We start from the raw sequence: 43,491 nt of genomic DNA on the forward strand, positions 1-43,491 counted from the left end.
GGGAGAGCAGGACGCCGCCGACCAGCGACGGGCGCGGGACAGCGCGAACCCTCGAGGGGCCCTCCGGGGCCCCTCTTGCTTCAGGCGCCGGTTCGCAGCCCCCTACATTCATCTTTTGTGGGCCGTCCTTGGGACGGCCCTTTCTTTTTGTCCCTATGTTTTTAGCTGGTAAGAGCTATTACCATATGCTCAGATAACTGTCCGTATATCTAAAATAAGGCACTACCGTTCGCGGACCCCATTGGGCGCTCGTCCGATTGTCCTCATGATTAGGCCCTAATCTGTGCAGAATCTAGTTGTTGCGGGCGCCCGTCGCCCTTAGGTGNCTTTTCCCTCGAGAACAAAAGGTGGTTGCCGNGCCCAAGGCCCTGGTATTCGGAAGCATGAACATGGATCTCTCCATCTGCTGCGCGCGTATCCCTGCCGCGGGAGAGACCATCGATGGCGACTCCTTCATCACCAACCCCGGCGGCAAGGGCGCCAACCAGGCGGTCGCCGCGTCGCGTATGGGCGCCCCGGTGACTATGGTTGCGGCCGTGGGGGACGACACGTTCGGCTCCGTGCTCCTCGGGTGCCTCGATGGCGCCGGCATCGACGTGTCGGCCGTGAGGACGGTCACCGAGGTCCCCACNGGTACCGCCNCGATCATCCGCGTCGACGGCGACAACCGCATCATCCTCGACCACGGCGCCAACTACTGTCTCTCCTCCGCCGACGTGTGCGATGCCGTCGACCGCTTCGGCGAGCCGGGGGACGTCTTCCTCACGCAGTTCGAGTGCGAGCCCGACGCCACGGCCGCCNCACTGGCCCATGCCCACGACCGGGGCCTCTTCACCATGGTGAACCCCGCCCCGGCCCGGCCCATCCCCGACAACTTCTGGCGGTCCGTCGACTACCTCTGCATGAACGAGACCGAGTGCGAGTCCATCACCGGCGACTTCCCGTTCGGCCCGGAGGACGCCTCCATGGCGGCTCGGAAGATCGCTGGGAAGGGCGTCTNNCAGGTGGTCGTNACCCTGGGTTCCAAGGGGTCNTACGGCTACGACCGCGGCGAGGAGTGTTTCGTCCCCNCGCGGTGCGTGGATGCGGTGGACACCACCGCCGCCGGCGACACCTTCATCGGCGCCATGGTCTCCGGGCACCTCATGGNCATGGGGTTCAGGGAGTCCATGGAGCTCGCGACCTGCGCGNGCGCCCTCACGGTGCAGCGCGTGGGCGCCCAGCAGTCCATCCCCTCCCTTGCCGAGGTCAACGCCTCGTTCTAGGTGGTTCACAGGACGTTCCCGGCGCCCCCTCGGCAGGGGCTCCGGGCCGTATGAGGAGGTTCGCATGAAGNAGCTCGTCCNCGACCTCGATGTGGGAATCGACGACACCCTCGCCGTGGCCTACGCCCTCGCGAGCCCGGAGGTGGAGCTCGTGGGCATCACCACCACCTATGGCAACGTGACCACGGAGCAGAGCACCGCCAACGCCCTCGCGGTGTGCGCGCTTCTCGGCGCCCCCGACGTCCCGGTGTACCCCGGGCTCCCCTGCGCCAGCTTCGCCGAAGACTTCACGGTGCAGCCCGTCTCCGCCTTCATCCACGGCAAGAACGGCGTCGGCGAGGTGGATGTCCCTGCCAGCGACCGGNCGCCCCAGGGGCAGGGGGCCGTGGACTTCATCGTCGAGGCCGTGCACCGGTGGGGCAAGGACCTGATCTACGTCCCCACCGGCCCCCTGACCAACCTCGACGCGGCCATCGCCCAGGACCCGTCCATCGTGGACGAGGTTGGGGCCGTGGTCCNCATGNGCGGCGCCCTCACCGTGCCGGGCAACGTGACCCCGTGGTCCGAGGCCAACATCAGCCAGGACCCCGACGCCGCGGACCGCGTCTTCCGCTCGGGCATCCCCGCGACCATGATCGGCCTCGACGTGACCCTCCAGACGCTCCTCACCTACCGCGAGACGGCCCTCTGGCGCGAGACGGGCACCGAGGCCGGCAAGCGCCTGGCCGACATCACCGACTACTACATCAAGGCCTACGAGACCACCGCGCCGCACCTGCACGGGTGCGGCCTCCACGACCCCCTGGCCTGTGCCGTCGCCGTGGACCCAAGCCTCGTGGAGTGCCTCCCCATCAACATGATNGTCGACGTCNANGNTCNCACCCNCGGGCGCNCCATCGGNAACCCCGAGCTGCTCAACGACCCGAACAAGACCATGGAGGTGNCCGTGCGCGTGGACGTGGCCNGCTTCCTCGACGAGTTCATGGGCCGCATCACCCGCCTCGTCTCCTCCTGCCAGTAACCGCCGCCCGTCCCGTAAGGAGCACACCGCCCATGGAACCCACCAAATCGGAGCTCGCCTCCTACCTCGACCACACCCTCCTCAAGCAGGACGCCACGGCAGAGGCCGTCGACCGAGTCGTCGGGGAGGCCCGCGAGATCGGCGCGGCCTCGGTCTGCGTCAACCCCTACTGGGTCTCCCGCGTGAGCGAGGGGCTTGCCGGCTCCGGCGTGAGGACCTGCACGGTCGTCGNGNTCCCCCTNGGCGCCACCACCACCGCGTCCAAGGTCGCCGAGACCGCCGAGGCCCTGGCCAACGGGGCCGACGAGGTCGANATGGTGATCAACGTCGGCGAGCTCAAGGCGGGCAACGACGCGGNCGTCCAGGCCGACATAGAGGCCGTGGCCGGGACCGTCCACGAGGCGGGCAAGCTGCTCAAGGTGATCCTCGAGACCTGCCTGCTCACGGACGACGAGCNNCGCCGCGCGAGCGGGCTCGCNGCCGCGGCCGGGACCGACTTNGTGAAGACCTCCACGGGCTTCTCCATCGGCGGGGCCAAGGCTCACGACGNGGCGATCATGCGCGAGGCCGTGGGTCCGGACCTCGGAGTCAAGGCGTCCGGCGGCATCCACAGCTACGAGGAGGCCGTGGAGATGCTCGAGGCCGGTGCCGACCGCCTGGGCGTCTCGGCCTCGCTCGCGATCCTCGCCGGNGCCCCGGACNACGTGGCCTAGGNGTCGCCCGACCCANCACCGCACAACCGAGAGGGGNCCTCCGGGACCGTTCGAGCCCCCCTCCTTGTGCAGGGGGGTCGGGGCCCCTCTGTCCCAATGCANCGAACGGAGGAAGACATGGACCCTCGTTACCGGCGCATCTTCGTCATCGTGCTCGACGCCATGGGGGTGGGGGAGGCCCCCGACTCGGCGGCCTTCGACGATGTGGGGGCCGATACCCTCGGGTCGATAGCCCGCACCTACGGCGGCTCCCTCGCGGTGCCCAACCTGGGGTCGCTGGGCCTCGGCAACATCCGCACCGACGACCCCCTCCCCGGGGTGCCCCCCGCCGAGCACCCGCGGGGCTGCTACGGCAGGATGACCGTCACGTCCAACGGCAACGACTCCATCGACGGCCACTGGGAGATGATGGGCCTGCCCGTGCGCTTCGACATGGGGCACTGCCCCGACGGGTTCCCCCGGTGGCTCGTGGACGACCTCGAGGGGTTCTCGGGCAGGAGGATGCTCGTCAACCGTGCCTACTCCGGCACGGAGGTCATCCGCGACCACGGCGAGCAGGCCGTCGAGGAGGGCGCCGTCATCCTCTACACTTCCGGGGACTCCGTGCTCCAGCTGGCCGCCCACACGGGCGTCGTGCCGCTCGACGAGCTCTACCGCCTGTGCGAGCACGCCCGCGGGCTCGTGAACGGCCCCGAGGTGGTCATGGGGCGCGTCATCGCCCGCCCGTTCGTGGGCGATGNCGCCGGCTCCTTCTCGCGCACGTCGGAGCGTCGCGACTACGGGCTGGCCCCCACCGGCCCCACCGACATGGACCGGCTCGTGGGGGCGGGCTACGACGTCCTNGCCATCGGCAAGATCGGCGACCTCTTCTCCGGCCGGGGCATCACCCGCAGCTGGCACAACGAGTCGAACATGGACGGCATGGACCACGTCGACGAGGCCGTCGCCACGGACTTTTGCGGCCTGTGCTTCGTGAACCTCGTGGACTTCGACACCGTCTACGGGCACCGCCGCGACCCCGTGGGGGAGGGGCGGGCCCTCATGGACTTCGACGCCCGCCTCGGCCGCGTCATGGCCGCCATGGGCCCGGACGACCTGCTCATGATCTGCGCCGACCACGGCAACGACCCCTGCTACAAGGGCACCGACCACACGCGCGAGCTCGTGCCGCTCCTGGCCTTCTCGCCCTCCATGGCCCACCCCGGCCAGGACCTGGGCACGCGGNCCACGGCCGCCNACCTCGGGGCCACGGTGCTCGACAACTTCGGCGTCGAGGGGACGGGCGAGGGCACGAGCTTCCTCGCCCTCGTCTCCTGACCGGCGCCGGACCCACAAGCCGCAACGTCGAAAGGAACCACGATGGCAACCCCGCACAACACGGCCGAGCGCGGCGACTACGCCCCCGTCTGCCTGCTCCCCGGCGACCCCCTCCGGGCCCGCTACATCGCCGAGAACTACCTCGACGGCGCCCGCCAGGTCAACGCGGTCCGCAACTGCCTCGGCTACACGGGCACCTACAAGGGCGTCCCCGTCTCGGTCCAGGCCTCCGGCATGGGTATCCCCAGCCTCTCCATCTACGTGAACGAGCTCGTCCGCTTCTACGGCGTCAAGCGCATCATCCGGCCCGGGTCCGCGGGCGGCGTGGGCCGCGACGTCCACATCCGCGACATCGTCCTCGCCCAGGGCTCCTCCACCGACAGCAACGTCGCCGCCGGCGCCCTCGGGCCCCAGATCCACTACGCGCCCCTCGCCGACTTCGGCCTGCTCGACCGCGCCTACCACATCGCCTGCGACCGGGGGCTCCCGGTCAAGGTGGGCGACGTCTTCGCCGCCGACCGCTTCTACAACGACGACATCGACAACGGCCTGCTCGCCGACTACGGCGTCCTGGCCGTGGAGATGGAGTCGGCCGGCCTCTACCTCCTCGGGGCCAGGCTCGGCTTCGAGGCCCTGTCCATCCTCTCGGTCTCCGACATGATCGTCGGCGAGGGCGAGGCGCTCACCGCCGAGGAGCGCGCCTCCTCCCTCGACGACATGATCGCCCTGTCGCTCGAGACCGCGATCGCGGAGTAGGGGAGGCAACCATGAGGATGGTCGACGTCATCGACGTCAAGCGCAACGGCGGCGAGCTCACCGAGGAGCAGATCCGCTTCTTCGTGGACGGCTACACCGCCGGGGACATCCNCGACTACCAGGCCAGCGCCCTGCTCATGGCCATCTGGTTCAACGGCATGGCGNCCGNAGAGACCCNCCTNCTCACCCAGGNCATGCTCGAGTCGGGCGACCNCCTGGACCTCTCCGACATCCCGGGCGTCAAGGTCGACAAGCACTCCACCGGCGGCGTGGGCGACAAGGTCTCGATCCCCCTCGCGCCGCTCGTGGCCTCGCTCGGCATCCCCGTGCCCATGATCTCGGGTCGCGGCCTCGGCCACACCGGGGGCACCCTCGACAAGCTCGAGGCCATCCCCGGCTACACCGTGGAGCTCGACGAGGGGCGCTTCAAGGAGCAGCTCCGCGAGGTGGGGTGCGTCATCGCCGGTGCCACGGGCGACATCGCCCCGGCCGACAGGCGCATCTACGCCCTGCGCGACGTCACGGACACCGTGGACTCCATCCCGCTGATCGCCGGCTCCATCATGTCCAAGAAGATCGCCTCGGGCACCGACGCCCTCGTCATGGACGTCAAGACCGGCGCCGGCGCCTTCANGCGCGAGGAGGAGGACGCCGTCGCGCTGGCCCGGGCCCTCGTGGACATCGCCCACGGGTCGGGCATGGAGGCAGTGGCGGTCATCTCCGACATGAACCAGCCCCTCGGCCGGAAGATCGGCAACGCCCTCGAGATCGAGGAGTCCGTCGAGCTGCTCCGGGGCGAGGGCCCGGCAGACCTGCTGGAGCTGGTGCTCGCCATCGGCTCCCAGATGGTGGTCATGGCCGGCGTGGCCGACACCCCCGAGGAGGCCCGCCCACTCCTGGAGGCAAAGATCGCCGACGGCTCGGCCCTCGAGCAGTTCCGCGCCATGGTGGAGGCCCAGGGCGGCGACGGCTCGGTGGTCGACGACTTCACGGTCATGCCGCAGGCGGCATATCAGTTCGACGTCCCCGNCCCNAGGTCNGGCGTCGTGGCCTCCATGGCCGCCGACGAGCTCGGCATCGCCTCCATGATGCTCGGCGGCGGCCGCGCCACCAAGGACGACGAGCTCGACTACGCCGTGGGCCTCGTGCTCGACAAGAAGGTGGGCGACCCCGTCGAGGAGGGCGAGAGCCTGCTCACCATCCACAGCAACCGCGAGGACGTAGCCAACGTCGTCGACCTCGTGCTCGACAACATCCGCATCGCCGACGCGGCCGAGCCCGTCGAGCTCGTGCACCGGATGGTCCTGTANTCCTCCCGGCGCCCCGCGGCTGGGGCGCCGGGGCCCGGAAAGGGAGAGGAAACGCGCTATGGAACTGATCGTCAACATCCTGGGGGTCCTGGCCTTCATAGCCTTGGGCTGGGCCTTCTCGGCAGACCGCAAGAACATCGACTGGGTGTCGGTGGGGCTGATGTGCGCCATCAACCTCTTCCTCGCCTGGTTCCTGACGAGCTTCGAGGTGGGCCGCGCCATCGTCTCCGGCGCCGCCGCGGGCTTCGCCGAGCTCGTCACGCTGTCCTATCAGGGCATCAACTTCGCCTTCGCCAACTGGGTCGGCCCCGACGGCCTCGACCCCGCGCCCGTCAACTTCGTCACGAGTGCCCTCCTGCCCATCCTGATGATCGTGCCGCTGTTCGACACCCTCACCTACATCGGATTCCTGCCCTGGGTCATCAAGTGGGTGGGCCGCGGCCTGTCCTTCATCACCCGCCGGCCCAAGTTCGAGACCTTCTACGCCGTCGAGATGATGTTCCTCGGCAACACCGAGGCCCTGGCCGTCTCCAAGGTCCAGCTGCAGCATATGAGGGCCGGCCGCAACGTCACGCTGGCCATGATGTCGATGTCGTGCGTCACCGCCGCCATCATCGGCTCGTACATCCAGATGGTGCCGGCGCAGTTCGTCATCACCGCCATCCCTCTCAACTGCATCAACGCCCTGATCTTCTCCCACATGCTCTACCCGGTGAAGGTCACTCCCGAGGAGGACCGGATCTACGGCCTCGCCGACACCCCCGACGAGACCCCGGTCGAGGACTCCACCGACGCCGAGAAGATCGAGCTCGCCAAGGCCGTCGAGGCCTACGAGGCCCTGCCCCCCGTCAAACGGTTCTTCACCCACGACCCGGCCAAGCCCGAGAAGGAGCCCTACTTCTCGTTCCTCGGCGACTCCATCCTCACCGGCGGCCAGCTCATCCTCATCATCACCGCCAACGTCGTCGCCTTCGTGGCCCTTGCCGCCGTCATCAACGCGCTGCTCGGCCTCATCAACCCCAACCTGTCCCTCGAGTCCATCCTCGGCGTGTTCATGTTCATCCCCGCCTGGCTCATGGGCCTCGACCCCGGCACCGCCTGGGACTTCGCCCAGCTCATGGGCCTCAAGCTCGTGACCAACGAGTTCGTGGTCATGGGCGAGGTCTCCGGTAGCGTGACCTCCTTCGCACCTCACTACCAGGCCGTCCTGACCACCTTCATCACCTCGTNCGCCAACTTNTCCANCCTCGGCATGGTCATCGGATGCTTCAAGGGCATGGTGAGCAAGGAGAAGAACGACGCCATCTCCCACCAGGTGGGCNGCCTCCTGCTCTCCGGCATCCTCGTGTCGCTGCTCTCCGCGGCGCTCGTGGGCCTGTTCGTCTGGTAGGCGCCGCGTCACGCGCCCTCTCCCGGGGCCCGGCCGCACGGGTTGCGGCCGGGCCTTTCCCGTGCCTCGACACCGCCGTGGCGCGGGTGGGTCCTACGTACGGGAANGGGCCCTGAGGGAATCGGTCTCCCGCAGGGCCCGTGGGGTCCTCCCGTGCGTCGTCCCGCTCCGGTCAGGGTCGCGGCGCCTCGGAGCACACGCGCTCGATGTCGGCCATGAGCTGCTGCGAGAAGCGCGCCCCGTCCACCGTGAGGGCCACCTTGACCGGGCGGTCCGGGTTGCGGATCTGCGACTGGTCGCCGATGGTGCGCCCGCGGAGCTCCCCCTCGAGGTCCACCTTCATGACGCTCGGGAGGTAACCGCAGAGCCCGGGGTCGGCCGCCACGGCCACCGAGAGGGGGTCGTGCAGGGCGCAGCCGCCCAGTGTGGGGGCGAGCCAGTCGTTGTGGGCGTCCACGTAGAACCCCACGATGTCGGCCATCGTCTCGCCGGCGGGCCCCGCCTCCCGCCAGCGGTCCACCATCTCCCTGGTGAGCACCTCCTTCATCGNCACGTCGAGNCCCACCAGCGTGACGGGGATGCCGGAGGTGAGGACGGCGGAGGCTGCCTCGGGGTCGTTGAAGACGTTGGCCTCGGCGCACGGGGAGACGTTGCCCTCGGTGGCCACGGCCCCGCCCATGACGGTGACGGACCCGGCGAGCCCGAGCGCCCCCGGGTCGCGCTCGAGGGCGAGGGCGAGGTTGGTGAGCGGCCCCGTGGCCACGATGTCCAGGTCGCCGCCGCACTCGCGACAGAGCCGCAGGATGGCGTCGACGGCCCCTTCCTCCTCCGCGGCGCGCGGGGAGTCCGGGAGCTCCACGTTGCCCACGCCGTTCTCCCCGTGGATGTCCATGATGTTGCGTGGCGGGAGGAAGTCCCCGTCGCCGTCCCACAGGAGCGGGTGGCGCGCACCGGCCCATACAGGGACGTCGTCGCGGCCGAGGAGGTGCAGCACGGCGAGGGCGTTTCGCACCCCCTGGTCCACCGAGACGTTGCCGAACACCCCCGTGATGCCCACGAGGTCGAAGGCGGGGTTGGCGAGTGCCTCGCAGATGGCCATGGAGTCGTCGATGCCGGTGTCGAGGTCGAGCAGAACCTTGCGTGCCATGGGGTGCCTCCTTGGGGCTGGGACAGGCCCGGTACAGGGCCCTCAAGCATATTTTGGTACGAAAGTTATTTCAGAATAACTTTATATATGCCTGCGGTCGCCTGGGGGGAGCGAGCGGTTCCCGCAGGCGGACCCGACGGAGTTCGCCCATAATGGTCAGCGATCGTTCAGAGACGCTANGGCAGAGAAGAGAGGGGAACCGGCATGGGACAGTTCGACAACAAGACCGTCATCATCACCGGCGGCGGCTTCGCCGCGCTCAAGGACGGCTCGGCGGGCTCNATCGGTTACGGCATCGCCACCGCCTTCGCCAAGGAGGGTGCCAACATCGTGGTCACCGGCCGCAACACGGCCAAGCTCGAGGAGGCNAAGGCGCGCCTGNAGGCCGATTACGGCGTCAGGTGCCTGTGGGTNCAGGCCGACGTCGCCGCGGGGCAGGACAACAAGGCCACGGTCCAGAAGGTGGTCGACGCGGCGGTGGCCGAGTTCGGCTCCATCGATGTGCTCGTGAACAACGCCCAGGCCTCCGCCTCCGGCGTCACCGTCGCGGACCACACCACCGACCAGTTCGACCTTGCCGTCTACTCCGGCCTCTACGCCACCTTCTACTACATGCAGGCGTGCTACCCCTATCTCAAGGAGTCCAAGGGCTCCGTGGTCAACTTCGCCTCCGGCGCCGGGCTCTTCGGCAACTACGGCCAGGTGGCCTACGCCGCCGCCAAGGAGGGCATCCGCGGCATGAGCCGCGTGGCGGCCACCGAGTGGGGCCCCGACGGCATCAACGTCAACGTTGTGTGCCCGCTGGCCTGGACCAAGGCCCTCGAGGACTTCCAGACCGCCTACCCGGACGCCTTCGAGGCCAACGTCCACATGCCCCCCATGGGCCACTACGGCGACGTGGAGACCGAGATCGGCCGCGTGGTGGTGCAGATCGCCGGCCCCGACTTCAAGTTCATGACCGGCGANACCCTCGTGCTCGAGGGCGGCATGGGCCAGCGCCCGTAAGCCGGCGCCCGCATCGCGCGGCGGCCTCAGGGGCCCGTCCCGGCATCGGGGCGGGCCCCTTTGCCGTGCCGGTGACGCCCGGGACGTGACCGTGCGGGTCCTCCGGGCACCTTCCCGTGCACGGTCCCGGCGCCCCTCGCCGCAGCCTCCGTGGGGCCCGGAGGCTGCGCCTCCCGTAGGACGCCCGGTGTCTGAGGGTCGTGCCCTTCGCACAGGGTCATGATACGCTGAAACTGTGTTCAAACTGAGTGAATCGATATGTTCGAATAGCTGTAGTGGGAATAATTATTACCCTCTAACACGAAAATTTACTTAAGCTAAATGGAACCACAGATTTTCTCTAGTTTGAATGGTGCTATAAAACTCAAGGTAGTTATTCTAAAAGGCAGTAGATTATACCGACATCCATAAATATGAGAGAATTTAAGTGTATAGGATATTGACTTGTCCGGGGGGGGGGGCATAATCATTGGTGCTATAGAAATCATCTTCCCGGTCCCATGGAGTCTGGTGGGAGGGGTCGATGTGCCGTCACACGCAAAGAGAGGGAAGCTCCTATGGCCCACTGCAGTCACCTTGCTGCCACGGTCGGCTATCGGGGCTATTTTTTTAGACCTTCGACCCCTGAGGGCACGGGGCCCCGCTGGGGAACCTGCTGCCCTTTCCGTTCCCTCCCTCAAGATCATGCAGTCTGCGCCTCCCTTTCCGGCTGCCCGGTGGGGAGGTCGCTGTGAGCGCCCCGGAGAGGCGGCTGCCCGCGTCCCCGCCGTTCGCCACGTCCGNCGGGTCCGGGCGCGTGCCGCCGCGGTCGAGGGACGTCGACGCGGCGTTGGACAGCATCTCNCGGCGCATCGGCTCCCTGAGGTTCCGCCGGTCCCCCTGGGGCGCCGACGAGAGCGACGTCATGGCCAAGATCCACGGCCTCGACGCCATGTACCGGAGCCTGCTCCGCGAGCAGGGCGACAGGTACCAGGCCCTCCTGGAGGACCGCGACCGGCAGTTGCGCCTGCTCCAGCGNAGACTCGATAGAAACTAGCGGCTTGTCCGGGCGTGCGGCGCCCGCCGGCAGAGGAGGTTCGCATGTATACAGAGCGCGATTGGGAGCGGCTGTTCGAGCAGCTTCTCGACTCGGGTATGCCGGTCTCCTCGTTCTGCGAGCTTCCCGGCACCCCGTCGNGGAAGACCATGTGGCGCGCCCNGGCCGNCCATCCGGACGTTCTCGAGGCNTACCGCGAGCTCTTCCCCGGCGCCATGCGTCGTCGGGCGTCCCGTCTCGGCGGCCCCGACGAGACGGGTCCTGTGAAGGTGCACGACATCCCCGGGGCAGCCGCACGACGGGTCGGGGAGCGCCGGGCCGTCGAGCTCGAGGAGGCCCTGGCCCGCGCCGAGGCCGCCGAGGCCCGGAGCCGGGAGCTCGCAGAGGAGCTCGAGCGCGTGCGCTCGGGGGTCGTCGACGATGAGTCCGACCCCATCGTCGTCAAGGTCGTCTGGGTGAGCGACCCGGCAGGCAGGTCGGGGCCGCGGCGTCGGGCCTCGTCCCAGGAGTCGCCGTTTCAGGCGTGACATCCCGCAGGCANGCCCTCGTCACGGGGCGCCCCCCTCGGGGGCGCGCTTTTCCATGGGCCGATGCCGTTCGGCGACACGGGGGNGGCGTCCCTGTGACCCGTCCCCTGGCTCGGCCNTCTTCCCAGGGCGATGCCGAAAGGTTCAGAAACGCAAGGGTCCCCAGACACCGACAGGCGCACCGCCCCATGCGGCTCTCGCGCAAACCGACCGCTCCACGATCGCGATGTTTCAGTCAAGTTTTGAATAACGGTCATTCTCCTGATGTTTTCCTGTTCCAAACCGGANTATCAGTTACATGGTTTACATAAAGNANCAAAAAAGACCTTCTTCTGTAAGATAGTTTTTTGCTTTAGAAAGAGNAATATCAAGGGACTGTGTGCTCCACGCTTGTCAATGTTTGACCGCGACGGGTTTTGGTGCATACTCCTCCAGTCCCGTCTGCGGCCGGAGGCCCGGCGGGAGGTACAGAAGGCCGCCCGCGGCTCGCGCCGCCGGCGGACCCCCTGGGAAAGGATGCTTCAATGAGTTCCGTTGCTGTCGTCTACTGGAATGCCAAGTCCAACACCGAGAAGATGGCCCGCCTGATCGCCCGCGGCGCCGCGAACGCCGGCGCCTCCGTGAGCGTCTTCTCCTCCGAGGAGTTCAAGCCCTCCATGGCCGCCAAGTACGGCGCCATCGCCCTCGGCTGCCCGGCCCTCGACGTCGACACGCTCAAGGAGTCCGACTTCGAGGTCCTCACCAAGGGCATAGACGGCGAGGTCGACGGCCGCGCCGTGGCCGTCTTCGGCTCCTACGACTGGGGTGTGGGCGAGTGGCTCGACCAGTGGGAGGCCCACCTCGGCCGCTGCGGCGCCAAGGTCGTGGGCAACCTCAAGGTCGCCGGTGCCCCCGAGGGCGTTCAGGACGAGCGCTGCCAGGCCCTCGGCGCCCAGCTCGCCCATCTCGCTGCCGCCGAGGACCCCGAGCTCTCCCGCGCCGTCTGACGGCCGCGCCATCCGAGGAACCGTCCCAGGGAGGGGGCGCGGGCGCCGCACGGGCCCGCGCCCCCTCCCTGCAAGGTGCCCATTCGATGGCGCGGCGGACCTGTTGCAATGCGCCTGCCCTTTCGGGTACTAGGCCCTNTGGATACGTCGGCCAGGCCCTGGCGAGGGGCGCCGGCCGGACTTAGCAAGGACCAAAGGAGCATTGCATGCGCATCAAGAACGCCAAGGTATACCAGGCCGACGGTACCTTCGCCGANACCGATATCGTCACCGAGGGCGAGTTCATCAAGTCCGACGCCTCCGCCGACGGCGAGATAGTGGACGCCTACGATCTGATCGCCCTGCCGGGCCTCGTGGACATCCGCGTGCGCCAGGCCGCTGACACCGTCTACGACGACGCCGGCAACTACGCCGTCGACAAGGTCGCCCGTTTCGAGGCCGGCAACGGCGTCACCTCCTTCGTGGGTACCGTCGAGCTCCCCGCGGCCCACGCCAAGAAGGTCGCCAAGACCGTCGTCGACTGGAACGCCGACGAGGCCGACCGCCACGACGACTGCGCCGCTGTGCTCGGCCTCTCCCTCGAGCGCCCGCTCGGGCACATCGAGGACGCCAAGCCCTCGCCCGAGTCCTGNAAGGACCTCGCCTACGACGACGTCGACACCTTCGACGACCTCCAGTCCGTGGGCGACGGCGTCTTCAAGGTGGTGGACGTCGACGCCACGCAGGAGGGCATGCACACCTACGTGGGGCTCGTCTCCAAGAAGGCTACGGTGGGCGTGGTGGACAACGACGCCACCTTCGCCCAGACCGAGAAGGCCATCAAGGCCGGCGCCACCCTCGTGAGCCGCCGTTGGGACGAGCGCATCGTCCTCGACGAGAAGAAGCCCGGCATGATGGACGCCGCCTTCAAGAACGACCAGGTGCTCGTGGAGCTCGTCGCCCATGAGGNCAACGGCTCCAAGGAGGACATCGTCGCCAACNTCGCCCTGCTCCAGGGCCGCACCGTCCTCGTGGCCGAGGACGGCAACCTCTTCGACGCCATGAGGCGCGCCANCGAGANGGGCGTGCCGGCCAACGTTGCCATCGACGCCGCCACCTCCGGCCCCGCCCGCGCCCTCAAGATGGGTGACAAGGTCGGCTCCCTCGAGGACGGCCGCTACGCGGACATCGTGCTCGTGGACTCCTCCTACCACATCAAGCACGTCATCAATCGCGGCAAGACGATTCTCTAGCCGACGGCCCCCGACCACGCCCGTGAAGGCCGGCACCCCCCGGGTGTCGGCCTTTTCCGTGGGTTAGCTGCAGGCTGAAAGCAGGGTGGTCGCGGATGCGTGNAAAACCCGGNCTGGCNGGCTCCCGGCGTTNCGGCCGTTCGTTTGGCGGGATGAGTCCCTAAAGCGACGGAAGAGGACGGTGACGATGCGCTGGGCAGGGAACGAGGGCGGCGGACGCGCGGCCGACGGGGCCGGAGAGCCCGGCTACGAGCTCTTCGCCGCGCACTCGCCCGGCGCGTTCCCCCGCTCGTGCCAGACGTTCCTCGACACCGGGCGCGCCGTGTCGCTGGCGGCCCTCGCGGGCATCGTCGCGGGCTCCGTCGTGGCGGCCCTCGAGCTCAACCCCGGCTACAACTACAACACCTGGCTCTACATGAGCTTCGCCACCGGCTCCCTGGGCGNGTGGGCCATCGTCTCGGTGGTGCTCGCCGACCGCAGCGTGTCGCCGCGCCAGGCGGCCCTGCGCACNCTGTCGTNCATGGTCGCGGTGGTACTCACGTATTTCGCCGTGCGCTACGTGAACTACCTCGGCGGTCAGGAGCGCCTGCTGCGGTCCATGAGCGAGGTCATGGACGGGCGCTTCACGGCCATGCGGCACACGCCGTTCTGGGGCCCCGAGAAGCTCGTCTCCCTGGGCCTGGGCCTCGCCCTCGCGGGTTCGGCCGCCCTTGTGGCCTGGGGCATGCGGCGGTTCGCCTCGTCGCCGCTCTACTGGGTGTTCGCGTGGGTGCCCCTGTTCATCCTCGTATTCGAGGGGTGGAGCTACTTCGTGCCCATGGCGGTGTACGTGCAGGTGGGGTTCGTCCCCGCCGTGGTGGACGTCGTGGGCGCGGCGGCCGTGGCCTGGATNGTNGTGTGCGACCGCAACCGTGCCNTGGCGGAGCGCATCGCCTGACGGCCCCGGCCTCAGCGGTAGACGNTGCGGAAGCTGCGGTNNTCGNGGTCGGGTTNCACGGAGTCCATGGCCTCCACGGTGTAGCGCCACGGGAACCGCTCGTAGGCGTGCTCGAGCAGCTTCATGAACCGCACCACCTGCGACGGGGTACCCTGGAGCTCCATGGAGACGGTGCCGTCGTCCTCGTTGCGCACCCAGCCGGAGAGGCCCACGCGCCCGGCAATGTCCGCACTCGTGTAGCGGAACCCCACGCCCTGGCACCGGCCGCCGAACGACATCCGGTAGCGTTCCAGCCTGTTCCCGCCGTCGCCCGTCCCGTCCACGGCCGCCCCTTTCTCCCATCGCCTATCATAGGTAAGCATAGCGGCTGTCGTCGGGGCCGCCGGTGTCGCGTCGGACGGGGGTGGCCGTGGCTTTCGTGCATTTCGAGGACGTCCGCAAGGTCTACCACATGGGAGACGTCGACGTCTGCGCCTTGGACGGCATGACCTTCGACATCGAGCGGGGCGAGCTCTGCGTCATCGTGGGCCCGTCCGGCGCCGGCAAGACCACCCTGCTCAACATGCTCGGCGGCATGGACCGCCCCACCTCCGGCGTCATCGAGCTCGGGGGGCGGCAGGTGTCGGACCTCGACGACCGCGGCCTCACCCTCTACCGCCGCAACGACATCGGCTTCGTCTTCCAGTTCTACAACCTCGTACAGAACCTCACGGCCCNGGAGAACGTNGAGCTNNCCNCCCAGATCTGCCCCNACCCGCTGCCCTCNGCCGAGGCGCTCGCGGCCGTCGGCCTCGAGGGGCGCCTCGACAACTTCCCGGCGCAGCTCTCCGGCGGCGANCAGCAGCGCGTGGCCATCGCCCGCGCCATCGCCAAGAACCCCAAGCTCCTGCTCNGCGACGAGCCAACGGGCGCGCTGGACTACCGTACCGGCAAGCAGATCCTCGCCCTGCTCCAGGACACGTGCCGCGCCACCGGCCGCACCGTCGCCATCGTCACCCACAACAGCGCCTTCACCCAGGTGGCCGACCGCGTCATCCACGTGCGCGAGGGCCGTGCCACCTCCGTCTCCACCAACCCGTCGCCCGCCCCCGCGAGCTCCGTGGAGTGGTGAGCGTGCCCCCCGTCTTCTGGAGACACCTGCTGCGCACGGTCAGGCAGCCCGCCGNCNGCTATGTGGCCATCGTCNTNATCGGNGCCTTGGGTTGCGGCTTCTTCGCCGGCCTGCGCATGACCGGCGTCGGCANGCNGCGCTCNGCCGACGCCTTCTTCGACCGGACGAACCTCTACGACCTCGAGCTGGTCTCCACGCTCGGGTTCTCGTCGTCCCAGGTGGGCGACGTCTCCTCGGTGGGGGGTGTGGCCGCCTGCGAGCCGGGCCGCTCCGTGGACGTCATGGCCCGCATGGGCGACGTAAACCATGCCTGCCGGGTCGTGTCGCTGGACTCCTGGGCCTCGGCCNGCTTCTCGGGAGGTCCCATGAACGGTCTTCAGCTCAGGAGCGGCAGGTGGCCGGAGTCCGCCGACGAGTGCGTGATCGTGGACAAGGCCGCCGACAAGGGTGCCGTGCCCGGGGACGTGGAGGTGCTCTACGGCGCCCAGGACCTCGACGGACTCCTCGCCACGCGGGACTTCAGGGTCGTGGGCACCGTGGCGTCGTCGGCCCACGTGCAGGAGGCGGTCCTCTCCACCACGTCCCTCGGCAGCGGCACCGTCAACCAGGTGCTCTTCACGCTGCCGTCGGCCTTCGTTCCCGACGCCCCCTACACCGAGCTCTACGTGCGTGTGGCCGGCGCGGCCGACGAGCCGTGGGGCTCGGCCTCCTACGACGGCGCGGTAGACGCCGTGGCCGGGCGCATCGAAGCCCTCATCCCCGGGCTCGCCCAGGNGCGGGCGGACGAGCTGCGCGCCGAGGCCCAGGAGAGGGTGGACGAGGGCCGCGCCGAGCTGGCTGACCGCCGGGCCGAGGCGGAGGCGTCCCTCGCGGACGGCGCCGCGGCGCTTGAGGAGGCCGGGGCCCGGCTGGACTCCGGCGCCGCCGAGGTGGAAGACGGCAGGCGGGGGCTCGCCGACGGCCGCGCCCAGGTGGCCGACGGGGAGCGTCTCCTCGCCGACGGCGAGGCCGAGATAGAGCGGAACGCGGCGGGGCTCGAGGAGGGCCGCCGACAGCTCGGGGCCGCCGCCGCGNAGGTGGACGCCGGCAGACAGGAGCTCGCCCGGGCCGAGGCGGGGNTCGAGGCCCAGGCTCCCGCCGTGGAGCAGGCCCGTGCCGCCGTGGCCGCCTACGACGAGGAGTGCCAGCGGCTCGTGGCCCAGGTCGCGGCCGCGGGTCTTTCCGGCGACGACGCCCAGGCCGTGGCCGACGCCGCCCGGGCGGCCCTGGACCGGNTCAAGGAGGACCAGGCCGCCGGTGCCGATGGACTGGAGGGCCAGGTCGCCGCCCTGGAGGACCTCCTGGAGGCCGCCCAGGCCCTCGTGTCCCAGGCGCCCCAGGTGGAGGCCGCCCGCGGGGCGGTCCGGACCTTCGAGGAGGGTTGCGCGCGCCTGGACGAGGAGGCCCGCCGCCTCGACGAGGCCGAGGCCGAGCTCGCCGACAACCGCGCCGCCCTCGACTCCGGCGCGGCCCGCCTCCAGGAGGGGAGGGACGCCCTCGACGCCTCCGGCGCGCAGCTGGACGAGGCCCGCGCGAAGGTGGAGTCCGGCCAGGCGTCCCTCGCAGACGCCGAGGCGCGCCTGGCCGACGGCCGCGCCGAGTACGAGGAGGGCCTCGCCACCTACGAGCGGGGGAGGGAGGAGGCCCTGGCCGGGATCGCCGACNCCGAGGCCCNGCTGNNCGACGCGCNGCGCGAGGTNGNCGCCATCGGGCCCGGCGACGTCTACCTGCTCGACCGCGAACAGAACTACGGGGCGGCCTCCTACCTGGCCGACTCCGAGCGCATCGACGCNATCGCCACGGCGTTCGCGTTCTTCTTCTTCCTCGTGGCCGCCCTCGTCTCGCTCACCACCATGACCCGCATGGTGGACGACGACCGCGGGCTCATGGGCACGCTCAAGGCCCTCGGCTACGGCCGCGCGGCCATCTGCTCCAAGTACGTGGCCTACGCCGGGTCCGCCTCGCTCCTCGGCGCGCTCGTGGGCGTGCTCTCCATGTCGCAGCTGCTCCCGTGTGTGATCTTCACCGCCTACGGCATCATCTACGGCGTCCCGGCGCGGCCCATGCCGCTCCCTGTGGAGGCGGCGCCCGCCGTCGCGGCCACCGTCATCGGTGTGGCCGTCACCGTGGGGGCGGCCCTCGCGGCCTGTCTGTCGTCGCTCCGAGAGAGTCCGGCCGGCCTCATGCAGCCCAAGGCCCCCAAGGCCGGGCGCCGCATCCTCCTGGAGCGCGTGGGGCCCGTCTGGCGCCGCCTCTCCTTCTCGTGGAAGGTCACGTTCCGCAACATCTTCCGCTACCGCCGTCGCTTCCTCATGACCGTGGTGGGCGTCGCTGGCTGCTGCGCTCTGCTGCTCACGGGCTTCGGCGTGCGTGACGCCGTGAACGACATCATCGACAAGCAGTTCGGCGAGATCGTGCACTACAACGCCACGGTGGGTCTCTCGGTCGACGCCACGGGGCGGCAGCGGGCCGACGTCCTGGACGCCCTCGGCTCCATGGGCCGCGGCGATCCCGTGGCGGCGTTCGAGGAGAACGTCGTGGCGAGGCCCGAGGACGGCTCCAAGGACCTCGCCGTCGTGCTCGTGGTCCNGGAGGACGCCGGCTCCCTGGGGCGCGCCGTCACCCTGCGCGAGCGCCGGGGCGGCGCCCCGGTGGACCTCGGCTCCGACTCCGTGGTGCTCACCGAGAAGCTGGCCACCACGCTCGGTGTCGGCCCCGGCGACGAGGTGCGCCTCTGGGCCCAGGACGCCACCGGCAACGCCACGGGTCAGGAGCGCCGCCTCGTGGTCACCGCCGTGTGCGAGAACTACCTCGGTTCCTACGTCTACATCGGCGCGGATGCCTATGTCCGGGCCTTCGGCGAGCCGGGCGAGGCGAACACCGCCTTCGCGTTCCTGCCCACGGACGCCGTGGAGCGCGCCGTCGACGCCGACCGGCTCCAGGCCATGGACGGCGTGGAGACGCTCATGCTCGACGACGAGACCATCGAGACCTACCGCGAGATGCTCTCGTCGGTGGACCTCGTCATGGTGGTGCTCATCGCCGCCGCGGCCCTCCTCGCCTTCGTGGTGCTCTACAACCTGGCCAACATCAACATTGCCGAGCGCTCCCGCGAGATCGCGAGCCTCAAGGTGCTCGGGTTCCTGCCCAAGGAGGTCTGCTCCTACGTCTTCCGAGAGATCGCGATCATCGTGGTGGTGGGTGCCCTCGTCGGCCTCGAGCTCGGCACGTGGTTCGAGGGCTACGTGGTGGTGNCGGCCGAGGTGGACGCCGCCATGTTCGGCCGTGAGATCCACGCCGTGAGCTACCTCTGCTCGTTCGGGCTCACGGTGCTGTTCTGTGTGCTCGTGCTGGCGGCCATGGTGCCCAGGCTCGCGTCCATCGACATGGTGGAGAGCCTGAAATCCGCCGAGTAGCCGCGCCCGGCCCCGGGCCTTCGGGCCGCCTGTGGGTTATCCGTGGGCTCTCGGGTCGTGCCCTATCATGGACGCGTTNGTGCCCCGTCTCACACTGGAGGTCCCATGGCCGCCGTCTGCAACCTCATCGTCGACTCCCCGTGCGAGCTCAGCCGCGAGTTCTGCGAGGAGAACGGCCTCACCGTCCTGCACTTCACCTACACCGAGCCCGACCGCGACGACGGGCGCGAGCCCCTCTGCGGCGTCGACGACATGTTCGCCACCATGAGCTCCCACGAGTTCTATGAGCGGATGCGCCACGGCGCCGAGCCCAAGACGAGCCAGCCCTCCCAGATGGAGTTCGAGGAGGCCTTCCGCGCGGCCATCGCCTCGGGCGTCCCCACCGTCTATCTCGCCTTCGACTCCGGCATCTCCGGCTGTTACGAGGGCGCCTGCATGGCCCTCGAGCGCATGAAGGAGGAGTTCGGTCCCGACATCGAGCTCTACGTGGTGGACACCAAGCTGCCCTCGACCCCGCTCACGCTCCTCGTGTGGGAGGCCGTGCGCCAGCGCGACAAGGGGCTCAGGGCCCGCGAGCTTGCCGACTGGGCGGCCGAGGCCCACAACCACATCCACACCCTGTTCATGGTGGACGACCTCACGGCTCTTGCCCGCGGCGGCCGCATCCCCTCGGGCATCGCCTTCGTGGGCTCCAAGCTCGACATCAAGCCGCTGCTGACCGTGGCCCTCGACGGCANCCTCGAGCTCGCCGGTATCGCCCGTGGCCGCAAGAAGGCCATCCGCCGCCTGGCCGACAACTACCTCCAGAACCACTCCGACACCACCTTCGTGTGCGCCACCGNNAACGCCGACTGCCCCGCCGCCATGCGGCGGTTGGAGGAGATCATCGGGCGCGGCGCCGACGGGGACGTGCTGTTCATCGAGGCCGAGGCCGGCCCCACCATCGGCTGCCACGTGGGCCCGGGCTTCCTGTCCTGCTGTTTCTGGGGCGCCGACCGCAGNGACGGCATGAGCGTTCCCGACCAGATCGCCAGCGAGGTCCGCTCCGAGGGGTAGGGTGTCCGCGGCGACGTGGGAGGGGGCGCCCCGGACGGTCCGGGGTGCCCCCTCTTTTTTTGTCGGCTCTGCCCGTCCGCCGCGGTGCCTAGCGCACCCGGTCCTCCCAGGAGCGCACGGTCTCGTGGCGCAGGAGCCGCTTGAAGGGCTCGAGGTCGCCGGTGTCGTCGAAGGCCTCCAGGGCGGCGTAGTAGGCGTCCACCTCGTCCTCGAAGACGCTCACCGGCGGGTGCCCGCCGAAGAGGAGCACGTAGTTGGCCAGCTCGCGGGCCACGCGCCCCGTTCCCTCGCTGAACGGGTGGATGGTGACGAGCTCGTTGTGGAGGAAGGCCGCACAGGTGACGGCGCGCCTGGGCGTGAGGCCTGGGAGCGTCTCATCGACGTCGCGAAGGAGCTCGCGCGTGAGGCGCGGGCACTCGTCGGGGGCGGCGCCCACGTNATGGGTCTCGCGGNCNATGTAGTCGGAGAGCTTGTAGGTGCCCGGCCGCTCGCCGTCGGCCAGCTGGGTGGGGCTGTAGGTGCCGTAGGTGAGGGTGCGGTGCAGCGTGAGCACAAAGGCCTCGTCCAGGGATGCGCGCTCCTCGAGCCGCTCCGTCATCCAGCCGAAGGCGGCCTTCTGGTTGGTGAGCGAGACGAGGGAGCGCACGTCGCCGGTGTAGGCCGTGACGCTGCCCTGCTCGAAGACCTCCCGCGATTCCTCGTAGGTGAGCTCGGCCCCCTCGACCCTGGCGGAGTGGTATGCGAACTCCATGGCGAAGTCGCCGAGCTCCCGTCGCCGCACCGGGCGGGGGAGGAGCCCCCACCACTNGAGGACCATACTGTATGCGCGGCTCTCGTCACTGGCCATGGCTGTCCCTTCCTCCGGAACCGTTTCATCCATCATGGACCAAGGCGCCCATCCGGGACGGCCGCGGGCGGAGGGGATTCGGGCAGCGGTCTGGAGATGTCGTGGCCCGGCGCGCGNCGCGGGATACTAAGGNCCGTACGGNAGGCGAGTAGGGGAGGGTCNCATGGCATGCACGCGACGGAGCTTTCTTGCGGCCTCGGCCGCCGCCTCCCTGGGCGCGGTCCTCTCCGCGTGCGGCAGGCCCGCCCCCGCGCCCGCTCCGGCGGCCTCCGACGACGGGCCCTCCGTGGACGTCCACGCCTACGACGACCTCGCCCTCGACGCCTCCGCCTGGAGCCATGACGAGGAGCACGACGTCTATTACCGGCTCTGCGTGCCCTACTGCCTGACGCCGGCCTCCTCCACCGTGCAGCGCCTCTCGATATTCGTCCCCGGCGCCTACTTCGACGCCGAGGCCAAGGGCGACACCTTCTCCTGCACCGTGGCCGAGGGAGCGAAGGTGGGGTCGTTCGACTCCTCCAACGCCCCGGTGGTCATGGCGGTGGACTCCGCCTCGNGGCGGGGTCAGACGCCGGCGGGCACCTACTCCNACGAGGGGCTCAAGCCTTACATGGACGCCGGGTGCATCTACGTGCTCGCCGGGTGCCGCGGCTGCACCACGGGCTTCGAGTCGCGGGGCCAGGCCTCCGGCGACGGCACCGTGCCCGGCGGCCTGCCGTGGAACGTCTGCGACCTCAAGAGCGCCATCCGGTTCCTGCGGCTCAACGCGGGCCGGCTGCCCGGCGGCGCCTCGGGCGTGTTCTGCCTGGGCGTGGGCGCCGGCGCCTCCCTCGTCGCATGCCTCGGTGCGTCGGGCGACGCCCCGGCGTTCGACCCCTTCCTCGACGCCGAGGGCGCCGCGCGTTGGGACGGCGAGGGTGCGACCCTGTCCGACGCCCCCTCCGGCTGTGCGATCTGGAACCCCGTGGGCCCCCTCGCCTCCGCCGACGGCGCCTACGAGTGGCTCTACGGGCGCCATGTGGACGACGGCACGCGCTCGCCCNACCGCTGGACGTCGGCNCTCTCCCGGGACCTGTCGGGGTCCTTCNGACGNTGGGTCTCCGGCCNGGNCCNCACCGATCCCGACAACGCCCCCCTGGCGNTCGACGNGACCCTGGACGGCGAGGCAAGCGACGGCTCCTACCTCCAGGCGGTGCTCTCCGAGCTCGAAGGATCGGCCAAGCGGTTCTTCGACNCCACGGCGTTCCCGGCCACCGTGGTGCGCGGCGCGGCCGAGCAGGCGTCGTTTCCCGGGGTGCAGCCGTCGTCCACGGGGACGGCCGAGGAGCTCGCCGCGGGCGCGCAGCAGAACGCGGAGGCCGTGGCGTCTGCGGGCCTCGACGTGGACCTCGGCGCGGCCTCCACGGTCGAGGGCGTCCATGCGCAGCTCAAGAGCCTGCCCTTCGAGACCGCGAAGGCCTACGTGGCCTCGCTCAACGGCGACGGCGACTCCTGGCTCTCCTACAGCCCCTCCCGCGGCACCGTCCGGGTGGGGTCCCTCGGCGCCTACGTGCGCGCCCTCGCCGCGCCGACGCTCGCCTGCACGGCCTTCGACGGCGTGGGCTGCGACACGGCCGAGAACCAGCTCCTGGGCGTCCCGGACACCCAGACGCTGCACTACTCCGAGATGGTCTACGACCTGCTGAACCACCGCCAGTGGGAGTACCGCTCCCTCGCGGGCTGGGACCCCGGGTACGTGGGCGCCTGGGGCCAGAACCTCACGGTGCGCGACGCCCAGGGCCTCACGCCGCCGGAGCGCTGCTCGCTCTGCGACCCCCTGGCCTACCTGGCCCCGGGAGGGGAGGCCTTCTCGGCCGGCGCCGTGNCGCCCGCGTGGCGCGTCAACGTGGGCCTCGCGCAGTCGGAGGTGCCCTTCACCGCCGCCATGGACCTGGCGTGGGCGCTCCGCTCCTACGACGNCGTCTCCACCGCCGACCTCACGGCGGTCTGGGAGGGCGGTTTCGGCCTCTGCGAGGAGTCCGGCGACCCCGTGGCCAACGCGCTGGCCTGGGTGGCCGCCCACAACGGCTGAGACCGCCGCCCCGTCCCACCAGTCGGACACTTTTGTCCCAACGGTCGGGCACTTTTGTCCCAATCTGGGCGCCGCCCCCCCCGCGGGCCTAGAAACGCACGAGGAACCCGAACGCCGTCACGGCCCACAGCAGGCAGAAGCCTGCCCACAGGGCTGCCTGCGGGAGTGCCCCCATCGCGCGGCGGGCCGGCCCCGCGCCCCCCGCGGCCTCCAGCCGTCCCTCGAGCCGGCGCCTGGGACCCGTGCCGAGGTTGAGGCACACCAGCAGGAACGGCGAGATCTCGAAGAGCAGGTAACGCACCTGGATGCCGCCCACCAGCGGCGCCCCCACGTCGGTGTAGCCGAGGTAGAGGGCCGTGGCCATCAGCACGAGCGACAGCGCGATGCCCGCGAAGGTCCCCCAGCCGACGGCGGGGCCGCGCCAGCGGTCGTCCACGGGGCCGCGGTCGAGCAGGGCGGCCGACAGCGCGAGGCAGAACCACCCCGCGGCCATGAGGGGCCAGCCCTCGGGCATGGGCAGGTAGCAGAGGTTCACGGGGAGCTGCTGGAACACGGCCACGGGGTTGAAGGCCCGGAGGAAGCTCCCCACGAGGGTGGCGAGGTAGGTGACCGGGTGCGTGAGGAGGAAGGCGAGCTGCCGCCGCGAGTCGATGTCCGCGGCGCCCCCGCGGGTGTCGGCCCCCACGCTGCCGCCGGCGAGCAGGAACGGCACGGCGAACGTGGCGAGCACCGCCGCCGCCGCCGCGCAGCAGGCGCAGACCCAGGCGCGGTGCCCGCGGTCGTCGGAGAACTTCGTCCTCGGCATGAAGAGCAGCATGAGGGCCGAGGCGACGAACACCGCCTTGGTGACCGTCCCCACGAGGAACGGCACGAGGATCCAGGCCGCCCTGCCCGCGGTTAGGCGCTCGTTGGGGCGTTGGAGCTCGCCTACGAAGCGGCTCGCGGCCAGCGTGACCAGGGAGATCGCGAAGGGGTCGTACGAGTAGTTGCAGGCCATGAACACGAGCGTCGGCGTCACGGCCACGGCGAAGACCACCCAGCCCCCGCGCCTGAGCCACGACGCGGCGAGGGCCATGACCGCCGCGTACACGAGCAGGTTGCACACGCGCCCCAGGAAGAGCCTCGCCANCACCGGCGCGCCGAGGNGGTCGCCGACGGCCAGCCCCAGCGCGTNNGGGAGCCGCCCCAGGGTGGTGGGCTCCCACGGGGTGACGTTGGTCTTGCGGGTGGAAACCACCTCGTCGAGCTCCTCGAACCGCTCGTTGGCGTGGTCCATGCCCTCCTCCGAGAGGATGGACTCCCAGTTGGGGTGCCAGTCGTCGTCGCTCGTCCCGAGCGGGTAGAGGCCCACGTCGTAGATGCCGTCCATGTCGTAGAGGACGTCGTCGGCGAGCGAGCTCACGGTCACCCGCCCTTGGGCGATGCGGTTGGCGGCCCGGNAATGCACGTAGCCGTCCCAGCTCACGGACACGATGGCCGGCATGTAGGCGCAGAGGAAGAGCCCCACCGGGAGCACCACGGCCAGGACGGCGGCCCCCGGGTGCGCGGCCAGGGCGCGCCGTCTCNGGCCGACGAGGAGGGCCGAGGGCACGAGGACGGTGGGGAAGAGGGCGTCCCTCCAGGCCATGCCGCCCAGGGTGGAGCACGCGAGCCAGAGGAGGGCGGCGAGCGTCGCGAGGCCGGCCGCGAGCACCCAGGGCGCCACCCGGCGCCGCGAGGCCTCAGCCACGGGAGAGCATCCCCTTGCAGCCCTCGCGGACGTCGCGGAAGGTGGCCCCGAAGTCGCCGGTGTACCACGGGTCGGCCACGTCGNTGCGGGCGCGGGCNTAGGCGGGGTCCGCGAACGAGAGGAGCGGCCTCACGCGCCCGCCGTCCAGGGCGGCGGGGCCGAGGATGCGCCGCAGGCCGCGGAGGTTCTCCCCGTCCATGTAGACCACGAGGCCCCAGTTGTCGAGCTCGTCGGCGCGCATCCGCCGCGCCCGGTGGGGGACGCAGGGGATGCCGTGGCGTGCGAGCTCCGCCACGGTTCCGGGGTGCGGCGGGTTGCCGAGCTCCTCGGTGCTCGTGGCGGCCGAGTCCACGGTCCAGAGCCCCTCCTCGCCGGCCTCCCGCACGAGGTGCCCCATGACGGACTGCGCCATGGTGGACCTGCAGATGTTGCCGTGACAGACGAACAGGACGGACACGGGGGCGCGGCTCGCCAAGGCTTGCTCCTTTTTGAAGGGGAGGAAAACGGGTCAAGCATACACGCTCTTCCCGGGGCCGTGGGGTATGATGCACCGCGTCCACAGCGGCTTCCCACGGGCGCCGCGCGAACGCGGGGAGGCCGCCATGTACGAGCTCATCGCCGAGGGGCACTTCGACTCCGCCCACTTCCTCCACGGCTACGACGGCAAGTGCGAGAACCTCCACGGCCACCGCTGGCGCGTCGTGGCGACGTTCGGCGCCGACAGCCTCGTCGAGGACGGCGACATGCGCGACATGGTGGTGGACTTCTCCGTGGTCAAGGGCGCCGTGGCCGAGGTCTGCGACTCGCTCGACCACACCCTCCTCGTGGAGGAGGGCACCCTCGCCCCCGCCACCGTGGCGGCCCTCGAGGCCGAGACCTTCTCCCTCACCGTGCTGCCTTTCCGCACCACGGCGGAGAACCTGGCCCGCCACGTCTTCGGCGAGCTCCGCGCCATGGGGCTGCCGGTCACGGCCGTGGAGGTCGACGAGACCCCCAACAACCGCGCGGTCTACCGTCCCTAGGGGGCGCCACGGGAAAGGGCCGCCCCGGGGGCGGCCCCAACGTCGGTCCATGCGCCCCGTACCCCCGGGGGCCGTCTGTCAGCGGCCCTCGTCCTTGTCGCCGCCGCGGTCGTTCTCGTCGAGCGCCACCTCCTGGGCCAGCTGGTCCACGCGGTACTTGAGCGTGGAGATCTTGGACGAGTTGCGGAACTCCCTCACGAGCATGAGTGCGTTGATCGTCACGTAGACGAAGTTCACGGGCGACTGAAAGCCCAGGAGCCCGGACAGCCAGAAGGCGATCTGGGGGAACACTGCCAGGACCACGAGGAGGCCGNNGAAGCAGATCCAGAAGAGNGNGTCCTCGATCTGGATCTTCTGGCGCTTGACGGCGCTGCAGATGAGCAGCAGGGTCGCGGCGGCGCCCACGATCAGGAGTATGCGCAGGGAGCGGTCCATGGGAGCTCCTATCGGAACCATTGGANGAACAGGATNTTGAGGCAGGTGCGCCCCATGTAGGTGACGGCCTTGGCGGGGGAGAGATAGCTCTCNCCCGCCTGGCGCTCGCGCATGGACGCCGGGACCTCGACCACTTTGGCACCGCCCTTGCGCACGAGCAGCGCGACGGCGTCGGGCTCGGGGCCCATGTCCATGCCGCCGGCGAAGGCCTTGAAGGTGCTGCGTCTGAACATGCGCATGCCGCTCGTGGGGTCGGTGATGGAGGCCCCCGTGGTGGCGCGGATGAGGCGGGAGATGAGCGAGTTGCCGATGTGGCGCAGGGAGTGGCCGCGCTCGCCCTCGAGGAAGCGGCTCGCGATCACGATGTCGGCGCCCTGCCCCTCCATGGCCCGGGCCATCTCGGCGATGTACTCGGGGCGGTGCTGGCCGTCGGCGTCGAACTGCACGGCGGCGTCGTAGCCGTGCCGCAGCGCGTACTTCATGCCGGCCTGGAAGCCGGACGTGAGGCCGCAGTTGATGGGCATGTCCAGGTGGTTGTAGCCCTCGCGGTCGCAGATGGCGCCCGTGGCGTCCCGCGAGCCGTCGTTGATGACGAGGATGTCCACGTACGGGCAGCTCGCCATGAGCTCCTCGACCGTCGACTGGAGGCTCTCCTCCTCGTTGTATGCAGGCACTATGGCCAAGACCCTCATGGCGCTCCGTTCGCGGGACAACGCTCCAATCCTAGCATCCCGGCAGGTACCCGACGGCACCCTCCCAAAAGGCCACAGAGCCGCCCGGGTCCCTGAAGGGTGTCCCGTAGTAACGACAAAAACAAACCAGTATATCTTGTTCTAGCATAGATGCAAGTGAAACGGAGGAAAACATGTACCAAATCGGTGATTACATCGTCCATCCGGGTCAAGGCGTCTGCTGCGTCGAGGCTGTGGAGGNCGGTGACTCCCCGGTCTACCACCTCATGCCCACCCACGGGCGCAACCCCATGCTCATCAAGTACCCCGTGGCCTCCGAGGCCAACCNCCGTCCGGTCCTGTCCGCAGACGAGGCCGCGTCCCTCATCGAGAGCTACCCCGACATGGAGCTCGACCCCTTCACGGACCGNTCCGCTGTCCTCGAGGAGAAGCACTTCAAGAAGGTCATCCGCCACGGCTCCTGCTCGGATGTCATGCGCATCGCCAAGACCTTCCGCTCCCGCATCGCCGACGTCGAGGCCAACCACAAGAAGGCCCCCGTCATCTACGAGCGCATCTACAAGGAGGCCCACGNCCGCTCCGTGGAGGAGCTCTGCTGCGCGCTCCACGAGTCAGAGGACCAGATTACGGCCCGCTTTCANTCCTGCGTCTCCTAGGGGCCGCGCCGGCGGCNTCCGTTAGAATTCAGACCCGACCCTTCCCGGACCCNGGGCANGCCCCGGGGCCNTCGTTGTATGGAGGCACCATGGCTCAGGAACGCCAGGAGACCAGCGGCCGCGCGATCCTCACCGTCCTCGGCTCGGACCGCGCCGGCATCGTGGCTGCGGTCACCGCCGTGCTCGCCCGTCACGACGCGAACATCCTCGATATATCCCAGACCATCCTCCAAGGTGTCTTCACCATGACCATGCTGGTGGACCTCGGCGCCGTCGACGTGGACTTCGACACCCTCCAGGGCGAGCTCGCGGCCCTCCAGGGCGAGCTCGGCGTCCAGATCACCTTCCAGCGCGAAGAGGTCTTCCGCTTCATGTACCGCCTCTAGGCGTCCCGCCTGAGGGAGGCGGCCATCGGCCCCAAGGAGAGCCATGACCGTTAACAAAGAGAGCCTCACCGCCCACTACCGCCCCGTCATCCCGTCGGCCAGCACGAGCGCCATGCTCCACGTCACCGACGTGCGGCCCATGCCGTCGGTCTCCTGCGGCCGCGAGCCGGTGAGCGACGCCCTCTACGAGGGTTTTCGCAACATCGACGCCGTGGACCCGGCGCTTTACGAGCACTACGGGGTCAAGCGCGGCCTGCGCAACCCCGACGGCTCCGGCGTCGTGGCCGGCCTCACCACCGTGTGCGACGTCCACGGCTACCGCAAGGGCCCCGACGGCGTCGAGCCCGACGAGGGCGACCTCCTGCTGCGCGGCTACTCCATCGGCGACCTTGTGGGGGCCGCCGCCTCCGAGGGGCGGTTCGGCTNNGAGGAGCTCGCNTTCCTGCTCATCAGCGGCCAGCTGCCCACCTACGCCCAGCTCGCGGACTTCAACGACCGCATCGACTCCCGCCGGGCACTCCCCGTGGGCTACCTCTCGCTCTTCCCGCGCACCACGGCCTCGACGTCCATCATGAACGTGCTCCAGCGTGCCACGCTGCTGCTCTACGCCTTCGACGACGACCCCGACGCCACGGACCCCCAGCACGAGGTCGACGTCGCCGTATCGCTGCTCGCCCGCCTGCCGCGCATCGCCGCCATCGCGAGCGCCGCGTACTCGGCCGAGGCCAACCAGTCCGAGCTCTCCATCCCGCCCATCGAGCCGGGGCTCTCCATGGCCGAGACGATCCTCCGGGTCCTCAGGGGCCCCGAGGGCTACACCCGCGAGGAGGCCCGGGTCCTCGACACCATGCTCATGCTCCACGCCGAGCACGGCGGCGGCAACAACTCCACCTTCACCTGCCGCGTGCTCTCCTCGTCGGGGACCGACCCGTACTCGGCCTACGCGGCCGCCATGGGGTCGCTCAAGGGGCCCAAGCACGGCGGCGCCAACTTCAAGGTGGGTCAGATGATCGACGACGTCTGCGACCACGTTGCGGACCCGTCGGACACCGAGGCCATGGAGGCCTACATCGCAAAGATCGCGGCGGGGGAGGCCTTCGACGGCACGGGGCTGCTCTACGGCATCGGCCACGCCGTCTACACCCTGAGCGACCCCCGCGCCGCCATCATCCGGCGCTACGCCGGGGCCCTGGCCGAGCACAAGGGCCTCTCGAGGAGGTTCCACACCATCGAGGCCATCGAGGACCTGGCGCCNGCCGTGGNCTCGCNGGTCCGCGGCACCTCCAAGCCGCTCTGCGCCAACGTGGACCTCTACGCGGGGTTCGTCTACGACATGCTGGGCATCCCCGCCGAGATGCACACGCCCATCTTCGCCATCGCCCGCCTCTNGGGCTGGATGGCCCACCGCATGGAGGAGCTCTACGGCGCCGGCCGCATCATCCGCCCCGNCTATGTGGTGCCGTGGGCGTCCACCTGCCCGGTCTACGTGCCCATCGCCGACCGGGCGGGCGACGAGCCCCCGCTGCCGGCGCCCCTCGCCCAGTCGTCGCCCCACTAGGAGCCCCATGGCCATCGTCTTCTCCGACCTCGACGGCACCTTCCTCACTCCCGAGAAGCANGTGCACCCCACCAACCTGCGCGCCCTGGAGGCCCTCGCGGCGTCCGNCNGCGAGNTNGTCGTCTGCACCGGCAGGCCGCTCGCGGGCCTTCCGGAGTCCCTGCGCTCGCTGCCCGGCGCCCGCCATGCCGTGTGCGTCAACGGNGCCGTGGTGGTNNACCTCGCCGCCGTGCGGGCCGGGGGCGACGGCGTCATCCACGCCACCCCCATGGGCCCCGGGAGGGCCCGCGCCGTCTACCGGGCCGTGCGCCATCTGGACATCGAGATAGACGTCATGGCCGACGGCCGTGCCTTCGCCGAGCGGGAGCGCTTCGACCGTCTGCACACCTACGGCCTGATGCCGGGGTTCCTTGACCAGATCCGCCGGTCGAGGACGGTGGTCGACGAGCCCCTGGACGAGGTGGTCGACGGCCTCGGCCGTGTGGACCGCCTCTCGGTGTACTACCACACGCCCGAGGAGCGCGACGAGTGCATCGCCGCCGTGGAGGCCGACCCGAGCCTCTCCTGGACCTCCTCGGAGTCGTGCAACCTCGAGATCAGCGACGCCGCGGCGTCCAAGGGCAGCGCCCTGGAGTGGCTCTGCCGCCACCTGGGGGTGCCCGTGGCCGACTCCGTGGCCTTCGGGGACGGCATGAACGACACCTCCATGCTCGCGGCCGCCGGCCTCGGCGTGGCCATGGCCAACGCCCAGCCGGGCGTCGCCCCCTTTGCCGACGCCTCCACGCGCCTCACCAACGACGAGGGCGGGGTGGGCGACTACCTCCTCCGGCTCCTCGGGGCCTGAGCCCCTCCTCTATCCCGGCCCATGGAAAACGGGGGCGCCGGNCACTGCAAGGCCGGCGCCCCCGTTCTCGTAAGGTCGCACAGGNCGGTCGCGGTCTAGTTCCTGCCGCGGCCGTGACGGTGTCCGCGGTGGCCCGGGCGCTCGATGCGCACGGGGCGGCCCTCCTCGTCGAAGACCACCTTGGGGTGCACGCCGGTGCGGTCGGCCGACTCCTCGCCGCCGATGACGTTGGCCTCGGTGTCGGCGATGACGTCGGCCATCTCGTCGGCAAGGTCGAGGGAGAGGATGTCGTCCTCGTCGTCGCCCTCCTCGGCCGCAAGGTCGGAGGAGAGGGAGAGGGGAACCCGCTCGAGCACTGTCACCGGCGCCATGCGGCTGAACAGGGGCACGTACTCGAAGAGCACGCCGGAGGTGGCCAGGCCGTACCACTGGGCCGGGNTGCCGAAGATGCGCNTGATGGCGTNCTTGACGCTCATGACGGTGCGGTCCTCACCGGACAGCTCGGTCTCGGGGGTGAGGAGCTTGCGCAGCATCACGAAGCGGAAGTCGCCGATGGAGCCCGGGTCGCGGTAGATGGAGTAGCNGATGGGCTGGGGGGCCATNTCCTCGCTGCGGACAAGGTCGCCCACTACCTGACGGAGGTACGCGTTCACGCGCTGGTTGACCTTGAAGCCCAGGTGCAGGGTGCACTTGAAGACGAAGTCGGTGCCGAAGTCGTTGACGGTGTAGGCGTGGGTGAAGGGCTCGTCGGTCACCCGCACGGTCACGAAGAAGTAGCAGCGGGCACGCTTGGGGCGCTTGTCGAGGATCGAGTAGAGGATGTCTCGGTCGAGCATGTCGGAGCTGGCGTCGTTGGTGAGGAAGACCAGGTTGTCGGCGAGCATGGGGATGGTGTCGTCGTCGGACAGGCGCCTGAGCTGCGGGATGTAGCGGGCTACAGGCAGGAAGACCGACTGCGAGCNCTCGATGGCGCTGCCGCGGCGCCAGACGAACATGATGAAGAAGATGACGGCCGCCATGAGGATGGTGACGTAGCCGCCATGGAAGAACTTGGAGAGCGACGAGAGGAAGAAGGCGCCCTCGAGGGCCATGAAGAAGCAGGCGAAGATCACGGCGAGGCCGGTGTGGCGGCGCACCCTNGATAGGNAGACGGTGAGCAGCAGGGTGGTCATGAGCATGGTGAGGGTGATGGCCAGGCCGTAGGCGGCCTCCATGTTGTAGGAGGTCTTGAACAGCAGCACCACGCCGATGCAGCCGATCCACATGACGGTGTTGACCATGGGGATGTAGAGCTGGCCCTTGGTCTGGGAGGGGTAGGTGACGCGCAGGTGGGGCAGGAGGTTCAGGCGCGTGGCCTCGGAGACCAGGGTGAAGGAGCCGGTGATGAGGGCCTGGGACGCGATGAGGCCGGCCACGGCCGACAGCACCACGGCGAAGGCGCGGATGTCCACGGGCATCATCTCGAAGAAGGGGTTGAGCTCGGCCGTGGCAGCCAGCTCGGCGTTGCCGGCGTTGGCCACGATCCAGGCGCCCTGGCCGAGGTAGTTCAGGAACAGGCAGAACACCACGAAGGGCCAGGACGCGTAGATGTTGGAGCGGCCCACGTGGCCCATGTCGGAGTAGAGGGCCTCCGCGCCGGTGGTGGCCAGGAACACGAAGCCGAGCACGGCGAAGCCGGCCTTGTTGAGGGGGCCGAACAGGAACATGACGCCGCGCAGGGGGTTGAGGGCGCGGAGCATGTCGAGGTTGCCGACGAGGTTGATCGCGCCGGTGACGGCCAGGAAGAGGAACCACACGCACATGACCGGGCCGAACATCCTNCCGATGGAGCTCGTGCCGGCGCGCTGCAGGAGGAAGAGGGCGCAGAGGATGACGATGGTGATGAGCACCACGANGGTGGGGGTGTCNCCGAGGAAGGAGTGACCCACCTCGATGGTGCGGAGGCCCTCGATGGCCGTGGTGACCGTGACGGCGGGGGTGAGGATGCCGTCGGCGAGGAGCGCCGCGCCGCCGATCATGGCCGGCAGGATCAGCCATTTGCCGCACCGGCGCACGAGGGAGTAGAGGGNGAAGATGCCGCCCTCGTTGTGNTTGTCGGCACGCATGGCTACCAGCACGTACTTGACCGTGGTGATGAGCATCACGGTCCACATGATCAGCGACACCGCGCCGATGATCATGTCCTGTGAGACGCTCGCGAGGCCGCCGTTGCCCGCGACGATGGCCTTCATCACGTAGAGGGGGCTCGTGCCGATGTCGCCGTAGACGACGCCCAAGGTCACGAGGGACATGCCCAGGGAGAAGGGGATGGCGCCGTGGCCCGCCTTCTTGGCGACGGCCGGGACGGTTGATGCCATGGTGACTCCAATCGAGGGATGGCAGGTGGAAAAACTCACCTAGTCTNGCGTTGTTCCGCTGAGGTGGAAGTCCCTTTGTGCTGGGAAAACATCCATGGTTTCTACCCGGGACCGGTTGTTGCAAATCTGTGGCATTCGTGTGGCATAGGCCGTGAACATATCCGGGGATTACATGCGAGACTNNAAGCCAGCCAAAGGAGGTTCTTATGGAAAGGTTTTACATAGTATGGAAAATCGTAGCCCGTGACAGGAAGCTGCCTCTTGTGACTATGGCTGTGGCTTTGGCCCTCTTGATGCCTGCGATTGCTTCTGTTCCTGTGTTTGGCACTCCGTTTCTGCGTATGCAGGCAGAGAATCAGCTGAGGCAGGTAGNGGAGGAATGGTCGAATGGTTTCTACGATGGGATGACGCCAGAAGAGGAAGAGCCTTTCAAGGAGTTGCGGGCTGCCTTGAAGGAGGCGGTTTTCTCCCAAAGCGATGCGGTATTTTACTCATCGATGCAAAGGGCGAATGCCGTTGAGAGGGATCTGGCCGCGCAGGGAGCTCTTGTTTCAAGCGCAGGGCTGTTGGAGGGCTATCAGCTATTCTATGAGGCAATGGCGCAGGCCGGAGGGCCCCAGTCTTTTGATGTTGCGTCGAAAATGCCGGCGTTTGAATATGCGTCCTACGTATTCGGGACGACCCCGGCAATTATCCTCTGTATGCCGGTCTTAATGTGTGCGGCCGTTGCGGTTGGATCTTACAGGCAGGGCATTGTGTCCCTGCAGGCGCCCCGGCCTGTTTTGAATCTCTTTGTTTGCACTTTCGCCCCATGGGCATTGTCCGTCGTAAGCCTCATTATTTCCTTCCTCCCCGCTATGGTATGGATGGCCGCTTGCANTGGGTTGGGCGACCTTTCATATCCCATTGCTTTCATGCAGGGTGACCAGGCCATTTCCACGACAGTCGGGGAGTCCCTCTTCGTATCCGCGACCCTTGTACTGCTCGGTTCCCTCTGCCTGTCGGCCCTCATGGCCCTCCTTGGCATGTGGTCGAGTGTTTTCGTTGGTTGCTTGGTGGCCGGTGCGATTGGGCTGCTCCCTAACATTGGGCTGTACGGGGGTGCAGTGCCTGAGGACATCCTTGCTCTGTGCGTCAGCACATATCTTGCTCCCGGGATCTTGTGCGGATATGCGGGGTGCTTTAGCGCTGCCGATTCCGTCTTATCAGAAGCACTGTCTCCTTTTCCTTTGTGTTTTGNGGCATTTGCGCTGCTGATTGTTGCAGCTTCTCTTGTGGGGGCAGCGGCATGGGCACTACGTCGCGTCTATAGGCTATGGCTGACCGAAAGGTGGACCCNTGCTTGNGGTTTNTAATCTTGCGGCTGGTTATGGATGGAGCCCTGTTTTCCGCAATATCTCATTTCGCCTGCGTCGAGGTGAGGTGGTTGGCCTTGCCGCGCCTAATGGAGTGGGAAAGACGACGCTTATGCGTGCCCTTGCAGGGGATGTGCCCGTTGGGAAAGGCTCCGTCGTTGAAGCGGATGGACAAAAGCGGCTCCCAGGGCGCTCTCGGCGCTGGCCCGTGTACTACTCGGGATGGCAGCAGGTGACTCAGCGGTGCCCGTTNAGCGCCTTTGAGCTTATGGGCCATGCGGCGGGGTGTTGGGGTTCGGATGCGTGCACTGAAGCGATTGGAGACCGATTGGGCGTCCTCTCGTTTTGGAAGAGGCCGCTTCGCTCCTACTCGCAGGGCATGATTCAACAAACACTCCTTGCGATGGCATCGGCAACGGAAGCGCCCTACACGCTCCTCGATGAGCCGATGAACGCCTTGGATCCCCTGCGAACGAAGCAGGCTGAGCTTGAAGTGCGTGCTATGGCACGTGCGGGAAGGACCGTCNTCATTTCCTCCCANTTGCTCGAGGGGCTNCAGCGCATATGCGATCGCGTCCTCTTTCTCCATTGCGATGCCGTTGAGGAGGTGAAGGGAAATGTGGACTTGAGGGANGGATTTNTNAGTTGCTATGAGACGAGCAGNGAGTAAGGGGTTGGACATGCGGATGAGTAAGAGGGGCATCGGCCTGCTGGTGGCCTTGTTGGCAGNCGNGATCTTGGGTTTGGGCGCCCCGGCCCAGGCCCAGGCGGCCGTGAAGCAGCCCGATCANGTGCAGACCTATACTGATGAGGTGATTGACACCTTTAAGGAGTTCACCTGTGGCCTTTTTCGCGTTGATCGGTATGATATTAAATATAAAAGGATAACATACCAACGCACATACTCCTCTAAGGACACGGTGATCGATTATTACAACGGATGGTATAACGGCTATCAGGGTCAGATTTCTCAGCACAAGCTAANCTANACGTTGAGGTAGTGCTGATCGTTTGGTTAGGTAGGGGGCGAACGCCCCCTACCTTGTTCGAGAAGGGAAGCGCAGTGGCACTGATTTATCTCGCAGATGACGAGCGTGAGGTGCGCGAGATTCTCAATCGCTTTCTTGCTGCAGATGGCCACGAGGTTCTTGCTTTCGGTTCCGGCTCCGAGTTTTGGGNCGTGTTCTNCAGAACGCCTTGCGATCTTGCAATACTCGATATAATGCTGCCCGGGANAGACGGCATCGAGCTGCTGGCTCGCATCAGAGGCTCGTCTCAGGTGCCNGTTGTCATGGTCAGCGCCAAAGATTCGGACGAAGACTATTGCCGTGGCCTGGTATTTGGTGCCGACGATTACATTACGAAGCCGTTCAAGCCAACGCTCCTGGTGGCAAAGGTGCATTCGATACTCCATCGGATCGATGTGAGGTCACGGGATCTTGGTGGAATGCCTAAAAGGTGGGGCAACCTCGAATACTGCGCTCGGACGAGAACCTTTTCTGTGGACGGTATGGAGCTTGCCCTGACGGCTCAAGAGCATCAGCTCCTTCTCTTCTACTTCNAAAAATTTAACGTACCGGTCTCTCGGGACGAGTTGTCCCGAGAGGTCTGGGGCTCTGAGCCTCTTCCTGCAAGTCGTGCCATCGACGAGGCTAATCGCAGGCTCAGGCGCCGTCTCTTAGCGGCTGGTAGCACCGTGTACAACCAGACGGTGTGGGGACGCGGCTACCGTCTGACCTATCGGGAAGGGGAGGGGCGGCTGTGACCGTGCCGAGCAACCATCCGGGCCTGCTTAACCGTNCGGGCATGGTGCTGGGGGTCGTTGTGGCGCTCATTCCCTTCCTGTTTGTGGCTGCCCAGTGGTGCATGCTGCAGGACCTTGCTCACCGTGCCCTTTCGTCGGGAAACATCGGTTTTTTTCACAATGGACCGGTCGCTCCCGAAGTGTGGCTCATCTCTCTCGACCCGTCTCTTCAGCCGTCATCGAAGCCCGAGGGGTACGTGGGCGTGCTCTCGGCTGACCTGCTGGAGCATGTTCGAAGTGAGGCACATCGACTTGAGCCAGGCGAGATGTCCTCATATGTCAGGGGCGACGAATGCTTTTTCTTTACGCCCGAGAAGTCCGCCAATCCCAGTGAGACGGACTATAAGCCTGCTGGTGTTCTTGTGGCAGACGCGAGCGTGGCATGGGCGCTTGCGAGGTTTTCCGGAGGGGTCATTGCTTTCCTTTGTTTTGGCGTTGACGTCTTGCTCTGGATGGGCGTTCGATATATGAAGTCTCAGTTGCAAAGAGCTGAGTTGGCAAAGAGGGACTTCTTTGCCAATGCTTCGCATGAACTTAAGACGCCCCTCATGGTTATCGGAGCGCACATCGATGCCGTACGTGCCCAGCATGAGAGCTTTGACGATGCGGCCGCCGGTATCGACAGGGAACTGTCGCGGTCAGAGCGGCTCGTGGGCGACATCCTCCTCCTCTCCAAGGCGGATGCCGGAATGGTTGATGTTTCAATCGCATCTTTCGATGTCCGGGAGACGCTCTTCGACGTAGTGCGCTCATTGGGCCCAGAGGCTCGTTCTCGCGGAATCGAGCTTTCCCCTGTGAATCCCACGCCTCTTGTCCTGGATTCTGACGAGGATAAAGTTGCGACCATTCTGTTTAACGCAGCTGTAAACGCGCTCCGTCATGCGGCGAGCGTGGTGAGGGTAGGAATGACGGTCCAAGAGGAACAGATCGAGCTTTTCGTTGAGAACGACGGGGCAGCTCTCGGGAACCAAGAGAGGGAGCATCTGTTTGATCGTTTTTACAGTTGCGATGCGGGAGGTACCGGCATTGGTATGGNGCTTGCAGCTGACTATGCCNANCGGTTGGGCGCGANGCTGACCGNTGACTCAAGNAAAGGTGGGACTCGTGTGAGCCTTTGGTTACCAAGAACATGGGCCTCAGAGCACCTCCGCGCGCCCTGAGGCCCACTGCATCAGTGGCGGTTGCCGCCCTCGCGGCCCTGGCCGCGGCGGTTGTTGCCCGAGGGGCCTGCGCCGCGCGGGCCGCGGCGGGCGCCGCCCTTGAACCCGCCGCGGTCCGATCCGGGCCTGCCGCCCTTGAACCCGCCGCGGCGGTCATCCCTGCCGCCATGGCCGCCGCCCCGCCGGTCGTTATCGCGCCCGTCGCGCCCGCGGAAGCCGCCGGGCCTGCGGTCCGTGCGGCCGTCCGAGCCGCGACGGCCGTCCCGCCGGTCGCCGCGCCCGTTGCCGTCCCTGCTGCCGCCGAAGCCGCCTGGCCTGCGGTCGCCGCGGTACCGGCTGTCGGGGGCCCGCTTGCCGGCGTGGTCGCCGCGGGCCTTGCGGGCCTCGATCTCGGCGCGCNTCTCCTCGCTCATGGGCTTGCGGCGCACGATGTAGACGTGGTGCACCTTGGAGTTGCGCTCGAAGTCGTGGGGGATGGTGCGCTCGGTGACATCCTCGACGGTCACGCCGCAACGGTCGAGCTTCTCGACGTCGGGCGTGAAGTCGCGCAGGTTGCAGCTGAACAGGCACACGCCGTCGCGGGTGAGCAAGCGGGAGATGCCGATGAGCAGCTCGGAGTGGTCGCGCTGGACGTCGAAGCTGCGCTCGCCCATGGAGCTGGAGTTGGAGAAGGTGGGCGGGTCGCAATAGACGAGGTCCCAGCGGTTGCGGGTCTTGCGCTGCTCGTCCACCCAGCGCAGGACGTCGGCCTTCACGTACTCGTGCTCCTCGCCGTCGAAGCCGTTGCGCTGCATGTTGCGGCGGGCCCAGTCGATGTAGGTGTAGGAGAGGTCCACGGTGGTGGTGTAGCCCGCGCCGCCGTCGGCCGCGTAGACGGTGCCGGTGCCGGTGTAGGCGAACAGGTTGAGGAAGCGCTTGGACCCCCTCATCTGCTTGGCCATCTCGCGAATCTCGGCGCGCACGTCGNGGTGGTCGAGGAACAGGCCGCAGTCCAGGCGGTCGACGAGGTTGATCTCGAAGGTGAGGCCGCCCTCCTCCACGAGCTTGCAGCCCTCGGGCAGCTCCACGCCGTCCACGTAGCGGGCCTTGGGCTTGCGGGTCGGGCGCCCGGGGACGTTGCGGGCGAGCTCGCGGGCCTTGATGGTGCGGGTGATGTCCTCGGGCGCCGCGTACTGCGAGCCGCCCTTGGCCTTGTGGCGCACGCGCAGGGCCACGTCGCGGCCGCGCACGCCGAGCACCCGGGGCGCCACGGTGAGCACGTCGATGAGGCGGCGGCGGGCCTTCTCGGGGTNGATCTCGGACGGCGCGGCGTACTCGGAGACCACGAGCCAGCGGCCCGGCGTCTGGGGCGCGCCGCGGAAGAGGTCGATGGCCACGTTGTAGTCGGGGAGGTCCTGGTCGTAGACGCGGTAGCAGGTGACGTCCTCGGCCTCGGCCCACTTGGAGCGCTCCTTGGCGTCCTTCTCCAGGCGGGCGGCGAACTGGTCGGTCACCGGCACGAGCACCGGCACCTCGGAGCCATCCTTAAGGGTGACCGCCGCCGGGGGATCCATGGCGATGTCGGCGTAGCCGCGCAGGTAGACGTTGTTCTTGCCCATGAGCGACTCCACCTCGTCCTCGGGNTCGATGCCNAGGAGGGCGTCCAGAGCGCCGTCGCGGGCCAGGGTGCAGGCGGGCGTGCCCTCGGGCANGCCGGAGCAGAGCCCGGTGAGGTAGGAGAGGGCTTCGGCCTCGCGGGCGGCCTCGTCGGCGTGCAGCCAGGCGAGGTCCACGGCCACGAGACGGTCTTCGGTGAGCTCGGCCCCGGCGCGGGAGACCTCGCGGGCGGGCACGACCACCGGCTCGCGGTCGATGCCGGCGGAGTTGAGCAGGGCGCGGCAGTCGGCGCCGAAGCCCTCGCGGGTGTCGCTCACCACGAGCACGAGGGGGTTCTTGGCGCCTGCGGCGGCGCGGCGCTCGGCCTCGTTGCGCACCTGCGACCAGCTGCGCTCCGAGTGGCCGAGCCACCGGGAGAAGCCCCAGCGCACGCGGAGGAGCCCCGGGGCGCGGTCGAGGGCCACCGATGCGGCCTCGACGGCCAGGGTACCGCCGCCGGAGAAGGCCACGCAGACGGAGGGCATGGGGCGGCGCACGGTGCGCCACCAGCCGGCGAGCTCGAGCACGGCCGCGGCGTAGTCGGGGCGCTGGGGCGGGATGGCGGCGCGGCGGGCGGCCTTCTCGTAGCCGCGGCGGAACAGGGGCTCGCCGCTCATGTCGATCCCCATGGTGGCGTGGCCCTCGCGGATGCGCACGCGGATGCGGAGGTCGGGGTCGTCGGTGTCGACGTTGGGACGGGTGCCCTTGGCCGCGAGCATGCGGTCGACGACGGCGTCCTTGACCTTCTGGCTGGTGAAGAGGGTGTTGTCGAGGCCCTCCATGGTGCCGGAGGTGTACACGGCGAACGTGGTGCCCACGGGGAGGTGGTCCTCCTACGGGANGGCGGCGGCGAGGTCGTAGAGGGTCTCGGCACCGGTCACGGGGCCGGACTCCACGACGGCGACGACGGAGCTGGCGATGCGGCTCCATAGGCAGGCGACGTATGCCCACTTGAGGGGACCCTCGAAGCCCACCTGACCCTGGAGCGGGCGCACGGAGGGCACGCCCAGGCTCTCGAGCTCTTGGGCGAGGAGGTGTTCCAGACCGGTGGGGCAGGTCGCGTAGAATCTCATGGTGCGCCTCTCTTGGGTTGTCAAGCAAAGTCAACCCATGCTACCGCTTGCGGCGNCCCGGGTGGGGGCGGGGCGGCGCGACCCCATGAAATAAGGCGGGACCCAAAGGCAGCGGAAAGCACGGGCGCCGGGCGCCCGGTACCCGCGCTCAGCGCGCCCAGGGGTGCCGACGAACGTCAAACCTACCGACACAGAGGGAGCGGCACGTGTGGGTGCCGGCCCCTCTGTGTCGGTGGCTTTGACNGTCCGCCGCTACTCCGAGGCGGCCTCGAGCCCTTCCTGCACCTGGCGGCGGAACTCCTCCCCGCACTTGACGAAGGTCTCGTAGCCCAGACCCTCGGACATCTCGCTCTCGATGGCGATCGAGGGGTCGTCCTTCTTCCTCATCACGAGCGTGTAGGTCCACTCCCCTGGGCAAATGATCTCCATGGCTGCTCCTCAGCAAAAACTAGAAATATATGAATACAATTAAATCACGTGATTACCAAAACGCAGTCCCGGGGCGTGGCTTTTCGGACCGACAACGAGCCCAAGGGGCCGTCTTGGAGTGTGGAATCTCCAGGACGGCCCNTTGGGTTCGNTGCNGTCTTTCGATGAGTGCCGGGAGGCCCNTCGGTGAGCGGTATGGGCACGCACGAAGCTTCCGTGTGCGAGAATCCGCGCACCGAGGGGCTCGAGGCCGCTCGCCGAAGCCGCTCATCGAGGGGCCAGGGGGTCCGGCTGGCTCCCGGCCCTACGCCTCGATGAGGGAGAGGTAGCGCTCGCCGGTGTCGGGCAGGACGGCCACGATGACGGCGCCCTCCATGTCCTCGCGGTTGGCGAGCTCCACGGCGGCGGACACCGCGGCGCCGGCGGAGATGCCCACGAGCAGCCCGAGCTGCTCGGCCAGGCGGTCCTTCATGGCGATGGCGTCGTCGCCGGTCACGGCGAGCACCTCGTCGACCACCTCGGCGTCGTAGTTGTCCGGCACGAAGTTGGCGCCGATGCCCTGGATCTTGTGGGGGCCGGCCTGGCCGCCCTCGAGGACGGGGGNCTCGGCGGGCTCCACGGCAAAGACCTGGGCGGAGGGCTTCATCTCCTTGAGGAAGCGGCCGGTGCCGCTCACCGTGCCGCCGGTGCCCANGCCGGCCACCAAGGCGTCCACGGCGCCGTCGGTGTCGCGCCAGATCTCGGGCCCGGTGGTGCGGTAGTGGGCCAGGGGGTTCTCGGGGTTGGAGAACTGGCCCATCATCACGGCCCCGGGGGTCTCGGCCNCGATCTGCTCGGCGCGCTCCACGGCCCCGGCCATGCCGGTGGCGCCGGGTGTGAGCTCGATCCTGGCGCCGTAGGCCGCGGCGAGCTTGCGGCGCTCCACGCTCATGGTCTCGGGCATGANGAGGACCATGCCGTAGCCGCGCTCGGCGGCCACCATGGCCAGGCCCACGCCGGTGTTGCCGCTGGTGGGCTCCACGATGGTGCCGCCCTCCTCCAGGGTGCCGTCGTTCTCGGCGGCGTCCACCATGGCCCGGGCCACGCGGTCCTTCACGGAGCCGCCGGGGTTGGCGGCCTCGTACTTGCCGAGCAGGGTCACGTCGCCGTCGCAGAGGAACGACAGGTCGATCAGGGGGGTGTCGCCGATGGCGGCGCTGACGCTGGTTGCGATACGCATGCTTTCCTCCAAAGCCGGTGCAAGGTGGCCGGTCGGCCATGGCTATAATCCTACCCCTTCGCAGGTATTAAATCCCGCCGGGAGCGGACTCCATGGTAGACCGCCAAAAGAAAGGGCCCCGCGGACGGGGCCCGGATGGGGGGCTGGACGGCCCGTGGGCGTCGAAGGCTACGCCAGCATCTCCGCCATGTCGGCCTCGGGCGTGGTGATGCCGCGGATGCCGAACCGCTCCTGCAGGATGCCGAGGACGTTGGGGCTCACGAANGCCGGCAGGTCGGGGCCGAGGTAGATGTCCTCGACGCCCAGGGCGAGCAGGGTGAGCAGCACGCAGACGGCCTTCTGCTCGTACCAGGAGAGGACGAAGGACAGCGGGAGCTCGTTGACCGAGCAGCCGAAGGCCTCCGCGAGGNCGAGGGCCACCTGGATGGCGCCGTAGGCGTCGTTGCACTGGCCCATGTCGAGGATGCGGGGCAGCCCGGCCACCTCGCCGAGGTCGAGGTCGTTGAAGCGGTACTTGCCGCAGGCGAGGGTGAGCACCACGCTGTCGGCAGGGGTCTCCTCGACGAAGCGGGTGTAGTAGTTGCGGCCCGGCTTGGCGCCGTCGCAGCCGCCCACGAGGAAGAAGTGGCCGATGGCACCGTCCTTCACGGCCTGCACGATGGCGCCGGCGTTGTCGAGGACGNTCTTGCGGCCGAANCCGCAGGTGACCTGGGTGCCCCCGTTGACGCCGGTCATCCCGTGGCGCTCGGGGTAGNCCCCGAGCTCGACGGCGCGCTCGATGACGGGGGTGAAGTCCTTGCGGCCGCCCCCGTCGGCGTCGATGTGGGTGCAGCCGGGGTAGGCCACGACCTCCGTGGTGAAGACNCGGTCTGCGTAGGAGTCCTTGGGGGGCATGAGGCAGTTGGTGGTCCAGANGATGGGCGCGGGGATGTCCCTGAACTCGCGCTGCTGGTTCTGCCACGCGGTGCCGAAGTTGCCCTTGAGCTGCGGGTGCTCCTTGAGCCTGGGGTAGGCGTGGGCGGGGAGCATCTCGCCGTGGGTATAGACGTTGACGCCGCGGCCGTCGGTCTGCTCGAGGATCTGCTCGAGGTCGCGGAGGTCGTGGCCGGTCACCACGATGAAGGGCCCGGGCTCGACGGCGAGGTCCACGGTGGTGGGCACGGGGTCGCCGTAGGTGGAGGTGTTGGCCTCGTCGAGCATGGCCATGCACTCCAGGTTCACGCGGCCGCACTCCAGCACGAGGTCGAGGAGGGCCTGCCGGTCGTCGGTGGCCGAGAGCCCGTAGAGGGCGCGGAAGAAGAAGCCGTCCACGGCCTGGGACCGGGCGCCGAGCATGGCGGCGTGGTAGGCGTAGGCCGCCATGCCCCGCAGGCCGAAGAGCAGGAGGCTCTTGAGGGAGCGGACGTCCTCGTCGGCGTTCCAGACGAGACCCATGTCGTAGGCGGGGTAGTCGGCGGCGTCCAGGCCGTGGCGGGCGCTCACATGGTCGATGCGCTCACGGATGGAGGCGATGAGGGCGTGCACGGCGTCGTCGTCGAAGCACACGTTGGTGATGCAGCAGAACAGCCCCTCGACCATGGGCAGCGAGGCGTGGGCGCAGGGGGAGGCCACACCGGCGTCGTGGACGCAGCGGGCGTAGGCGACGAGGTAGCCGGTGAGCTCGTCCTCGAGGTTTGAGGTGGTGGCGTGCTTGCCGCACACCCCCTGGTGCCATCGGCAGCCGGTGCCCCCGGCGGTCTGCTCGCATTGGAAGCAGAACATCTCGTGGGGCAGGGCGGCGGCGAGCTCAGCCTGGATCTCCTCGGTCTCCTGGGTGGTCATGGGGCTCCTTTCGGGGTGGGTGCCTGATGGGCCACACCCTAGGCCGTCGGCCGGCCATGGTATGTTGCGATTGCAACATAACGAGAAGGCTGAGGGGGACCCAAAATGGTTGAGAGCCGGCTGCTGGCGGGGGT

32 protein-coding genes and 1 pseudogene are annotated in these 43,491 nt (G+C 68.5%); 21 read left to right on the forward strand and 12 right to left on the reverse strand.

The window, feature by feature from the left end; all coding sequences use genetic code 11:
- Positions 1–347: 347 nt before the first annotated feature.
- From JX283_RS01775 to JX283_RS01805, 7 genes and pseudogenes are all read left to right on the forward strand, one after another.
- Positions 348–1,265, forward strand: a complete 918-nt coding sequence (locus tag JX283_RS01775) for a ribokinase (RefSeq protein WP_255533401.1) — start codon at positions 348–350, stop codon at positions 1,263–1,265.
- Positions 1,266–1,329: 64 nt separating this feature from the next.
- Positions 1,330–2,286, forward strand: coding sequence for a nucleoside hydrolase (locus JX283_RS01780; protein ID WP_204829072.1), 957 nt, complete (start codon positions 1,330–1,332; stop codon positions 2,284–2,286).
- 32 nt (positions 2,287–2,318) lie between these two features.
- Positions 2,319–2,999, forward strand: coding sequence for a deoxyribose-phosphate aldolase (gene deoC / locus JX283_RS01785; protein WP_204829073.1), 681 nt, complete (start codon positions 2,319–2,321; stop codon positions 2,997–2,999).
- Between the two features lie 117 nt (positions 3,000–3,116).
- Positions 3,117–4,316, forward strand: coding sequence for a phosphopentomutase (locus JX283_RS01790; RefSeq protein ID WP_204829074.1), 1,200 nt, complete (start codon positions 3,117–3,119; stop codon positions 4,314–4,316).
- A 42-nt stretch (positions 4,317–4,358) separates the two neighbouring features.
- Entirely contained in the window at positions 4,359–5,072 is a 714-nt protein-coding gene (gene deoD, locus JX283_RS01795; RefSeq protein ID WP_204407173.1) for a purine-nucleoside phosphorylase, read from the forward strand.
- A 17-nt stretch (positions 5,073–5,089) separates the two neighbouring features.
- Positions 5,090–6,316: pseudogene (locus JX283_RS01800) on the forward strand (pyrimidine-nucleoside phosphorylase); the annotation flags it as partial.
- A 124-nt stretch (positions 6,317–6,440) separates the two neighbouring features.
- The gene (locus JX283_RS01805; protein ID WP_204829075.1) at positions 6,441–7,772 is read left to right on the forward strand and encodes a nucleoside transporter C-terminal domain-containing protein; all 1,332 of its coding nucleotides are present in this window, start codon (positions 6,441–6,443) and stop codon (positions 7,770–7,772) included.
- A 172-nt stretch (positions 7,773–7,944) separates the two neighbouring features.
- Here JX283_RS01805 and JX283_RS01810 read toward each other — a convergent pair whose 3' ends face one another.
- The gene (locus tag JX283_RS01810) at positions 7,945–8,919 is read right to left on the reverse strand and encodes a nucleoside hydrolase (protein ID WP_204829076.1); all 975 of its coding nucleotides are present in this window, start codon (positions 8,917–8,919) and stop codon (positions 7,945–7,947) included.
- Positions 8,920–9,123: 204 nt separating this feature from the next.
- On the opposite strand from JX283_RS01810, the gene JX283_RS01815 reads away from it, so the two are divergent.
- From JX283_RS01815 to JX283_RS01825, 3 genes are all read left to right on the forward strand, one after another.
- Positions 9,124–9,924 (forward strand): SDR family NAD(P)-dependent oxidoreductase, encoded by an 801-nt coding sequence (locus JX283_RS01815; protein ID WP_204829077.1) that lies wholly within the window; start codon positions 9,124–9,126, stop codon positions 9,922–9,924.
- Between the two features lie 2,087 nt (positions 9,925–12,011).
- On the forward strand, positions 12,012–12,473 hold the full coding sequence (locus JX283_RS01820; protein ID WP_135977770.1) for a flavodoxin domain-containing protein: 462 nt from the start codon (positions 12,012–12,014) through the stop codon (positions 12,471–12,473).
- Between the two features lie 206 nt (positions 12,474–12,679).
- On the forward strand, positions 12,680–13,705 hold the full coding sequence (locus JX283_RS01825) for an amidohydrolase family protein (RefSeq protein ID WP_204829078.1): 1,026 nt from the start codon (positions 12,680–12,682) through the stop codon (positions 13,703–13,705).
- 948 nt (positions 13,706–14,653) lie between these two features.
- On the opposite strand, the gene JX283_RS01830 is transcribed toward JX283_RS01825, so the two are convergent.
- Entirely contained in the window at positions 14,654–14,965 is a 312-nt protein-coding gene (locus tag JX283_RS01830; RefSeq protein ID WP_239652420.1) for an acylphosphatase, read from the reverse strand.
- Positions 14,966–15,051: 86 nt separating this feature from the next.
- Here JX283_RS01830 and JX283_RS01835 point away from each other — a divergent pair, with 86 nt between their 5' ends.
- The 3 genes from JX283_RS01835 (at position 15,052) to JX283_RS01845 (ending at position 20,264) form a co-directional block, all read left to right on the forward strand.
- Positions 15,052–15,753 carry an ABC transporter ATP-binding protein gene (locus tag JX283_RS01835; RefSeq protein WP_204829080.1) on the forward strand — a complete coding sequence of 234 codons (702 nt, stop codon included), beginning with the start codon at positions 15,052–15,054 and terminating at the stop codon, positions 15,751–15,753.
- Positions 15,750–19,208: an FtsX-like permease family protein gene (locus JX283_RS01840; protein ID WP_204829081.1), complete on the forward strand. Its 3,459-nt coding sequence runs from the start codon at positions 15,750–15,752 to the stop codon at positions 19,206–19,208. The genes JX283_RS01835 and JX283_RS01840 overlap by 4 nt, the downstream gene beginning before the upstream one ends.
- A 105-nt stretch (positions 19,209–19,313) precedes the next feature.
- Positions 19,314–20,264 carry a DegV family protein gene (locus JX283_RS01845; protein ID WP_204829082.1) on the forward strand — a complete coding sequence of 317 codons (951 nt, stop codon included), beginning with the start codon at positions 19,314–19,316 and terminating at the stop codon, positions 20,262–20,264.
- Positions 20,265–20,352: 88 nt separating this feature from the next.
- On the opposite strand, the gene JX283_RS01850 is transcribed toward JX283_RS01845, so the two are convergent.
- The 3 genes from JX283_RS01850 to JX283_RS01860 all read right to left on the reverse strand — a co-directional run bounded on the left by JX283_RS01850 (position 20,353) and on the right by JX283_RS01860 (position 25,386).
- Positions 20,353–21,111: a Fic family protein gene (locus JX283_RS01850; RefSeq protein ID WP_204829083.1), complete on the reverse strand. Its 759-nt coding sequence runs from the start codon at positions 21,109–21,111 to the stop codon at positions 20,353–20,355.
- Between the two features lie 2,159 nt (positions 21,112–23,270).
- Positions 23,271–24,911 (reverse strand): DUF2142 domain-containing protein, encoded by a 1,641-nt coding sequence (locus JX283_RS01855; RefSeq protein ID WP_204829084.1) that lies wholly within the window; start codon positions 24,909–24,911, stop codon positions 23,271–23,273.
- The gene (locus JX283_RS01860) at positions 24,904–25,386 is read right to left on the reverse strand and encodes a low molecular weight protein-tyrosine-phosphatase (protein ID WP_239652421.1); all 483 of its coding nucleotides are present in this window, start codon (positions 25,384–25,386) and stop codon (positions 24,904–24,906) included. The genes JX283_RS01855 and JX283_RS01860 overlap by 8 nt, the downstream gene beginning before the upstream one ends.
- 127 nt (positions 25,387–25,513) lie before the next feature.
- On the opposite strand from JX283_RS01860, the gene JX283_RS01865 reads away from it, so the two are divergent.
- The gene (locus tag JX283_RS01865; protein WP_204829085.1) at positions 25,514–25,933 is read left to right on the forward strand and encodes a 6-carboxytetrahydropterin synthase; all 420 of its coding nucleotides are present in this window, start codon (positions 25,514–25,516) and stop codon (positions 25,931–25,933) included.
- Positions 25,934–26,011: 78 nt separating this feature from the next.
- Here the strand turns inward: JX283_RS01865 and JX283_RS01870 are convergent, their stop codons facing one another.
- Positions 26,012–26,368 carry a DUF2304 domain-containing protein gene (locus JX283_RS01870; RefSeq protein ID WP_204829086.1) on the reverse strand — a complete coding sequence of 119 codons (357 nt, stop codon included), beginning with the start codon at positions 26,366–26,368 and terminating at the stop codon, positions 26,012–26,014.
- Positions 26,369–26,376: 8 nt separating this feature from the next.
- Positions 26,377–27,060, reverse strand: coding sequence for a glycosyltransferase family 2 protein (locus JX283_RS01875; RefSeq protein WP_204829087.1), 684 nt, complete (start codon positions 27,058–27,060; stop codon positions 26,377–26,379).
- A 173-nt stretch (positions 27,061–27,233) separates the two neighbouring features.
- Between JX283_RS01875 and JX283_RS01880 the strand changes: the two genes are divergently transcribed.
- The 4 genes from JX283_RS01880 (at position 27,234) to JX283_RS01895 (ending at position 30,504) form a co-directional block, all read left to right on the forward strand.
- Positions 27,234–27,716 carry a CarD family transcriptional regulator gene (locus tag JX283_RS01880; RefSeq protein ID WP_204829088.1) on the forward strand — a complete coding sequence of 161 codons (483 nt, stop codon included), beginning with the start codon at positions 27,234–27,236 and terminating at the stop codon, positions 27,714–27,716.
- A gap of 89 nt (positions 27,717–27,805) precedes the next feature.
- Positions 27,806–28,102, forward strand: a complete 297-nt coding sequence (locus JX283_RS01885; RefSeq protein WP_135977756.1) for an ACT domain-containing protein — start codon at positions 27,806–27,808, stop codon at positions 28,100–28,102.
- Positions 28,103–28,145: 43 nt separating this feature from the next.
- The gene (locus JX283_RS01890) at positions 28,146–29,660 is read left to right on the forward strand and encodes a citrate synthase (protein WP_239652422.1); all 1,515 of its coding nucleotides are present in this window, start codon (positions 28,146–28,148) and stop codon (positions 29,658–29,660) included.
- Positions 29,661–29,667: 7 nt separating this feature from the next.
- A complete protein-coding gene (locus JX283_RS01895) occupies positions 29,668–30,504 on the forward strand; it encodes an HAD-IIB family hydrolase (RefSeq protein ID WP_204829089.1) in 837 nt (278 codons plus the stop codon).
- Between the two features lie 95 nt (positions 30,505–30,599).
- On the opposite strand, the gene JX283_RS01900 is transcribed toward JX283_RS01895, so the two are convergent.
- Positions 30,600–32,861 (reverse strand): KUP/HAK/KT family potassium transporter, encoded by a 2,262-nt coding sequence (locus JX283_RS01900; RefSeq protein ID WP_204829090.1) that lies wholly within the window; start codon positions 32,859–32,861, stop codon positions 30,600–30,602.
- 1,395 nt (positions 32,862–34,256) lie between these two features.
- On the opposite strand from JX283_RS01900, the gene JX283_RS08750 reads away from it, so the two are divergent.
- The 3 genes from JX283_RS08750 to JX283_RS01915 all read left to right on the forward strand — a co-directional run bounded on the left by JX283_RS08750 (position 34,257) and on the right by JX283_RS01915 (position 37,180).
- The gene (locus tag JX283_RS08750) at positions 34,257–34,886 is read left to right on the forward strand and encodes an ATP-binding cassette domain-containing protein (protein WP_370583390.1); all 630 of its coding nucleotides are present in this window, start codon (positions 34,257–34,259) and stop codon (positions 34,884–34,886) included.
- A 393-nt stretch (positions 34,887–35,279) separates the two neighbouring features.
- Positions 35,280–35,981, forward strand: a complete 702-nt coding sequence (locus JX283_RS01910) for a response regulator transcription factor (protein ID WP_204829092.1) — start codon at positions 35,280–35,282, stop codon at positions 35,979–35,981.
- Positions 35,982–36,022: 41 nt separating this feature from the next.
- The gene (locus tag JX283_RS01915; RefSeq protein WP_204829093.1) at positions 36,023–37,180 is read left to right on the forward strand and encodes a HAMP domain-containing sensor histidine kinase; all 1,158 of its coding nucleotides are present in this window, start codon (positions 36,023–36,025) and stop codon (positions 37,178–37,180) included.
- 11 nt (positions 37,181–37,191) lie between these two features.
- Here JX283_RS01915 and rlmKL read toward each other — a convergent pair whose 3' ends face one another.
- From rlmKL to hcp, 4 genes are all read right to left on the reverse strand, one after another.
- Complete coding sequence (gene rlmKL / locus JX283_RS01920) at positions 37,192–39,633, reverse strand: bifunctional 23S rRNA (guanine(2069)-N(7))-methyltransferase RlmK/23S rRNA (guanine(2445)-N(2))-methyltransferase RlmL (protein WP_204829094.1); 2,442 nt, start codon at positions 39,631–39,633, stop codon at positions 37,192–37,194.
- Positions 39,634–40,140: 507 nt separating this feature from the next.
- Complete coding sequence (locus JX283_RS01925) at positions 40,141–40,317, reverse strand: hypothetical protein (RefSeq protein WP_204408145.1); 177 nt, start codon at positions 40,315–40,317, stop codon at positions 40,141–40,143.
- 304 nt (positions 40,318–40,621) lie between these two features.
- Entirely contained in the window at positions 40,622–41,536 is a 915-nt protein-coding gene (gene cysK / locus JX283_RS01930) for a cysteine synthase A (protein WP_204829095.1), read from the reverse strand.
- Positions 41,537–41,704: 168 nt separating this feature from the next.
- Positions 41,705–43,357 (reverse strand): hydroxylamine reductase, encoded by a 1,653-nt coding sequence (hcp, locus tag JX283_RS01935; RefSeq protein ID WP_239652423.1) that lies wholly within the window; start codon positions 43,355–43,357, stop codon positions 41,705–41,707.
- Positions 43,358–43,491 lie beyond the last annotated feature (134 nt).

The sequence above is a fragment of the Olsenella sp. CU969 genome (genome assembly GCF_905219715.1).
Lineage (GTDB): Bacteria > Actinomycetota > Coriobacteriia > Coriobacteriales > Atopobiaceae > Granulimonas > Granulimonas faecalis.

Coding starts and splice junctions, on each gene's coding strand:
- deoD (WP_204407173.1), top strand. CDS start 4,359: ATGGCAACCCCGCACAACACGGCCGAGCGCGGCGACTACGCCCCCGTC.
- JX283_RS01820 (WP_135977770.1), top strand. CDS start 12,012: ATGAGTTCCGTTGCTGTCGTCTACTGGAATGCCAAGTCCAACACCGAG.
- JX283_RS01865 (WP_204829085.1), top strand. CDS start 25,514: ATGTACGAGCTCATCGCCGAGGGGCACTTCGACTCCGCCCACTTCCTC.
- JX283_RS01885 (WP_135977756.1), top strand. CDS start 27,806: ATGGCTCAGGAACGCCAGGAGACCAGCGGCCGCGCGATCCTCACCGTC.
- JX283_RS01925 (WP_204408145.1), bottom strand. CDS start 40,317: ATGGAGATCATTTGCCCAGGGGAGTGGACCTACACGCTCGTGATGAGG.